General features: G+C 70.0%; 46 protein-coding genes and 3 pseudogenes (1 of these 49 running past the window's edge). 36 read left to right on the top strand and 13 right to left on the bottom strand.

Annotated elements, in window-relative coordinates; all coding sequences use genetic code 11:
- Positions 1–115, top strand: the end of a protein-coding gene (locus ACFV3E_RS31375; RefSeq protein WP_500537731.1) for a helicase-associated domain-containing protein. It extends 2,318 nt beyond the left edge of the window; only the last 115 of its 2,433 coding nucleotides appear in the window; its start codon lies off the left edge, out of view; it ends in the stop codon at positions 113–115.
- 20 nt (positions 116–135) lie between these two features.
- Here the strand turns inward: ACFV3E_RS31375 and ACFV3E_RS31370 are convergent, their stop codons facing one another.
- Together ACFV3E_RS31370 and tnpA are read right to left on the bottom strand one after the other, a co-directional pair.
- Positions 136–570, bottom strand: coding sequence for a ribosomal maturation YjgA family protein (locus tag ACFV3E_RS31370; RefSeq protein WP_500537730.1), 435 nt, complete (start codon positions 568–570; stop codon positions 136–138).
- A 433-nt stretch (positions 571–1,003) separates the two neighbouring features.
- A complete protein-coding gene (gene tnpA / locus ACFV3E_RS31365; RefSeq protein WP_500537729.1) occupies positions 1,004–1,432 on the bottom strand; it encodes an IS200/IS605 family transposase in 429 nt (142 codons plus the stop codon).
- A 48-nt stretch (positions 1,433–1,480) separates the two neighbouring features.
- Here tnpA and ACFV3E_RS31360 point away from each other — a divergent pair, with 48 nt between their 5' ends.
- Positions 1,481–2,695 (top strand): RNA-guided endonuclease InsQ/TnpB family protein, encoded by a 1,215-nt coding sequence (locus ACFV3E_RS31360; protein ID WP_500537728.1) that lies wholly within the window; start codon positions 1,481–1,483, stop codon positions 2,693–2,695.
- A gap of 726 nt (positions 2,696–3,421) precedes the next feature.
- On the opposite strand, the gene ACFV3E_RS31355 is transcribed toward ACFV3E_RS31360, so the two are convergent.
- Both ACFV3E_RS31355 and ACFV3E_RS31350 read right to left on the bottom strand, forming a co-directional pair.
- The gene (locus ACFV3E_RS31355; protein WP_500537727.1) at positions 3,422–4,462 is read right to left on the bottom strand and encodes an MBL fold metallo-hydrolase; all 1,041 of its coding nucleotides are present in this window, start codon (positions 4,460–4,462) and stop codon (positions 3,422–3,424) included.
- 82 nt (positions 4,463–4,544) lie between these two features.
- Entirely contained in the window at positions 4,545–5,930 is a 1,386-nt protein-coding gene (locus ACFV3E_RS31350) for an FAD-dependent oxidoreductase (protein ID WP_500537726.1), read from the bottom strand.
- Between the two features lie 73 nt (positions 5,931–6,003).
- Here ACFV3E_RS31350 and ACFV3E_RS31345 point away from each other — a divergent pair, with 73 nt between their 5' ends.
- From ACFV3E_RS31345 to ACFV3E_RS31320, 6 genes are all read left to right on the top strand, one after another.
- A complete protein-coding gene (locus tag ACFV3E_RS31345) occupies positions 6,004–6,927 on the top strand; it encodes a cupin domain-containing protein (RefSeq protein WP_500537725.1) in 924 nt (307 codons plus the stop codon).
- 231 nt (positions 6,928–7,158) lie between these two features.
- A complete protein-coding gene (gene pnuC, locus ACFV3E_RS31340) occupies positions 7,159–7,815 on the top strand; it encodes a nicotinamide riboside transporter PnuC (RefSeq protein ID WP_500537724.1) in 657 nt (218 codons plus the stop codon).
- Complete coding sequence (locus ACFV3E_RS31335) at positions 7,812–8,915, top strand: AAA family ATPase (protein WP_500537723.1); 1,104 nt, start codon at positions 7,812–7,814, stop codon at positions 8,913–8,915. The genes pnuC and ACFV3E_RS31335 overlap by 4 nt, the downstream gene beginning before the upstream one ends.
- A 627-nt stretch (positions 8,916–9,542) precedes the next feature.
- The gene (locus tag ACFV3E_RS31330) at positions 9,543–10,451 is read left to right on the top strand and encodes an AraC-like ligand-binding domain-containing protein (RefSeq protein WP_500537722.1); all 909 of its coding nucleotides are present in this window, start codon (positions 9,543–9,545) and stop codon (positions 10,449–10,451) included.
- A gap of 212 nt (positions 10,452–10,663) precedes the next feature.
- On the top strand, positions 10,664–11,089 hold the full coding sequence (locus tag ACFV3E_RS31325) for a hypothetical protein (RefSeq protein ID WP_500537721.1): 426 nt from the start codon (positions 10,664–10,666) through the stop codon (positions 11,087–11,089).
- Positions 11,090–11,161: 72 nt separating this feature from the next.
- Entirely contained in the window at positions 11,162–12,061 is a 900-nt protein-coding gene (locus ACFV3E_RS31320; protein WP_500537720.1) for a hypothetical protein, read from the top strand.
- On the opposite strand, the gene ACFV3E_RS31315 is transcribed toward ACFV3E_RS31320, so the two are convergent.
- Both ACFV3E_RS31315 and ACFV3E_RS31310 read right to left on the bottom strand, forming a co-directional pair.
- Positions 12,005–12,547 (bottom strand): Ku protein, encoded by a 543-nt coding sequence (locus ACFV3E_RS31315; protein WP_500537719.1) that lies wholly within the window; start codon positions 12,545–12,547, stop codon positions 12,005–12,007. The two genes, ACFV3E_RS31320 and ACFV3E_RS31315, sit on opposite strands and share 57 nt — an antisense overlap.
- A gap of 35 nt (positions 12,548–12,582) precedes the next feature.
- Positions 12,583–12,759: pseudogene (locus ACFV3E_RS31310) on the bottom strand (Ku protein); the annotation flags it as partial.
- A gap of 1,273 nt (positions 12,760–14,032) precedes the next feature.
- Here ACFV3E_RS31310 and ACFV3E_RS31305 point away from each other — a divergent pair.
- From ACFV3E_RS31305 to ACFV3E_RS31285, 5 genes are all read left to right on the top strand, one after another.
- Complete coding sequence (locus ACFV3E_RS31305) at positions 14,033–14,578, top strand: hypothetical protein (protein WP_500537754.1); 546 nt, start codon at positions 14,033–14,035, stop codon at positions 14,576–14,578.
- Positions 14,548–15,966 (top strand): hypothetical protein, encoded by a 1,419-nt coding sequence (locus ACFV3E_RS31300; RefSeq protein WP_500537718.1) that lies wholly within the window; start codon positions 14,548–14,550, stop codon positions 15,964–15,966. Before ACFV3E_RS31305 ends, ACFV3E_RS31300 begins: the two co-directional genes overlap by 31 nt.
- A complete protein-coding gene (locus tag ACFV3E_RS31295; RefSeq protein ID WP_500537717.1) occupies positions 15,963–17,411 on the top strand; it encodes a VWA domain-containing protein in 1,449 nt (482 codons plus the stop codon). Before ACFV3E_RS31300 ends, ACFV3E_RS31295 begins: the two co-directional genes overlap by 4 nt.
- Before the next feature lie 81 nt (positions 17,412–17,492).
- Positions 17,493–18,611 (top strand): ATP-binding protein, encoded by a 1,119-nt coding sequence (locus ACFV3E_RS31290; protein ID WP_500537716.1) that lies wholly within the window; start codon positions 17,493–17,495, stop codon positions 18,609–18,611.
- A complete protein-coding gene (locus ACFV3E_RS31285) occupies positions 18,608–21,397 on the top strand; it encodes a DUF5682 family protein (protein ID WP_500537715.1) in 2,790 nt (929 codons plus the stop codon). Before ACFV3E_RS31290 ends, ACFV3E_RS31285 begins: the two co-directional genes overlap by 4 nt.
- 211 nt (positions 21,398–21,608) lie before the next feature.
- Here the strand turns inward: ACFV3E_RS31285 and ACFV3E_RS31280 are convergent, their stop codons facing one another.
- Positions 21,609–22,334: a hypothetical protein gene (locus ACFV3E_RS31280; RefSeq protein WP_500537714.1), complete on the bottom strand. Its 726-nt coding sequence runs from the start codon at positions 22,332–22,334 to the stop codon at positions 21,609–21,611.
- Positions 22,335–22,639: 305 nt separating this feature from the next.
- Here ACFV3E_RS31280 and ACFV3E_RS31275 point away from each other — a divergent pair, with 305 nt between their 5' ends.
- From ACFV3E_RS31275 to ACFV3E_RS31255, 5 genes are all read left to right on the top strand, one after another.
- Complete coding sequence (locus ACFV3E_RS31275; RefSeq protein WP_500537713.1) at positions 22,640–24,499, top strand: sensor histidine kinase; 1,860 nt, start codon at positions 22,640–22,642, stop codon at positions 24,497–24,499.
- Positions 24,487–25,131, top strand: coding sequence for a response regulator transcription factor (locus ACFV3E_RS31270; RefSeq protein ID WP_500537712.1), 645 nt, complete (start codon positions 24,487–24,489; stop codon positions 25,129–25,131). The genes ACFV3E_RS31275 and ACFV3E_RS31270 overlap by 13 nt, the downstream gene beginning before the upstream one ends.
- 873 nt (positions 25,132–26,004) lie before the next feature.
- Entirely contained in the window at positions 26,005–26,655 is a 651-nt protein-coding gene (locus tag ACFV3E_RS31265) for a DUF6338 family protein (protein ID WP_500537711.1), read from the top strand.
- Complete coding sequence (locus ACFV3E_RS31260; protein WP_500537710.1) at positions 26,652–26,819, top strand: hypothetical protein; 168 nt, start codon at positions 26,652–26,654, stop codon at positions 26,817–26,819. Before ACFV3E_RS31265 ends, ACFV3E_RS31260 begins: the two co-directional genes overlap by 4 nt.
- A gap of 18 nt (positions 26,820–26,837) precedes the next feature.
- Positions 26,838–30,341, top strand: coding sequence for a CHAT domain-containing protein (locus tag ACFV3E_RS31255; protein WP_500537709.1), 3,504 nt, complete (start codon positions 26,838–26,840; stop codon positions 30,339–30,341).
- A 261-nt stretch (positions 30,342–30,602) separates the two neighbouring features.
- Here ACFV3E_RS31255 and ACFV3E_RS31250 read toward each other — a convergent pair whose 3' ends face one another.
- Positions 30,603–32,390 (bottom strand): PucR family transcriptional regulator, encoded by a 1,788-nt coding sequence (locus tag ACFV3E_RS31250; protein WP_500537708.1) that lies wholly within the window; start codon positions 32,388–32,390, stop codon positions 30,603–30,605.
- 217 nt (positions 32,391–32,607) lie between these two features.
- Between ACFV3E_RS31250 and ACFV3E_RS31245 the strand changes: the two genes are divergently transcribed.
- The 13 genes and pseudogenes from ACFV3E_RS31245 (at position 32,608) to ACFV3E_RS31185 (ending at position 48,384) form a co-directional block, all read left to right on the top strand.
- Positions 32,608–32,787 (top strand): hypothetical protein, encoded by a 180-nt coding sequence (locus ACFV3E_RS31245; protein WP_500537707.1) that lies wholly within the window; start codon positions 32,608–32,610, stop codon positions 32,785–32,787.
- Positions 32,788–32,839: 52 nt separating this feature from the next.
- Positions 32,840–34,738, top strand: coding sequence for a molecular chaperone DnaK (gene dnaK, locus ACFV3E_RS31240; RefSeq protein ID WP_500537706.1), 1,899 nt, complete (start codon positions 32,840–32,842; stop codon positions 34,736–34,738).
- Between the two features lie 8 nt (positions 34,739–34,746).
- Entirely contained in the window at positions 34,747–35,358 is a 612-nt protein-coding gene (locus ACFV3E_RS31235) for a nucleotide exchange factor GrpE (protein ID WP_392619209.1), read from the top strand.
- A 6-nt stretch (positions 35,359–35,364) separates the two neighbouring features.
- Positions 35,365–36,306: a DnaJ C-terminal domain-containing protein gene (locus ACFV3E_RS31230; protein ID WP_500537705.1), complete on the top strand. Its 942-nt coding sequence runs from the start codon at positions 35,365–35,367 to the stop codon at positions 36,304–36,306.
- Positions 36,303–36,710: a chaperone modulator CbpM gene (locus tag ACFV3E_RS31225; protein WP_500537704.1), complete on the top strand. Its 408-nt coding sequence runs from the start codon at positions 36,303–36,305 to the stop codon at positions 36,708–36,710. The genes ACFV3E_RS31230 and ACFV3E_RS31225 overlap by 4 nt, the downstream gene beginning before the upstream one ends.
- Positions 36,701–39,337 (top strand): ATP-dependent chaperone ClpB, encoded by a 2,637-nt coding sequence (clpB, locus tag ACFV3E_RS31220; protein WP_500537703.1) that lies wholly within the window; start codon positions 36,701–36,703, stop codon positions 39,335–39,337. Before ACFV3E_RS31225 ends, clpB begins: the two co-directional genes overlap by 10 nt.
- Complete coding sequence (trxA, locus tag ACFV3E_RS31215; RefSeq protein WP_500537702.1) at positions 39,334–39,792, top strand: thioredoxin; 459 nt, start codon at positions 39,334–39,336, stop codon at positions 39,790–39,792. Before clpB ends, trxA begins: the two co-directional genes overlap by 4 nt.
- Before the next feature lie 256 nt (positions 39,793–40,048).
- The gene (locus tag ACFV3E_RS31210) at positions 40,049–40,498 is read left to right on the top strand and encodes a DUF1931 family protein (protein ID WP_089228937.1); all 450 of its coding nucleotides are present in this window, start codon (positions 40,049–40,051) and stop codon (positions 40,496–40,498) included.
- Between the two features lie 411 nt (positions 40,499–40,909).
- Positions 40,910–41,173: a UBP-type zinc finger domain-containing protein gene (locus tag ACFV3E_RS31205; RefSeq protein ID WP_089228936.1), complete on the top strand. Its 264-nt coding sequence runs from the start codon at positions 40,910–40,912 to the stop codon at positions 41,171–41,173.
- Positions 41,173–42,885, top strand: a complete 1,713-nt coding sequence (locus ACFV3E_RS31200; protein WP_500537701.1) for an FAD-dependent oxidoreductase — start codon at positions 41,173–41,175, stop codon at positions 42,883–42,885. The genes ACFV3E_RS31205 and ACFV3E_RS31200 overlap by 1 nt, the downstream gene beginning before the upstream one ends.
- A 411-nt stretch (positions 42,886–43,296) precedes the next feature.
- Positions 43,297–44,430, top strand: coding sequence for a hypothetical protein (locus tag ACFV3E_RS31195; RefSeq protein WP_500537700.1), 1,134 nt, complete (start codon positions 43,297–43,299; stop codon positions 44,428–44,430).
- Positions 44,431–44,728: 298 nt separating this feature from the next.
- Positions 44,729–45,888 (top strand): annotated as a pseudogene (locus tag ACFV3E_RS31190) (glutathione-independent formaldehyde dehydrogenase).
- 321 nt (positions 45,889–46,209) lie between these two features.
- Entirely contained in the window at positions 46,210–48,384 is a 2,175-nt protein-coding gene (locus tag ACFV3E_RS31185; protein ID WP_500537699.1) for an FUSC family protein, read from the top strand.
- Here ACFV3E_RS31185 and ACFV3E_RS31180 read toward each other — a convergent pair.
- Complete coding sequence (locus ACFV3E_RS31180; protein ID WP_500537698.1) at positions 48,358–48,897, bottom strand: phosphate-starvation-inducible PsiE family protein; 540 nt, start codon at positions 48,895–48,897, stop codon at positions 48,358–48,360. The two genes, ACFV3E_RS31185 and ACFV3E_RS31180, sit on opposite strands and share 27 nt — an antisense overlap.
- A gap of 304 nt (positions 48,898–49,201) precedes the next feature.
- On the opposite strand from ACFV3E_RS31180, the gene ACFV3E_RS31175 reads away from it, so the two are divergent.
- Both ACFV3E_RS31175 and ACFV3E_RS31170 read left to right on the top strand, forming a co-directional pair.
- Positions 49,202–49,591: a hypothetical protein gene (locus tag ACFV3E_RS31175; protein ID WP_500537697.1), complete on the top strand. Its 390-nt coding sequence runs from the start codon at positions 49,202–49,204 to the stop codon at positions 49,589–49,591.
- A 300-nt stretch (positions 49,592–49,891) separates the two neighbouring features.
- Complete coding sequence (locus tag ACFV3E_RS31170) at positions 49,892–52,201, top strand: SpoIIE family protein phosphatase (RefSeq protein ID WP_500537696.1); 2,310 nt, start codon at positions 49,892–49,894, stop codon at positions 52,199–52,201.
- Between the two features lie 630 nt (positions 52,202–52,831).
- Here ACFV3E_RS31170 and ACFV3E_RS31165 read toward each other — a convergent pair.
- Together ACFV3E_RS31165 and ACFV3E_RS31160 are read right to left on the bottom strand one after the other, a co-directional pair.
- Entirely contained in the window at positions 52,832–52,957 is a 126-nt protein-coding gene (locus ACFV3E_RS31165) for a hypothetical protein (protein WP_396570914.1), read from the bottom strand.
- A gap of 87 nt (positions 52,958–53,044) precedes the next feature.
- Positions 53,045–53,455: an ATP-binding protein gene (locus ACFV3E_RS31160; RefSeq protein WP_500537753.1), complete on the bottom strand. Its 411-nt coding sequence runs from the start codon at positions 53,453–53,455 to the stop codon at positions 53,045–53,047.
- A gap of 215 nt (positions 53,456–53,670) precedes the next feature.
- Here ACFV3E_RS31160 and ACFV3E_RS31155 point away from each other — a divergent pair, with 215 nt between their 5' ends.
- The 3 genes from ACFV3E_RS31155 (at position 53,671) to ACFV3E_RS31145 (ending at position 56,578) form a co-directional block, all read left to right on the top strand.
- A complete protein-coding gene (locus ACFV3E_RS31155; RefSeq protein ID WP_500537695.1) occupies positions 53,671–54,915 on the top strand; it encodes a helix-turn-helix domain-containing protein in 1,245 nt (414 codons plus the stop codon).
- A gap of 13 nt (positions 54,916–54,928) precedes the next feature.
- Positions 54,929–55,405, top strand: coding sequence for a hypothetical protein (locus ACFV3E_RS31150; protein WP_500329740.1), 477 nt, complete (start codon positions 54,929–54,931; stop codon positions 55,403–55,405).
- A gap of 522 nt (positions 55,406–55,927) precedes the next feature.
- Entirely contained in the window at positions 55,928–56,578 is a 651-nt protein-coding gene (locus ACFV3E_RS31145) for a hypothetical protein (RefSeq protein WP_500537694.1), read from the top strand.
- Here the strand turns inward: ACFV3E_RS31145 and istB are convergent.
- Positions 56,547–57,271: pseudogene (gene istB / locus ACFV3E_RS31140) on the bottom strand (IS21-like element helper ATPase IstB). The gene ACFV3E_RS31145 and the pseudogene istB sit on opposite strands and share 32 nt — an antisense overlap.
- Complete coding sequence (locus ACFV3E_RS31135) at positions 57,262–57,498, bottom strand: hypothetical protein (protein WP_500537693.1); 237 nt, start codon at positions 57,496–57,498, stop codon at positions 57,262–57,264. Before ACFV3E_RS31135 ends, istB begins: the two are co-directional and overlap by 10 nt.
- Between the last annotated feature and the right edge of the window lie 173 nt (positions 57,499–57,671).

The raw sequence follows: 57,671 nt of genomic DNA, 5'->3' as shown, positions 1-57,671 counted from the left end.
ACGGTCCCGCTCCCTGGTCCCCACCCTCGACCAGGCACACCCGCAGTACGGGGAGCCCGTCCGCGGACTGCCCTCCTCCGCCCGGGAGATGGCGCTACGGCTCGCCGCGCGCTGAACCGGGGCGGCGGGACAGGGTCAGCGGTGCTCCGTACGCCGGCGTTCCGGGAAGGAGCACACCGCGGTGTGGACGAGCCAGCCCGCCGCCGCGCCGAAGGCGTACCAGAGCAGATCCGGCGGATTGAAAGTGGAACCGAGCACGAGACGGGCGACGACGCTGCGTTGGGCGAGCTCCGCGGGCACGTCGCTGAGCTGCAGGAACTCGATCACCCAACTGGCGGCCAAGGCGCTTCCGGCGGCCATCAGAGGCGTCACCCGGGGGGCCACCAGAACGACGAGGGTGACGAGCAGGACGGTGTAGAGCGCGTCTCCGCCGTACTTGGCGACGCTCCCCTCCGCCACGGCCCGGAGCCCCAGCCCCGCACAGAGGGTGGTGACCGCAGCCGCGGCTGCCGTCAGTCGGGTCCGCGCCGAGTCTGCGGGGCGGTGGTGGGATTCGGATGCCGGGGTCACGGGGCCATTGTGTCGGACGCCCGGAGGACGCCTGTCGGGCGCAGCGCCGACTCGTGCTTCCGGCGCCTACCGGTCCTTCGGTGAAATGAAGGAACGGATGAGCCTACGGATCAGCTCCGCCGCTATCAGGGCCGGCAGTGTCGGAGCCGCGATGTGGACGTCGATCCGGATATGCGAGGCGAACGCGATTCCCAGGACCAAGGCGACCAGGACGACAACGACCGCTGTGGGTGTGCGGATACCGCGACTACTTTGTCGGGGTTCTTCGGTGGACGGATAATGTGTGTGCGTGTCCTGCGGCACGCCGGGGGACCTCCCATCCCTCTTCTTCGGAGGGAATCGCCGCGTTCAGGCGGGGAGGGAATCCGATCCTGAGCCCTGCGGCGCGGAGCGCCGCAGCATCGCTCCGGAATCCTCCACCAGTGGCCCGCGCTCAGTCGGGCCGCTTCTGGTTCTCGATGTAGTCCTTGACCACCTGGAGGGGCGCTCCACCGCATGAGCCGGCGAAATAGGAGCCGGACCAGAAGCGGCCGTGCATGATTGCCTGGTTGGCATGGCCGGTGTACTCCTGCCGCAGGCGGCGTGAGGAGACGCCTTTGAGGGAGTTGACCAGGTTGGAAAGTGCGACCTTTGGCGGGTAGTGCACCAACAGGTGCACGTGATCCTCTTCGCCGTTGAACTCGGTCAGGTCGGCCTCGAAGTCCTGGCACACCTTCCGCATGATTTCTTCACAGCGCGTCAGCATGGCGTCATTGAAGACGGTCCGCCGGTATTTGGTGACGAACACCAAGTGCGCGTGCAGGTTATGGACGACGTGACGGCCGCGCCGTACATCGGGGTTTGGCTCCCAGCGTGGTGACATGAACCAATGTTAGAGTCGAGGTCGACTTGTACCGAAGGGGGTGGGCTGGTGATCCGTGCGTACAAGTTCCTTATGCGGCCCACCGTCGGTCAGGACCAGGCCCTCTCCGAGATGCTGCGGGATCACTGCTCGCTCTACAACGGCGCGTTACAAGAACGCCGCGACGCCTACCGGCACGTGTCGAAGACGAGCGTCACGTACGGAATGCAGTCCGCGCAGCTCAAGGACATCCGGGCATTCGACGCGGAGTGTCAGGGCCGTTGGTCGTTCTCCTCGCAGCAGGCCACCCTGCGCCGGCTGGACAAGGCGTTCGCCGCGTTCTTCCGCCGCCTCAAGGCCGGCCAGGCGCCCGGATATCCCCGCTTTCGAGGGGTGAACTGGTTCGATACGGTCGACTTCCCCAAGGATGGGGACGGCTGCCGCTGGGACAGTACGCCGCACGACCCGGTCACCCGCGTCCGCTTCCAAGGTGTCGGGCACGTCAAGGTGCATCAGCACCGGCCGGTGGTCGGCAAGGTCAAGACGGTCAGCGTCAAGCGCGAGGGCCGTAAGTGGTTCGTCGTGCTGATGGCGGAACAGGACCAGCCCGAGCCGCTGCCCGCGACGGGCAGTGTGGTCGGCATCGACCTGGGCATAGCCAACTTCCTCGCCGACTCGGGCGGCGGATTCGTCCCCAGCCCGCGCCACGGCCGTGCCAACGCTGCGAAGCTTCAAGCCGCGCAGCAGGCCCTGGCGAAGTTCCCGCGTGTACGCCGGGACAAGCGCACGGCCAACCACCGCCGCGCGGTGGAGAAGGTCGCCAAGCTGCACGGCAAGGTCCGCCGCCAGCGGCTCGACCACGCACACAAGACCGCCCTCACGCTGGTCCGCGAACACGACTTCATCGCGCACGAAGACCTCAAGATCCGCAACATGGTCCGCGCCGCCAGGCCCAAGCCCGACCCCGATAAGCCGGGCGCGTTCCTGCCCAACGGCGCGGTGGCGAAGACCGCACTCAACCGCTCGATCAACGATGCCGGATGGGGGGTGTTCCTGACAATCCTGCACGCCAAGGCTGAAAGCGCCGGACGGGAAGTGATCGCCGTGGACCCCCATAACACCTCGCGCCAGTGCCCGCAATGCGGACATACCAGCGCGGAGAACCGGCCCACACAGGAGAAGTTTCACTGTGTCTCGTGCGGCCACACCGCGCACGCTGACACGGTGGGCGCCCTGAACGTTCTACGGGCCGGGCTGGTCCGTCGCGAAGCCCAACCGGCATAGCGAGAAGCCACCCCGTTTACGGGGTGGAGGAGTCACGGGCAGAGTGGAGCCCACGCCACGCCGGGGATCGGTCCACCCGGTATCCTGAATTGATTTCGCGCCTGACGGCAGCGTGGGCGAAATCCGGACAACCATGCCACGCGGCTTTCCGGGCAGTTGGGCCGTACTGCCAGGTCAGGGCCGCGACCGACTACAGGATGGGCATTTTGCGGCCATTCTCGGAGCGGTATCGCTCCGCAAAGGTATTGCCTTTGCTTTGCCGACCTGCTGCCATTGTCCTCGAGGCCACGACGAAATCCGGTTCACCGGATCTTATCCCGTGAGGCACCCAGGCAGGGTGTCCCTGGGGTATAGGTGGTCTGTTTGGCTGACCCCGGCCGTTGCCACTCGCACCAGGGGACAGGGCCGGGTTCTGTTGCAGCGGAGTCGGCCCGATCGTGCCGACGCCGCGCACGCGTCGGTGGCTTCACGTACCCCGCTTGGTCGACGCCTTCACGGCTCTTGCCGCCGCTCGCCACCCCTTCGCCCGTCGTGGCTCTCGCGGATGTGCTCGCCCTCGTCCAGCAGTCGCTGTTCACCCTGCCGGACAGGACGCGCCCACCCCCGAGTCTGCTGCTCAAGTCCCGTTGCCTGTCGGTTAGTCGGTGGTTGAGCGGGTCGTGGTTGCCGCTGCGGGTGGCGTCCGGGCGGGGGGCCGCCAGGTGCCAGGGTTCCTGCGCACGCTGCTCATTGGGCGTTCAGTACTGCAGGGATGTTGACCTGTAGGTGGATGGATTCGTACATGCTGTAGTCGCTGTACTCCTTCATCTCGAGTGCTTGGTGGGCTTGGTCGGCCGGCAGTCCCTTGTCGTGGGCGTCCCGTGCCAGGCCGGTCAGTTCCTCGAGGTAGGCGATCGAGTGCAGGATGTCTGCACGGCGCATGGTGCGGCCGTGGCCCGGCACGATCAGGGTGTCGTCGTCGAGGACGTCGTAAAGGCGCCGGTAGGTGGCGAGGGCCTCGTGGGCTCGCCCCTCCAGCAGCCACGGGAATGCCGGGGGCGGCGCCTGCAGCATGTTCCCGACGAAGACGATGTTGTCCTCGCGCATTCGGACGACCAGGTCGCCGTCGGTCTGGGCGAAGCCGATGTGGTCGATGTCCACGTGCTTGCCTCCCAGGTCCAGGGAGCACGGCCCGGACACCGCAACGTCCGCCGAGCGGGCCACCACCTCCTCGATTCCCACGTTCGGGCCGAGCAAGTCGATCATGAAGGCGCGGTCCTGCTCGAATCGCTCGTCGATCGCACGCTTGGTCGCCTCATGGTGAATGATCACCGTCTGTGACGGGAAGGCGAAATTTCCGAAGCAATGATCACCGTGGAAACTCGTGTTGACCAGGAACCGGATGGGCAGCGAGGTCACTGTGCGCACCGCGCCGATGACCTGGGACGCCAAACGGCCGTTGCTCAGCGACTCGACCACCAGCACTCCCGAATCGCCGACGGCGAAACCGGCGTTGGTCGCGGTGTGGTCGGTGTCGTCGACATCCGCTGCCATGACCGCGTACACGCCGTCGCCGAGTTCGCGCGTGTGCATCCGGACGTCGCCGAGTTCGAAGGGCCTGTTCTTCTGCTGCATCGTTCGTTTCTCTTCTGGAAGGCGGGTCGGCTGGTCGTTCTCGCTCGGCGCCCGCGGCTTGAGGCGCCTGGACCTCTTCTGGACCTGTCCCATTTGTCTCACGGCCTGACGGCAGTTGCATCCTGCCCCGACGCGGAATTCCGTCGACGCCACGTGAAGGGCGTGGCGAGACGCGATATGGGCCTGACGGCACACCGTGCCCGGGTGAACGCCCGCCGCGGGCGGCTCGGGCCGGTCAGGGGAGGACCTTGCCGAAGACCTCGTTGAGGGCTTCGGTCGAGCTCGGGTGGGTGTAGATCGAGTCGCGGAGCTGCGTGGCCGTGATGTGGTGCCGCATCGCCAGCGCGACGGTGTTGATGATCTCCTGCGCGTCGATGCTGAGCAGGGCGGCCCCGAGGATGAGATCGGTGTCCGGGTCCACGATGAACTTCATGACGCCGCGGGTCTCCTCGACCGTGTATGCGCGGGGCATGGCCACGATGTCGGCGACCTTCTCCCGCGAGACCTTGATGTTCAGCCCCTGTGCGCGCGCCTGGCTCTCGGTCAGTCCCACGGTGGCGAGCGGGGGTGTGATGAACAGGGTGTGGGGCACGGCCCTGCGGTCGCTCGTGGTGCGCTTGCCCTCACCCAGGAGCTGGTCCAGCACGATGCGCGCGTCGTCCAGGGAGATGTAGGTGAACTGCTCGCCGCCGTTGACGTCGCCGAGTGCGTAGATGTGCGGTTGGCTGCTGCGCAGGTACTCGTCCACCACGATCGCACCGTTCGGTGCGGTTCGGACGCCGGCGGCGTCGAGCCGGAGGCCGTCGGTGACGGGGCGGCGCCCGGTGGCGGGCAGCAGCGCGGAGGCCTCGACGGTGTGGGTCCGCCCGTCCTTCTCGTAGACGACGGTGGAGACGGCGCCGCTGTCACGCACCTCGGTGACGTTCGCGCCGGTGATGAGGCGGATGCCGTCGCCGGTGAGGATCTCCCCGACGGACCCGGCGATGTCCTCGTCCTCCCGCGGCAGGAGCCGGTCGGCTGCTTCGAGGACCGTCACCTCGGTGCCGAAGCGCTGGTAGATCCCCGCGAACTCCAGGCCGAGGTATCCACCTCCCAGGACCACGAGACGCTCGGGCAGGTTCTGCGTGCGGGTGAGCTCCGTGCTGGAGACCAGATGGGGGCTGCTCGCAAGGCCGGGAATCGGGGGGATCACCGGCTCCGATCCGGTGTTGACCAGGATCGTGGGGGCGGTGACGGTGACGAGGTCCGGTCCCTCCCCGACGGCGACGGTGTGCGGATCGACGAACCGGGCCGTGCCGGTGATCACCGTCGCGGTGTCCCTGCCGTTCAGCGCCTCGAAGTTGCCGGCGCGGAAGGCACTGGTCAGCGCGCGGACGCCGGCGATCGAGTGGGCGAAGAACCCCTGCGCGTCGTCCTTGAGGCGTTTGGTGCCGGCATAGTGGACGAGCATTTTGGTCGGTACGCAGCCGACGTTGGGGCAGGTTCCGCCGTACATGTTCTCGGACCGCTCGATCAGGACCACGCGGCGGCCGGCCTCGGCGAGCGCATGAGCGGCGGTCTTGCCGCCCTTGCCGAAGCCGATGACCAGGACGTCCGCGGTGAGTGCTGTGGTGATCTCCATGCGTCGAGTCTGCGACCCGGCCACTGGGGCAAATAGACTCGAGCGTCTCACTGTCCTGCCCGAAAGTCTCACCGTGGACTCTGTCAGCCGACTGCTGCGCCTGGCCCGGCTCAGGGCCGACCTCGACAAGCGCTGCCTGCTCGGGGCCGGCACCAGGATGGACGTGCCGGCTCACGGCGAGCTGGAGGCGCCCTTCCACGTGCTGCTGGAAGGCACATGCCGGCTGCAGGTGGGCACGGTCCTGCTCGACCTGCGCCCCGGGGACGTGGTGATGATCCCGAGCGGCGCCCCGCACCGGGTGATCACCGACGGCGGAAGCGGCCAGGTGGGGACGGCGGAGGCGGCCGGGGACGTGTTCGTGACCACGCGCAGCGAGCACGGCGCGGAGCCCGTCATCGACCTGTTCTGCGGGCACTACACCTTCGACGCCGGTTCGGGCTCACTGTTGTTCGCGAGCCTGCCCGACCCGGTGCACGTCTCCTTCGGGCAGTCGGCCGAGAGCGACGAGGTGCTGCGCATGCTCAGTGCCCTGATGCGCGGTGAGGCGAGACGTGAGGGCGAGGGCACCGCGGCGATCCTCTCCGCCCTGTGCACCGTGCTGCTGGCGATGGTGCTGCGTACCGCGCGGGGCGATGTCACCCGGACCACCCTGTGGACCGCGGCGGCCGACGGCCGCATCGCGTCGGCCGTCGAAGGCATGCTCAACGACCCCGGAGCCGACTGGACGATCGAACGGCTCAGCCGCACGGCCGCCATGTCCCGCGCCACCTTCCTGCGCCACTTCACCCGGGACACCGGGACGACCGTGGGCGCCTTCCTCACCCGGGTACGGCTGATGGCGGCAGCGGAACTGCTCACCAGCACCGACGCCACCGTCGCGGCCGTCGCCGGCCAGGTCGGCTACTACTCCGAGTCCGCGTTCTCACGGGCCTTCCGGGCCCATCTCGGCACGACACCCGCCCGCTTCCGGCGCGAGAACTCGCTGCGCGGGGTGTGACGGGTCCGGCGCGATCGTGTCCGCGGTCGCATCCTGCTCGTGGGGACGATCATCCCGTGCCCACCCTCACCGCGCGCGGAAGTGAGCAGCGGAATCCGCACCTCGACCGCAAGCGCCGGGTACGGGTTCCCCGGTCCGGGGTCCGCCTCGCACCTCCGCACCGAGGTAATTCCCTTGCCCCAGCTACGTCCGCCCATTATCGTCAGGTTGACATTTATGGGAGGTCGCCGCGTGGCTCTCGCGGATGTGTTCGCCCCGCTCCAGCAGCCGCTGTTCATCCTGCTGGACACCCCCGTCAGCTGGGTCGAGGTGCTGGGCTTCGGCAGCGGCGCGCTCTGCGTGTGGCTCGTGGCCCGCCGGCACATCGCCAACTGGCCCGTCGGCATCGCCAACAACCTCTTCTTCATCCTGCTCTTCGCCGGTGCCGGCCTCTACGCGGACGCCGCCCTGCAGATCGTCTACGTGGCGCTGGCGGTGTACGGGTGGTGGTCCTGGGCCGCCGCGGGATCGGCCGCCGGGCGGCTCGCCGTCAGCCGAACGGACCGCCGTACCTGGGCGGTCCTGGCCCCGGCGACGGTGATCGCCACCGCGCTCCTGACCGTGCTGCTCGACCGGGCCACCGACTCCACGGTGCCCTTCTGGGACGCGCTCACCACGGCCTTGTCGCTCGCCGCCACCTACGGCCAGTGCCGGAAGAAGATCGAGTCGTGGTACCTCTGGATCGCCGCCGACCTCGTCTACATCCCCTTGTACGCCTACAAGGGCCTCTACCTGACCTCGCTCCTCTATGCCGGCTTCCTGCTGCTCTGCCTGGTCGGCCTGCGCGGCTGGATCGGCGAGTCGGCAGCCCGTACGAGTACAGCGACCCCGGCGGAGGTCGCGGCGTGAGCGAGTTCGACCACGGGCTGGTGCTCGGCAAGTTCTACCCGCCGCACGCCGGCCACCACCACCTCGTCCGCAGCGCCGCCGCGCGGTGCCGCAGGCTCACGGTGCTGGTCTGCGCCTCCGCCGTGGAGTCCGTCCCCCTCGCGGAACGCGTCGCGTGGATGCGGGAGGTGCACCCGGAGGCGGGCATCGACATCGTCGGCGCCGTGGACGACATACCCGTCGACTGCACCGACCCCGCCGTCTGGGACGCCCACATGGCGGTCTTCCGGGCCGCCGTCCCGGATCCCGTCGACGCCGTCTTCACTTCCGAGCCGTACGGGCAGGAACTCGCCCGCCGCTTCGGCGCGGCGGCGGTGACGGTGGACCTGCGCCGTACGGCACACCCCGTCTCCGGCACGGCCGTCCGCGAGGACCCCGTCGCCTGCTGGCACCACCTGGCCGCACCGGTACGGGCGGCCCTGGCCCGCCGGGTGGTGGTCGTCGGCGCGGAGTCGACCGGCACCACCACCATGGCCCGCGCCCTCGCGGAGCACTACCGGGCGCGTGGCGGGGTGTGGGAGGCGACGCGCTGGGTGCCCGAGTACGGGCGCACCTTCAGCGAGGAGAAGTACGCGCGGCTGCGGGAGACCCGGCCGGACGCCACGTTCGACGAAGTCACCTGGGACTCCGACGAGTTCGAGGTGATCGCCGAACGCCAGCACGCCGAGGAGGACGCCGCCGCACGGACCGGGTCGCCCGTCCTGTTCTGCGACACCGACGCCATGGCCACGACCATCTGGCACGAGCGCTACATGGGCGGACCCAATCCGCGCGTCGAAGCCGTCGCCGCGCGGGGCCGGCAGCACCTGTGGCTGCTCACCGACGACGCCGGTGTGCCCTTCGAGGACGACGGGCTGCGCGACGGCGAGCACCTGCGCTCCTGGATGACCGACCGCTTCCGTACCGAACTCACCCGCCGCGGCCTGCTGTACGTGGTGCTCACCGGCCCGCACGAGCAGCGGCTGCGGACGGCCGCGACCGCCGTCGACACGCTGCTGGCCCGCGGCTGGGGGTTCACCGCGCCCTTGCCGGAGCGGGTGAGGTACAACGCGCCGGAGTGACCCGGGCGACGGCGACCCGCTGGATCGGTGTTCGGAGCGACGGGACCGGAATCGGCGGCGAAGATCGGCCCGTCCGGTGGCACGCGCCGACGGGCGGACCCGCAGGCGGGACACGGCACTCTACCGTCAAGCGGGTTCACTCGCAGCCCGCGGGTTCCCTCGTCGAACCGGTACGGATGGCGGTGAAGGTGCTGTCCGCGAGGCGCTCGCTCATGGCATCATCGGCACTCGCCACGCTGACTTCACGGGGGAGATCATGGCGGAGCAGGCTAGTCCACGTCGCGCGCCCAACCGGGCCGCCGGTGCCGTCGGCGGCAGCGTGGCCGTGCTGAGCATGACCGACCCGCGCAGGCCGCCCGTTCCCGCGTAGTCCGCCCTGGTGCGGCACTCGGGCGATTGAGTGCCCAGCGCCACCCAAAAGAGGGCCGGATTGGCGGCCGCACACCGCATCCCGGCTCGCTCACGATGAGGCGTTTTCGGCCAAGCCGAGAGTTGCCTGGCTTGGCCATGCCAAAACATGCGCTTCGGAATCCGTCAGCCGGATCATCCATGGGGGGTAAGGGTATGGAAACAAGGGTCAGTACGCGCGTCTTACCGCGCCACGAGCGCTTCGACTTCTGGCAGGAGATGGTCGAGCGAATCGTGGCGCCCCTTGAGATTTACAGTGACCATACGGCGGATTTCGACGCCACCATTCATGCGGTCGAGGCCGGCCCGCTGCGCGTGGCGTCCTTCGATCAGCCCGGTCTCGAGGCCAGGCGCACCGCACGGCTGATCCGCCGGTCGGACCCCGACGTCTATCACCTGGGGCTGATCACACGGGGGACGGCCTGGCTCGTGCAGGGCGACCGGTCGGCAGTGTTACCGGCGGGGACCCTGGTGCTCGTCGACTCCTCACGTCCGTACACCAATGTGCTGAGGGCAGAGTCCGGCAACGTGCGGGGCCTGACCGTGAGCATCCCCCGGGGGCTGCTGCCCGTGTCCGCGAGAGCCGCGGAGTCACTACTGGCCACGCCGATGTGCGGGCGGACGGGGACCGGTGCGCTGACAGCGGCCCACCTGAGCGGTCTCCTGGCCCACGCGGGCCAGTACAGCCCCCTGGACACCGCCCGCCTGGCAACCGTCAGCCTGGACCTGATCTCCGCCCTCCTCTCCCAGCGCCTGGACTTCCGGCAACCCTCCCAAGCTTCGGACACCCGGGTGCTCTTCGAGCGCGCCCTCGCCTACATCCAGCACCACCTCGGCGATCCCGCTCTCACCCCCGGGCGCATCGCCGCGGCACACAACGTCTCTCCTCGCACGCTGGAACGCCTCTTCCGAACCCACGAAACCACCCCTGCCGCGTGGATCCGGACCCGCCGCCTGGACCGCTGCCGACGCGACCTCTCCGACCCCCTGCTGCGTGAACGCCCCATCCACGCCACGGCCGCCCGCTGGGGATTCGCCAGCCCGGCAAACTTCACCCGCACCTTCCGCGCCGCCTATGGCATCAGTCCCCGCGAGTGGCAGCAGCTCACAGCGGTTCCGGAGGCATGACGCGAACCGTCAATGCACTGTCGCCACAGGACAATGCCTTCGTGCCCCGCACCCGGCAAGCTCGAACCCGCCACCGAACCACGGGGACACACCGGCGACGCGCCGGACGCCAACAGCGACAGCTGTGGACGACTGTCCCGAGGGGGCACTGCGAAGCACACCCGGGTGGGCGGACGACGTCCACCCGAGACGACACGTGAACTGGGGGATCCATGAACCGATCCATCGTCTCCGGCGCCCTTGCGCTGGTCTCCGCCGCGGCCTGCCTGGTGCTCGCTCCTGCCGCGTCCGCAGCGCCGCAGGCCTGCGTGACGTCGACGCTCAACACCGGGTACGAGGCCCAGGGCACCATCACCGCCGTCAAGTCGTCCACGAGCTCGTGCAGCGACCTCAACCTCACCTACACCGACGACAAGTCGGCGGACAACTACGACTACTACGCCGGCCGCCTGCGCCGCTCCTCTGACGGCAGCTGGTTCACCTGCTCCAGGGGATACAGGACCGACGTCAGGGTCTACGACGGGAACCACAGCGTCAGCGACCCCTTCTTCTTCCTGTGCACCGACGTCGCCGACGGCACCCGCTTCGGGGTCGCGAGCTGGCTGGACAGCGGCGACACGGTCAAGATCACTCACTGACCCCAATTCCGCGCCTCGCCGGGGTGCCGCCTGTCGGCGGCCCCCGGCCACCGGAGGAGAGGAGCGACCCGGATGATCCGTCCGGCGAGCCCGTACCGATTCGTGGCCCGCGTCGTCGCGGCGGCGGCCGTCGCCCTGTCCGCTGCCGCCTGCTCGACCGGCCCCATCCCGTCGGGCAGCGCGCCGGTCGCCCACGCCGTCCCCGCCCGCCTCACCCACACCCTGCCGGACGATCCCGTACGCATGCTCTTCCCCGCGACCGGCGCCGAAACCCGCTGGACCCAGGGCATGGACGTCCTCCGGCAGCAGGCATCGCGTTACGCGGCGGCCTCTTGCGCGCGCGACGCCGGAATCAGCCTGCCCGAACAGATGCCGGTCGCCTTCATCCCCTTCGGAGACATTCCCGACCTGGACTTCATCGACCGGCACGGATTCGGCCAGAGCGCCGAAGTGCCGGCCCCCGCCGCCGGCGCGCTCACGGCCCGCTCCGGCAATCCCGCCGCCGCCCGATCCGCCGACCCGGCCGCGATACGCCGCTGCAGCGACGCAGGCTCCGCAGCTGCCCGTCGGACTCGCGATGCCTTCGCCCCGCTTCAGGGAGAGTGGTTCCGCGAACTCGCCTCGCTGCGCCGCGACCCTGCCACCATCCGGGCCCTGGGCACCCTGCCCGGCTGTCTCGCCGGACACGGTTTCCACGTCCGCGACGAGGACGCGTTCTTCGGGCTCGTCGACTCCCGCCTGCTCACCGCCGACACCATCGACCTGCCGCGCGTGAACCGCGAACTCGGCCACGCCTACGCCTCCTGCATGCGCCCGGTCGAGGCCGTCCGCGAACCGGCGCGTCTGCGCCTGCGCACACGCTTCGTGGACGAGCACGCCGACCAGATCCGCGAGCTGCGAAAGACGCTCGTCCCCTCACTCCGCGGCACCGAGGAACAGTACGGCCTGCGCCTCTCCTTTCCCGCGCCCTGACCGGCCGGCAGTGGGAAGCGGAAGTGTCGTCGTGGTGGTGTGTGCGGGAGGCGAACACCGTTGATCTTTCCGGTCCTGCAGCCAGGTGGGAGGCGACCTGTTGCGTCTCCGTAGCTGGGAGAGGACTTTTGCCTTGCCAGGAAGCGGAGCTTCGGGATCAGTGAAGACGCGGCAAGCGATGTTGGCCTGGATCTCCTCCGGCCAGAGCAACGTGTGGAGGACGAGCATCCCGTGGCGCGGCCGCAGCACCGCCAGGCGCTCCCTCGTCCGCAGAGTCACCATCGCCACGGCGACCGTGCCATGCCGCGCCAGGGCCTCGACGAGCAGCGCGTACGGCCGCTGCGCCTGCTCGCCGGCCGCACCGACCCAGTAGGGCTTCGAGTACCAGACCGGGTGGACGTCCCGCTCGTCGACGAAGCCGAGGACCTTGACCGTCTTCCTCGTCGGGATGGGGAGCGGGGCCAGGTCCTCGTCGAGGAGCACCACCGTGCGGCCGTCAGGCCGTTCCAGCCGCGCGCGATCTCCGACTGCGGCACCTCGACGTCCTCCCGCTCGCGGACCTTCCGGTGGCGGATGCACGCGCCATCGCTCGCGTGGACCTGGTGGAAGCCAGCGCCGTGCTCCTCAGTCGCTGTGAAGAGCTGCACCGGGAGCGTCACGAGCCCGAAGCTGATGAAGCCGGTCCGCGTCGCGCGCATACGGACAGCGTGCAACCCGGGGCGGTACGCCGCCCGGCACGCTGCTCCGGCCCGGTGACCATGGTCCAAGCCACGGCAATCCGTTTCCCCAGCTACGGGCGTGCTGGAACACTTGAGCGGTGAGCGAAGCACCGCATGACGACACACACCTCTATGCCCTTCTCGGCCTTCGGCTGGCGCGCGCCTGCTGGCGTGACAGCCCCGCGTACGCGCCGGGACGGGTGGGAAGCCCGTGGACGTTGCGCCGGTCGTGAAGCTGCGATTCGCCCAGCCCTGGCCACGACAGACGCCCGGTTTGGATCACCAATGCGCCTGTCCGAGTCACTTTCGGACGTCCCGCGAGCGAGAGACGCGCGGTGGGGGTATGTCGTTTCGCGCAAGGTGACCTTGGGATCCGTGAGGAGATCAGCTATGTACGCAGTAGTTCGGCGTTACGAAGGGGTGACCGACCCGGCTGGGGCGGGGCGACGAGTGGCCGAGGGATTCGTGGCTCTCCTCCGCCAAGTCCCCGGGTTCGTGGCTTACTACTGGGTTGACGCCGGGGATGGAGTGATGGTCTCTACCAGCGTCTTTGAAGACCAAGCCGGGGCCGAAGAGTCGGTCAAGAGGGCGGCGGACTTCGTACGTGACAACCTCGCGTCACTGCTTCCCAACCCCCCTCAGGTCACGGCCGGCCAGGTTGTGGCTGCCGGGTAGACCTGCGGAGTGGTGCTGGATCTCAAGTGCCCCCATTCCGACGACCTGGCCTTTTACGAAACTCCGGCGACAGTCAGATGGGGGGAGCCTCGTCAACGTTCGGGGTTCGTCATTTCTGCGGACTGACCTGCGCCGATGCCTCAAGATCCCTTCCATGGATAGTCCACGGACCTCGTCCTAGGCCCGCTTCCGGCGGCATACGCCTGCGCATACGCGAAGACCCCGCATCCAGCGTTATGGCTGGTAGCGGGGTCTTTCGGCACCTCGTGCGAGGTGCCCCCGCAGGATTCGAACCTGCGCACACGACCCGGAGGCGGTGACCGCCGTCGATGCGCTGCTCGCCCGCGGCTGGCGCTTCGCCGCCCCGCTTCCGGAGCGCGGTGGGCTCGCCTCACCGCGGTGACGCGGTGTCCGCCGGGACGCCCGGTGGTCCTTCCGGCACACCTTCCGCCGGGAGGGCCGTGAAGCGGTGTTCTCGGAGGTCGCCCCGTGCACTTCCCTGTGCCCTTGACCTGGGGCTGTGCATAGCCAGACGGCGTTGTCAGTGATCGCGGATATGTTCATTGACGTCCCGCCGATGTGGCGCGGAATACCCCCATGCTGCACAGGAGATGGCGCGTTGTCAGATTGGGAGAAATCGAGCACGGCACGGGTGACGGCACCCGCCCGGCCGCGCAAGCTCGCCAAGGTACCGTTCGTCGAACTGGCCGACGGACGACTGCAGGGCGTGGTGTCCAGCGGCTCGGACATCGAGCGGGTCTACGTCTCGTCGGTCGCCGCCGGCACCTACGCCTACACCTGCAGCACCAACAACAACCGGCCCTGCGGCGGCGCACGCGGCGGCTTCTGCAACCACATACGAGCCCTGATCGTCGAGGCCGTCCTGCAGTACGGCGCCGAGCGCGTCTCCCGCTACGTCAAGGTCGAGACCGCGGGCGGCGAGCCGGACGCCCAGACCCTCACCGCCGCCATGACAGGCGCCCGCCCCTCGCAGGGGGACAAGCAGGCCGCGGCGCCGGTCTTCAGCCGGTTCCTGCGCCACCTCGCCTACCTGGAACTCGCCCCCACCACCGCCCCGCTGCCGGAGATGCAGTGGTTCCCGCCGACCAGGGCGGTGGCGTGATGCGCCACGACCTGCTCACGGAAGCCCTCCCCGGGCTCGACGAGACCCTGGCGGCCGTCGACGCCTTCGACGCCACGCTCGTCGCCGGACTGCTGCGCCCGCAGCCCGCCCAGACCGCCGGCCTGACGGAACTCGTCCACGCCGTCGCGGGAACCCCGCTGGCCGCCAGGGTCGCCGAGGCGGCCGAGAAAGCGGCGGCCGGCGCCGCAAGCGAGGACCACCTGGTCGTCCTCGCCGCCGCCCGCACCGCGCTGCTCGGCGCCGCCCACGACGCGCTGACGGCCCGGATCCAGGAGGCCACCGGCCGCCCCCGCGCCGAAGAAGACGCCCCGGAGCCCGAAGGCGGCCAGGCCCCGAACCTGCTGGCCGCCGCCCGGTCCTGGCTGTCCGACCTGGCCCGCTCCGGCTGGCAGGGCCTCGACCACGACCTCGTGTCCGGCGCCGCACAGATCGTCTCCGCGATGCTGCCCGACCCGACACTGCGCCGCCTGGCCACGCTCCTCGACGGCTTCGCCACCGAACTCGCCGCCTCCTGCCCCGGCGCCACCATGGAACGATTCCCCGCACGCCGCTGGGCCGACCTGTGGTCACGCGGGATGCTGCTGACGCTGCCCGGCGCCACCGGCGCACCCGCCACCAGCACGGCAACCGGCCGCCTCCTGCCCCTCGGCGTCGACCTCCAGGAGCACGCCACCGCCGTACAGGCCCAGGTCCACGCCGTGCTCGAACCCGCGGACGGCACGACACCCCGCCTGGTGCGCGCGAGCGTGTCCGCGCCCAAGCCCGACTCCGTCGTCGGCGCCGGACTCTGGCAACTGCTCCGCCCCCACATGTCGCTGCTGGCCGCCATCAGCGAGGGCCGCTCCATGGACCTCACCGGCATGCCCGTCACCACCGAGGGCGACCTGCTCTGGAACGACGCCCACGCCCAAGCGGGCGAGCCCGCAGACGCCTTCGCCACCGCCCGCGTCGCACTGCCCACCGCCGCCGACCCGACCGTCGCACCCCTGGACCGCCACCCCACGCGCATCGCCGTACCGGTCTTCCTGGAGGGCTACGCCGCCGGGACCGAGGACGGCGCGGTGACGTTCACCGCCGCCGGGCAGACCCTCGCCGTCGACACCGACCGCGTCCCGGCCGCCGGGCCGCTCACCCCCGAGGCGATCACGGCGTCAGGCGCCTGCATCGCCCTGCTCCGCTGGGACGACGGCACGTACCGGGTCCAGCCGCTCGCCGTCGAGACGACCGTGCGGAAGAAGGCCGTCACCGTCCACGCCGGGGCATGGGCGGGCGGGACGACCGACAAGAACGGCGTCAAGGCCGAGAAGGCCGCCACCGACGCCGTGGACGTCCTGCGGGAACGCGCAGGAAGGCTGCTGCGTAAGTGACCGAACAGATCACCGGGCAGACTGGGCACTTCGACGGCACCGACGGGCCTCCCGTCGCCGACCCGTACGACAACCGCCGCCAGGTCCTGTACTGGCGCCTGCTGGCCCGGCTCTTCGACCCCGAGGAGCAGGCCACCCTGGAATCGGCGAGCCTCGCCGTCGTCGAGGACATCGGCCTGCCGCCCGCCCTGCTGGACCCGCAGGCCTCCGTCGACTCCATCGTGCAGCGCCACCCGGAGCTGGCCGCCGAGCTCGACGGTCTGATGACCCCCGAACCCGAACCCGAGGACGGCGCACGCGACCGGGCCGCCGAGGTCCGCCGCGCCGCACTGGTGTCGAAGGTGCTGCTCAACGTCTTCGCCTCCGGCTCCGGCACGGTCACTGCCGGGCAGCTGGCACGCTGGCAGTCCGACGCGGGCTGGCTGGAACGCGCGCTCGGCTGCCGTCCCGGCGAGCTGCGGGGCGGCCGCGCCGGGGGACGGGCGGCAGGACGTGGCGTCAGCCCGACCGGTACCGGCGGCGGGGGCACCACGCCCGACCTCAGCCGGCTGATCCCGGCGATCGGCCCCGAACTCGGCTCCATCGAGGCCGACCTCGTCAAGCGGATGCATCTGCGCGAAGTCCTGGCCGACCCCAAGCTCGCCGCACAGCTGACCCCGAGCATGTCGCTGATCGAGCAGCTGCTGCGGGACAAGAACAACCTCTCCGGTGTCGCCCTGGCCAACGCCAAGTCCCTGATCCGCCGCTTCGTCGACGAGGTCGCCGAAGTACTGCGCACGCAGGTCGAGAAGGCCTCGGTCGGGGCCGTCGACCGCTCGGTCCCGCCCAAGCGGGTGTTCCGCAACCTCGACCTCGACCGCACCATCTGGAAGAACCTCACCAACTGGAGCCCGGAGGAGCAGCGGCTCTACGTCGACCGCCTCTACTACCGGCACACCGCCCGCAAGACGACACCCCAGCGGCTGATCGTCGTCGTGGACCAGTCGGGCTCGATGGTCGACTCCATGGTCAACTGCACCATCCTGGCCTCGATCTTCGCCGGGCTGCCGAAGGTGGACGTCCACCTCATCGCGTACGACACGCAGGCGCTCGACCTCACGCCCTGGGTCCACGACCCCTTCGAGACCTTGCTGCGCACCCAGCTCGGCGGCGGCACCGACGGCACGGTCGCCATGGCGCTCGCGCAGCCGAAGGTCGCCGAGCCCCGCAACACCGTCGTCGTGTGGATCTCCGACTTCTACGAATGGCGGACGGAGCCGCTGTTCGAGAGCATGGCCGCCCTCCACCGCTCGGGGGTCAAGTTCATCCCCGTCGGCTCGGTGACCAGCTCCGGCCGCGGCAGCGTCAACCCGTGGTTCCGGGAGCGCTTCAAGGACCTCGGCACACCGGTGATCTCCGGGCACATACGCAAGCTCGTCCACGAGCTCAAGACGTTCCTCGCCTGAGCGCGCCCCAGGCAGCCCAAGGCACCACGAAGCAATCCAACGCAACCCGAGCAGCACCCCATCACGCCCGAAAGGCCCCTCATGTCCGACCTGTTGCGCGCCCCCGCCGAGACCAAGTACGCCGAGGAACTGGACTGGCTGGAGTCGATCGACGACAACCCCAAGCCCTTCTCCTGGCGCCTGTCGCCGAAGATGGTCCGCCTGTTCATCCTGGGCTCCGAGCCCTCCGACGGCCTGGACCGCGAGATCGCACAGAAGTGGTTCGGCGACCGCAGCTTCGTCGAGCGCTCCATCGTCACCCTCGCCTCCGACCGCGGCCTGCTGCTCATCGGCGACCCCGGCACCGGCAAGAGCTGGCTCGCCGAGCTGCTGTCCGCCGCGATCTCCCGCAACTCCACCCTGGTCGTCCAGGGCACGGCCGGCACCACCGAGGACCACATCAAGTACTCCTGGAACGTGTCCATGGTCATCGCCAAGGGACAGTCACGGGAGTCGATGATCCCCTCGCCGATCATGACCGCCATGGAGACCGGCGCCATCGGCCGCTTCGAGGAACTCACCCGCTCCACCAGCGACGTCCAGGACGCGCTGATCTCCATCCTCTCCGAGAAGTACATCTCCGTCCCCGAACTGGACGGCGACAGCGACAACATCGTCTTCGCCAAGCCCGGCTTCTCCATCATCGCCACCGCCAACAGCCGCGACCGCGGGGTCAACGACCTGTCCTCGGCGCTCAAGCGCCGCTTCAACTTCGTCCGCATCCCCGTCGTGACGAACAAGAAGAGCGAGGCGGAGATCGTGCGCTTCCGCACCGAGGAGCTGCTGCGCCGCCACCAGATAGAGCTGGACGTGCCGCCGACCCTGCTCGACGTGCTGCTGCAGAGCTTCGCAGACCTGCGCGCCTCAGCCGCCGCGGCCGGCAGCGACGACGAGAAGCTGGAGTCCGCGCTGTCCACCGCCGAGCAGATCGGCGTGCTGGAGGACTCCATCCTGCACAGCAACTTCTTCGGCGAGCGCGCCCTGACCGCCCGCACCCTGGCCTCCTCGCTCGTCGGCTCGCTGGCTCGGCGCGAGCCCGAGGACCTGGCGATCCTCAACAAGTACCTGCACGGCGTCGTCGAGCCGCGCAGCAAGGACGAGGGCGGCGCCTGGCCCGAGTTCCTCGAGGGCGGCCGCGACGCGATCGCCACACTGTCATGAGTGGCACCCACGAGGGCACCTTCGAGGCACTGCGCACGCAGCTGCGGGAGGCCGCCACGACCTTCGCCGACGGGCCCGACGCCCTGGAGGGCATCCTCCTCGGCATGGTCGACGACGTCGACCGCGCGGTGCGCGAGCCGCTGGAGGTCTTCCCCGTCTGCCACCACTCGCCCGCCTCGGCGGTCGCCATGGCGCGCCGCCTGCGCGAGAAGCAGCCCAAGGTCGTGTACCTGGAGCTGTGCGAGGACATGACGCCGCTGCTGACCGAGCTGCGCAACTGCAGGCTGCCGGTGGCGGTCCAGGCGTACGCGAGCGAGGCCGACGGCTTCCCCGCCGACTGGGCCCCGCTGTCGGTGGTCGCCCCGATCACCGAGGCCTCGGCGGAGTACCAGGCCATCGCCTACGCGCTGGACACCCCGGGCGTGGAGCTCGTCCTGGTCGACCGCTCCTCCGACCACGTCTTCCAGTGGGACGCCCGCGCCGAGCGACCCGACACGCCGGACGACCCGGACGCCCCGCCCGCCGAGGAGGAGGCCGCGCTGCACGGCGACGCGGTCGGCGTCGAGATCGGCGACCTGCGGCCGCGCTTCGCCGAACTGGAGGAGCACCTGCTGCGCCACGGCCGCGTGCGGCACTGGTCGGAGTGGTGGCACCAGTACGTGGAGCTGCCGCTCGGCGACGCCGACCACGACACGTACCGTCAGGTCATGTTCCTCATCGGCAGCCTCTTCCGGCGCCTGGCCCCCGGCGACCCGCACCGGGTGCGCGTGGACGAGGACCGGGAACGACACATGTGGACCCGGATGCGCGAACACCTGTCGGCCACCGGCACCGACCCGGCGGACTGCCTCTACGTCTGCGGCGCCTTCCACGCCGCCAGCCGCGTCGCCGAGTTCGGCGTGGAAGGCAGCGACACCTTCGAGATCACCCCGCGCAGCGCCACCAAGTGGCTGCACGGCCTGATCCCGTCGAGCCACGCGGCGATCGAGGCGCAGTTCGGCCTGGCCGCGGGCTCGGTGTCGATCGCCGCGACGCAGTGGACGAAGAACCTCAAGCGCACCCGCGTCAAGCCGTACCGCCTGACAGGCCAGGCGGGCGCGAAGAAGACGACGCCCGCCAAGACCCCGCCCCCCGCGCCGCAAGCACCAGTGGGCGACCAGCTGACCGGCTTCCTGCAGCGCCCGCCCGTCCTCGACCAATTGGACGAGGCCGAACTGCTCGGCTGGTCGGTGGACGTCGTGCGCGCCGCCCGGCGCAACGGCTACCTCGCCTCGACCGCCGACGCCATCGCCGTGTTCGAGACGTCGATCCTGCTGGCCGGGATGCGCGACCGGGCCAAGCCCACGCCGTACGACTTCCAGGACGCGGCCGTCACGTGCATCGAGAAGGACGCGGTGCCCGGCCGGCGCGACGTACGCCGGCTCGTCGAGATCATGATGGGCGGCGACCGCATCGGCCAGGTCGGCTACGACGCCCTGCCGCCCCTAGCCCGCGACGTGCACGACCGACTCGCACCCCTGGGCCTCAAACTCCAGCAACGCGGCGTGCAGCGCGCCCTGCTCGACATCGCAGGCCGACCGGAACTCGGCCCGTGCTCCGACGTCCTGTGGATGCTGCGCCGCCTGATGCCCGAGGGCACCGCCCGCCCGATCATGGGCGAGCGGAAGCTCGGCGAACGCCCGATCCAGGAGTCCTGGGACCTGGCCCTCGGCACACACCAGCGCGCCCTGATCGAGCTCGGCTACGAGGGCGTCAGCATCGAGCAGGTCCTGGAACAGCGCCTGCGCCGCCGCGCCTACGACCCCAAGGCCACCGCGGCAACCGTCCTCGAAGCCGTCGAGGACGCCACCCTCTACCTGAACAGCCGCCGCCTCGCCGACGAACTCGGCACCCGCGCCCTGGAAGTCCTGTCCGCCGAACGCACCGTCGACGGCGCCCCGGAGGTGCTGCACCGCGTACGACGGCTCCTCTCCTACTACCGCACCAGCGAACCGACACTGCCGTCGTGGATCGAGTCCTTCACCAAGGCCGGCTACGCGCACTACTGCACCCTGCTCCCGACCGCGTTCACCGACGACGACGCCACCGTCCGCCAGGTCGCGGCCATGCTGGGCTTCCTGTTCAGCATGGAGACCCTGGCCCTGTCACTGGGCTGCGACCGCACCCAGCTGGAACTGGCCGTCACGCAGTCCCACCCCCAGGACCCGTCGAAGACGGCCCTGCTGTGGGCAGCCCAGGTCCACCTCGGCACACTCACCCGCGCCGAACTGCGCGCCAAGTGCGACGAACTGCTCGCCAACCCCCTGGTGGTCCCCGCCTACCCCCGCTACCTCAGCGGCCTCCTGCACGCCCTGGAACCCGTCCCGGGCCTCGCCGACGTCGTCGTGGAAGCCGTCTCCAACGCCTTCGCCCGCCTGCCCGACCAGGTCCTCCTCCCGTGGCTCCCCACCCTGATCATGAGCCTCCGCAACGGCGGCACGGAGCTGGCCCCGCTCCTCATCCGCGAAGCCGGCCGCATCTTCCCCGGCCGCCTCCCCGCCCTCGACGCGTGGATCCCCCCGTGGCGCGCCACCCAGCCGGTGCCGCCAGCCCTGACCGTGGCACGACAGTCCCCCCGAGGCGCCACGATCCTCAGCGCCCACCCGGCGACGACCGACGCACTGGCCAGCCTCCTGGGCTGCAACGACCCTTGGGCGACGCCAGAACCGGAGCTGGCGGGCGCGGCACTGCTCGACCGTTACCCGACCACAGCTGAGGCACTGGAGGCGTTGTTGGCCAGGGCATGAGATCGGGACACGGACAGGCCCGGCGCGCGGGGATGGGTTCCGTACTCGCCGGAACCGGTTCGGTCTGCCCGCTACTCCCGCTACTCCCGGTACTCCGGCGTGGCGGTCCCGACTGGGCCGCGCCGGAAGCCGACCGGGACCGTTTCCGCCGCCTGGCGCGCTCCCCCAGAAGCGCGCCAGGCGGGGTAGCGGTCCCGCCGCAGACTCCCCCTCAGGCAGCGGGCGGGACCTGGGCAGTGGCTCGGGTGGCCCGTAGGGCGTACCAGGAGATGAGGACCATGGCGGCCGTGGCGGGCAGCGCGACCAGGACTCCGGCGAGACCACTGCTGATCACGAAGCCGGCGAGAGTGCCGATGAAGAAGATCACCGGGATCCAGCGCGGCACGGCGCGGCCGCGCCACAGGGCGACGGCGATCAGCACCATCGCGATGATGCCGCAGAGGGCTCCGGGGGTCACCAGGGCGGTGAAGCGCCAGGTGTGGTCGTTGGCGTGGTCCACGAAGGCCCTGCCGGCCGCCGGGTCGAGAACGGCAGGGTCGGTGGCGTAGCCGTACAGCACCGCGATCGAGGCGAGGCCGGCGCTGAGCAGTGCACCCGACAGGACCGACAGGACCGCTCCCACCCGGGCGAGTACGCTGCCCCGGGTGCGTACCAGCAGGCAGACCGCGAAGGCGGTACCGGTGGTCAGCAGGGCCTGACCGATGCCGCCGAAGGCGGTGAGAGCCCAGAAGCGGTCGGGGTGCCCGGCGATCTCCTGGAAGGCGAAGCCGTGGCTCGGATCCCCGTTCGGGGTGAACCCCGTGAGCAACAGGCTGAGCGCGTTGCCCACCACGACGAGACCGAGGACGGCCACGGCGAGCGGGCGCAGGAAGGACCGCGTCTCCGCAGAGACGTAGGCGGTGGTCCGCGGGACCAAGAGTGCGGGCTGATCGGACATGGCGGTCTCCCCCTTGAGTGATGGACTCTGCGACGCCTCGCGGCGCTCCGACGCATCTCCGGCCGTGGACGGGTGTTCAGGGACGGCAACGAAGGGTGCGTGTGGAGCCTCCACGCTGCCAGCGCCGGCCCGGCTCGCACATCGGTGCGGGCACGGGAGACGCTCTGCGTGTCAGCACGGATGCCGAGGACCGCCTCCGCCTCTACCGTTGGTCCATGCCATGGCCCCGTCGAGTCTCTTTGGCCGTCGCGCTGTTGACCGCAGGAAGTGTCGTGGCGGTCTGCGCTCTGACTCCCCTTGCCGCCGTGTCCGCCGGCCAAGTCCTGGACCTCGTGATGTCCGTGGCCGCCGGCGTGCTGGCCACGTTCCTGGGCCTGTTCGTCTCGCGCCGGCGCCCCGCCAACCCGGTCGGCCCGCTGCTCGGTCTCGTCGGGCTGGCACCGCCGTTGGTCATGCTGACCGACACCTATGCCTATGTGAACCTCTCCCGGCCGCTGCCCGGCGCCGAGGCGATCCATCAGCTCGCGGCCGGGCTGTGGACGATCTGGTACGTGCCGGTCCTGCTGCTGATGCTGGTCTTTCCCAGCGGACGGCTGCCATCGGGCCGATTTCCGCGTCTGGTGCTGTACGGGGTGCTGACCGACACGCTCGTCTTCAACGTGACGGCCGTCATGGACCCGACGCGGTACGCGCCGCCGTTCGAGGACTACGGGCATCCACTGCCCACGCTGCCCGATTCCGCGGTCTGGATCTCCTTCCTGGCGCTCGGGCTGTTCATGGTCCTGCTCGTCTGCTCGGCCCTGGTGATGCGCGGCCGCTACCGTGCGGCGGGCCCCATCGAGCGGGCGCAGTTGCAGTGGTTCGCGCTCGGTGCCGTCGCGCTGCCCGGCACGCTGCTCCTGTGCTGGACGGACTATCTGCTCTTCGGGCACGTCGGCGTCCTGATCTGGGTGGGCCTGATCTCGCTCTGTCTCGGGGTGCCCTCGCTCGCCGCGCTCGCCATCCTGCGCCACGATCTGTACGACGTGGACCGCGCGACCAGCGCCGTCGTGACCTGGGGCCTGGTGACCGCCGGGCTGCTCGCCGTCTACAGCGCCGCGTCCTTCACCGGCGGCCTCGCGCTGGGCCGGGGCAGCGCGGTGGCGGCGGCCGCCGTGACGGCGCTGGTCGCCGTAGTGCTCGTGCCGGTGAAGAACCGGGTACGCCGGTCGGTGGACCGGCGTTTCTACCCCGCACGCGAACGGGCGCTGGCTGCGGTGAACGAGCTGGAACGCGAAGTGCACGCGGGACGGGCGCGGCCCGAGCAACTGGAGGAGGTGCTGCGGGACGCACTGCGCGAACCGCGGCTGCGGGTCGGGTATCTGCTGCCGGGCGGCACGGAGTTCCACGACACGGCCGGGACACCGGTGGTCCAGGGCACCGAGGTGCGGCTCGCCGGGCGCCCCATCGGGATCATCGACGGGCCGTGCCCGCGCGAGGTCGCCACCGCCGGCGCACTGCTCGTCGAAACCGTACGGCTGCGGCTCGAACTCCACCGGGCACTCGACGAGGTGGAGGCCAGCCGCAGCCGGTTGCTGCGGACCGGATACCGTGAACGGCGCCGCCTGGAGCGGGACCTGCATGACGGCGCCCAATCGCGGCTGGTCAGCCTCGGCATGGCGCTGCGGCTCGCGCAACGCCATCTCGACGACGGCAGCGTCGACGTCGACGGGCTCCTCGACCAGGCCGTGGCTGAACTGGGCACAGCGGTTGCCGAGTTGCGCAAACTGGCGCACGGCCTGCGGCCGAGCTCACTCGACGACGGGCTGGGCCCGGCCCTGGAGGCCCTGGCGGCACGAGCCCCGGTGCGACTCGACTGGCGGCTCGACGGACGCCCGCTCCCGGACGACATCGCCACCACCGCGTACTACGTAGCCAGCGAGGCCGTCACCAACGCCGTCAAGCACGCCGAGGCCACCAGCATCGGAGTGGCCGTGGGCGGGAACGAGGACGGGGCGCTGTACGTGACCATCCAGGACGATGGGCGCGGAGGGGCCGATCCGGGCAGGGGATCAGGGCTCTCGGGGCTCAAGGATCGCGTCGCCGCACTCGGCGGACTGCTGCACGTCACCAGCACCCCCGGCGGCGGTACGACCGTGGAGGCGGTGCTGCCATGCGCATCGTGATCGGCGAGGACTCCGCTCTGTTCCGCGAGGGCCTGGCACGACTGCTCGCGGACGCCGGGCACGACATCGTCGCCCGCGCCGCAGACGCGCCCACCCTCATCGCTGCCGTCACCGAGCACCGCCCCGACCTGGCCGTCATCGACATCCGGATGCCACCGGACCTCACCGACGACGGCGCCCGCGCCGCCCGGCGGATCCGGGACGCCTTCCCCGACCTCGGCATCGTGCTGCTCTCCCAGCACATCGAGACTCGCAACGCCGTGGAACTCGTCACCAGGGGCCGTTTCGGCTACCTCCTCAAGGACCGCGTCTTCGACGTGGACGACTTCATGGACGCCCTGCGCCGCGTCGCCGCGGGCGGCTCCGCCCTCGACCCCGAAGTCGTCTCCCGCATGATCGGCACCCACCGCGACCCGCTCGCCGCGCTCACACCACGCGAGCTCGAAGTGCTGGCCCTGATGGCCGAGGGCCGCACCAACCTCGGCATCGCGCGACGACTGTGGCTGACGGAACGAACCGTGGAGACCCACGTCGCCTCGATCATGGCCAAGCTGGGTCTCACCACGAGCGCGGAACACAACCGCCGCGTCCTGGCGGTACTCGCCTACCTCACCGCCCGAGAAGGCCGATAGCAGGAGGCGACCGGCGCGCACGACACTCCCGCGATCGGGTGTTGTGCCCCATGCTGGGGCCGCGTCGTTTGCCAGGGGCTGTGGGTGGGTGGATAGTGCCAGAGGTGCGTCCGACGGTTGGGGCGACGTGGCCGTGTGGTGTCCCGGTCTGCGCCAGGGGCGGCGGGTACCGGCGCCGGGGTGTGCGTGATCTCGCCGTGAACGCTGCGCGTGACGGGATGATGCCTCCGCACATCACGCCCGCGAGCGCCGCCCGGTCTGGCACGCGTAGGCGTCCGGGCAGGTCGATACCCGCGGTCGTAGATCGCCCGCAGCCACGGTTCGCGACGGCGGGTATGCGGGCCAGTGTGTACGGGAAAGCGGCGCGGGATGGCCGCAGGGGCATCGGCGGGTGTGGTGGCAGGGGATCGTCGCGTTCCACGCCTTCAGGTAGCCCTCCGACGTGACGGCAGGCGGTGATCCCCGGCGCTGCCACGTACCCGACTTTCCAGGTGTCGGCCGTCCCCGACGACGGCGTCGAAGCCGTCGGCAAACGCGCCCCACTGATCTGCTGGGTCGAGCAAGAACCCTGCGACCGCAGCCTGCCGTTCTACTCATGGCGCCCTCCGGGCCGTCCCGACCATGAGCAGGTGGACAGCCGATGACAACCGCGTCCTCCCTACGGCGAACCCCATCGGCCCCAGCCGTCGTCGGCTACGTCCGCGCGGCCGTAGGACAGAGCCCCGTCCCGCAGATCAACAGGCCCATGCGGACCGCCGTCGCCGAGGCCGGCCCGCTGCCTCGCAGTAGCCGCGGAAAGGGGTGTTCCGCCGACCGCGGAGACGCAAGCCAGTAGCCTGATCGAGCGGAGTCCGTGAGACATGGGGGTGGCGAGTGCAGGCGCCTGCGACCGTCGCGCAGCTCGCTCTACTCGTCCTTCTCGTGCTGCCCGGGGTCACCTATCAGTTCGTCCGGGAACGCCGCCGTGGTCCGGTGCCCGGTGAGCGTGATCTGGGTGAGCGGGTGTTGCGGGCGATCGTCGCGTCGATCGCGCTGGACGCCCTGTACGCAGTGGTGGCGGGGCCAGCGCTGGTTCGCCTGGCTCGAGGCGCCGGCGGCGGCTGGGACGGCTTCGTGGACCGGCCGCGAGTGGTCGGCTTCGTCGCCGTGGTGCTGTTCCTCGTCGTGCCGGCCATGGCGGCGGTCACCGTTTCCCTGGTGGATCGGCAGCGGCGCAAGGCTCGGTTCCTGCGCACGCCGAGCGCCTGGGACCACGCATTCCGCGACCGCGAACCATGCTTCGTGCGCGTGCGGCTCAAGGACGGCAACTGGGCGGGCGGCTGGTACGGGAACCGGTCGTACGCCTCCTCGTACCCCCACCCGGCCGAGCTGTACCTCGAATCGGCGCGCGTGATGGGTGCAGACGGGGCGTTCGGCGCGCGCGTGCGCGGGACGGCGGGCCTGCGGCTGCGGGCGGAAGACTTCGACGTGCTGGAGTTCGTCGAACCCGGAGAACCGGCGACCGTGCCGGAGGAGGAGCGATGATGGCGCACGAACCCGTGCCCCCGCCCGAACCCGATCTCTCGCCTGAAGAGGTGGCACTGCTGCAGGAGGCCGCGGATCGCGGATACACCCCGAAACGCACGGTCGCCGAGCCGGACGAGGCGCCTGGCGGCCCGGCTGGCACCTCGAACGGCAACGAGGACTGACGGGTGGGAGGCGGGCCCGTGAACGGCTTGGCCGAGCGGTTCTGGGAGGCGTTCCACGTGGCCCGGCACAGCGCGGACCCCGCGTCGGTCGAGAAGGCGATCGACCTCGGCCGTGCCGTGCTGGCCGCGGAGGACGTGGCCGAGCGCCGCTTGGTCCTGTCCAATCTCGGGGGCCTGCTGCAGACCCGCTACCACCAGACCGGCGACTTCGAGTTCCTGCAGGAAGCCGTCCGCATTGTCACGGAGGCTTACTTACTGGCATACGAAAGCCCGGAGGACTCGGCCAGCTACGCCAACAACATCGGCATGCTGCTGCATACCGCGTTCCGGCAGAACCAGGACCGCGGAACCCTGGCCGACGCGCTGGAGTGGAGCCGGACGGCCGTTGACGAGGAACCGTCCACGGAGAAAGCGTTCTACCTGGGTAACCTCATTGTCGCGCTGCGGACGGCGTTCACTGTGACGAAGGACCTCGCCTCCCTGGCGGAAGCCGTGGAGCACGCGCGGGCCGCCGTCGAGTGCTCCCCCGATGACGTGCTTACCGCGAGGAGTCTGCACTTCCTCGCCGTGGTCCTGCGCGACTGGTCCCATGAGACCGGGGAGACCGGTGTCGTGGAGGAGGCTGTCGTCGCCGCGCGGCGAGCGGTGGAGCTCACGCCGGCCGGGTCGTCCGACGTGCTCGACCGGTTGAAGAACCTCGCGTACCTTCTCGACGACCGCTACCAGGCTCGCGGAGCGCGGGATGATCTGTCCGAGCTGCTTCGGGTCCGGCAGACGCTGGTGGCCCACACCCCGGTCACCGATCCGCGGCACTCGCAGAACCTCGTCGAGCTGACGACCACGGAACGAGACTGGGCCGCGCTCACCGGCGAGCGCCCGAAATCGACCCCCGACTGGGAACGCGCCGACACCGAAGCCGAAGCGTGCGGCCGCTACGCCGCCGAGTTCGAGCTGACCCGGGACTCGGCCCTGCTCGAGCGGGCGATCGAGCTGGGACGCTCGGTGGCGGCGGCAACCCCCGCCGGGCACCCACGCCGCGGCGTGCGGCTGGACCACTTCGCTGCGGCGCTGGCCACCCGCGGTGAAGCGTTCGGGGATCGCGTCGCGCTCGCGGAGGCCGTCATGATCGAGCGGGAGGCGGTCGCGTGCACATCCGCGGGGAATCCGCGGCGGGTCCAGTTCATGGGCAACCTCGCCGTCAACCTGCACGCGTTGTTCCAAGCGACCGGAGAGCTGGCTCACGTCGTAGACGCGATCGACGTTGCTCGCCGTGCCGCCGAGGTCACCGCAGGGCACGACCGCCACCCGTATTTACTCGAGATCCTCGCCGCCGTGCTGCACACCCGGTTCCTGGTGACCGGCGAACTGCAGGTTCTGTCAGAGGCGGTCGACCGCGCGCGGGAGTCCGTCCGCCTCGGCGCGAGCCTCGTCCCCGGGCAGGCACAGCGGCTCTCCAACCTTGGCGCCATGCTGTCCGACTGTTTCGCCAGGACGGGCGAGGCGAGCGTGCTCGACGAGGCGATCGACGCGCACCGCGCGGCCACGGATGTGACGGCGGACGGCGACCCGGACCGGGCAGTGCGGCTAGCCAATCTCGGCGGTGTGCTGGAGATGGCGTACGAGAAGTTCGGCGACCGGAACGCGTTGCGGGACGCCATCGCCGCGCGGCGGGCGTCCGTGGCCGCGACTCCGGAGGACAGCCCGCACTGGCCCCGGTACACCTCGAGCTTGGCCGCTGCGCTCGGCGACTGGTGCACGAACCCCGTCGCACCCGCCGTCGCGCGACGGGAGCCGCCGGATCCGCAGGTCCTCGCCGAGGCGGTCGGCCTGGCCCGGAGTGCGGCGCGGAGGCCCGAGCAGAACGCCTATTCGCGGGCGAGTTCACTGACCCGCGTCGCCGACGTCCTGGCGCTCGGCTTCCGGCACCTCGGCGACGGCGACGCGCTGGCCGAGGCACTCGGCTGCTATCGGGAGGCCGCGGCGTCTGCCGGATCGCCGACGGCGAGTCGGGCGGAAGCGGCGGACCGGTGGGGCGGTCTGTCAGCCGAGGCGGGGCAGTTCGACGTGGCCGCCGAGGGGTACGCCGCCGCGGTCCGGCTGCTGCCCCGGCTTGCCGGGCGCCGCCTGGGCCGCGAGGACGCCCAGTACTGGCTCGGCCGGTTCGCCGGGGTTGCCGCCGACGCGGCTGCGTGCGCGCTGGCCGTCGGCGACGAGGTGAGCGCGGTGACCCTGCTTGAATCCGGGCGCTGCGTGCTCGCTGCCCAGGCACTCGACAGCCGCAGCGATCTTTCCGGTCTGCGCGAGCAGGCACCCGAGCTGGCCGAGCGCTTCCGGACGCTCACCGTGGAGTTCGAAACCGACACCACGAGCGACCGCGTGGCGCTCGCCGACGAGCTCGACGCGGTGACCGACCGGATTCGTGCGCTGCCCGGGATGGAGCGGTTCCTACGGCCGCCGCTGCTCACCGACCTCACCGCGCAGGCGCACGAGGGCCCGATCGTGTACATCAACGTCAGCCGGCACCGGTGTGACGCGCTGATCATCACTCCGGACGGGGTCCGGTCACGCGCGCTGGACGGTCTGAGCGAAGAGACCGTGAGTCACCGCGTACGCGCTCTGCACACCGCGTTCACGGAGGGGCGGCTGATCGCCGAGCAGGCGATCCATGACACGCTCGAGTGGCTGTGGGACACCGTCGTGGGCCCTGTGCTGGGCGAACTGGGGCTGACGGCGGAACCGGCGGCGGATGGTCCGTGGCCAAGGATCTGGTGGGCCCCGGTCGGATCGCTCAGCCTGCTTCCGCTGCACGCGGCGGGCCACCACCGCGACGGCGGACCTGTGCTCCTCGACCGCGTCGTCTCCTCGACGACGCCGACGATCCGCGCCCTGGGGCACGCCCGCGCGGGCCGCCGCGACGACCGGAACGAGCCGCGGCTGCTGGTGGTCGCGATGCCGCACACTCCGGACGCCCCGGACCTGCCCGGTGCACAGGCCGAAGCCGACCACCTGGCCGCTCTCATACCCGGCGCCACGGTCCTGGTCGGCGCGGACGCGACTCGTGACGCCGTTCTCGACGCATTGCCGGCCAGTGGCTGGGCGCACTTCGCCTGCCACGGGTACAGCGACCCGGACAACCCTTCGGACAGCCACCTCGCGCTGCACGACCACGATCGCACGCCGTTTCGGGTGTTGGACATTTCCGGGCTGCGCCTGCGGAACGCGGAGTTCGCTTTCCTGTCGGCCTGCGACACGGCCCGCACCACCGCGCGCCTGTCCGACGAGGCGATCCACCCGTTGGCGGCTTTTCAGATAGCCGGGTTTTCCCAGGTGGTCGGCACACTCTGGCGCGTCGACGACGCCGTGGCACCAGCCTTCACTCAGCAGATCTACGGCGAGTTGATCGCGGATCGATCCGGTGCGTTGTGCGCGTCGGCGGCGGTCCATCGCACGGTCAGGCAGCTCAGGACGAAGTATCCGAACCTGCCGTCGGTGTGGGCCGCACACGTCCACGCCGGCGCCTGATGACGCACTCCGTCGTATCGGAGGTTGACCCGCAGTCGACTCGGCCAACTGCGTCGGTAGCTGTCTGTCATCGGCATCCGCTCGTGGCTCCCCTTTGTGTCAAGCCGTGGGCTCAATTTTGATCTCGGGCCCGATGAGCCGCTGAACGAGCTCTGTGTGGCCGGCGGGGCGAAGTAGGACGCCCGCCCTGCACTCGCCTCGTAACCGGGCGGCCTTTGACACGGCAGACAAACTGCCGCTGACATCGCTCGTACGTCAGTGCTAGTGGGGCCGCTCGGCTCCGCCTAGCACGATCTTCCACACTCGGGTCGCGACCTGGAGGTTGAGGCGGTCCTCGACGTTCGCGAGGTTGTTGCCGCTGATGTCGCGGATGCGCTGGAGCCGATAACGCAACGTACTGCGGTGGATCGCGAGGGATTCGGCGGTCTCGTCGTAGTTGCCGCCGCAGTCGAAGTACCGGGTCAGGGTCTCCACCATGGCTGTATGGTGCCGGGAGTCGTAGTCGACGAGCTTCCCGAGCCACTCGTGGACGAACGTTTCCAGTTCCCGGTAATCGTTGCCAGGTCCCAGAATGCGGTAGAGGCCAAGCTCGTCGAAAAACGTCGTGCCGTAACGCTCGCGGGAGTGGCGGCGCACTTCCAGGGCGCGCTGCGCCTCCTGGTAGCGGTGGGGGATGTCGTCCGGGGTGTTGCACGGGGCGCTCACCCCGATAGCCCCGGACCGTGTCCCGGTCTCCCGGGCAATCGCCTCGTACAAAGCCCGGGCGTGCGGTCTGTCGTCGGCGAGTAGGACCACGTGGTCGGAACGCCGGGTCAGCAGCGAGCGCATGCCCACGGCAGAGGCCGCCCGGCCCACGGTCTGTGCGAAGCAATCGTCCGCAGTCCGATTCGACCACTGCACCACGACGATGTAGTGGCTGCGGTGCAGGTCGTGTCCGACTGCCTCGGACCGGGCGTAGGCGCTCGCCTCGTCCGTCCCCGACAGGAGGTCGTCGGCCAGCTCGCGATGCAGCCTCAGCTCCACTTCGGCCAGAAGACGCAGGTGCGCCAGCTCCAGGGCGAGCAAAGTGGCGGCGTGCTCCAGCGCGAGCACAGTGTGCTCGTCGGCCTCGTCCCGGGCATCGACCAGGGCCAGCACGCCCAGGATCTCTCCGTGCTGGCGGACCAGGGTGATCAGCCGGTCCTTGATCCGCACCGGCCCGGCCTCCCGGGCGACGGCGTGCAGCATTTCGTCCTGGCGCACAGGGTCCGGTTCCGGATAGGGGTCAGGGCGGCTGGGGCCGGTCCAGGACCTCAGCCGACCGAAGCGGTCCTCGACCAGCGCGGGAAGTCCAGTGAGCCCGTGCAGAGCGCGGGTGATGGCTTCCTCGCCGCCGTCCGAGCCCGCGACCTCGGTCATGATCGCGTGAACGGCCCGCTGCCACCCCAGCTCGGCCACGACGGAAATCAGCTGCCGTTGGAGGGCAGTCCGTTCCTCCCTCAGCCGGTGAAGCTCCACCGCGTCCTCGCGGTGGCAGCGGTGTGCGAAGGCGACGGTCAAAGCAGCAGCGGCATGCCGGACGAGCGTGGCGAGCAGGGATCGCTCGGCCTCGGTGGGCTGGGATCGGGACGTCACCACGAGGTAGCCGAGGAGTCCCTCATGTCCGCGCAGTCCTAGGGCCCGGCCCCAGGATCGGTCGGGTACGGTCACAGGGCCGTCATGCCCGGCCAGCTCCCGCACCTTCCGGTCCACGGCCAAGGCATGGACCTGCCCGTCCCTCGGGTTGGGGACCAGGTCGCCGTCCACCCTGAGGTACCCGGCCTCGGCGCTATATGGCCCTGCGGCGGCTATGCCGTCCATGGCCAGGCACAGGATCTCGCCTTCGTCCCGAGTGTCGAATAGGGCGCGGGAGAGCGCCATCAGTTCGTGGGGGGCATGCTCGGCTGGGGCTGGAACGCGTGGGCGGGATCCTCTTCGCGTGGCCGTGGGGTACCGCCCGCTACACCGCGTGGGGCTGTTCTCCCGGTCGTAGTGGCGGTGGTACAGGTTGTGCGCCCGGCTGCCGGCCATGGGATCACTCCTTCCCCCCGAGCCTGCCCAGAAATGGCGGCGACCCTCCGTACGCCCCCACCCAACGTACTCGAGATATCCGGAGTCTTCGGCTTGTGCTCGCGGGGCGACGGGCTGTGCTGTTCTTTGACTCGCCGGGTGCAGGCGTAGAGCTGCTTGGTTCGCGAGTCTGGGGCTGTCGGGCGCTGCCGTACGCCCCGGCAGGAAGGACTGGGCGATGGCCGAGCATCCGCGTAGGCCGATTGTCACGTACGAGACGTGCCGGGAGGCCGAACGCGCGGTCGATCACGTCTCACCTGGGGTTTTCGTGCAGACGAGCGGCTGGAACCCCCTCGTCCCCGCCCTGCTCGCCGCCCTCTACGGCCCGATTTTTGGAGCGCTCGTGACCCATACCTGAACGATCAGATCCGCAGTGCCGGCGCATGCCGCCGCACCGGGAGGAGTTCCCCATGGCCAAGGCAGTGGGTATCGACCTGGGCACCACGAACTCGGTGATCGCCGTGTGGGAGGGCGGTGAGCCGTCCGTTGTGCCCAACAGCGAGGGCAACCGCACGACACCGTCCGTGGTGGCCTTCACCGACACCGGCGAACGCCTGGTGGGCCAGCTGGCCCGGCGCCAGGCGATCCTCAATCCCAAGGGCACCATCTACTCGGCCAAGCGGTTCATCGGCCGCCATTTCGACGAGATCTCCGACGAGGCCAGGGCGGTGGCGTACGACGTCGTCGAGGGCGACGGCGGGGCGGCCCGCTTCAAGGTGCGCGACAAGCTCTACGCGCCTGAGGAGATCAGCGCGCAGGTGCTGCGCAAACTCGCCGACGACGCCTCGAAGCAGCTCGGGGAGCGGGTCACGGAAGCGGTCATCACGGTCCCCGCCTACTTCAATGACGCTCAGCGCACCGCCACCAAGGACGCCGGACGGATCGCGGGACTGGAGGTGCTGCGGATCATCAACGAGCCGACGGCGGCCGCCCTCGCGTACGGCATGGACAAGAAGCAGCACGAGACCGTCCTCGTCTTCGACCTGGGCGGCGGCACCTTCGACGTGAGCATCCTCGACGTCGGCGACGGCGTGGTGGAGGTGCGTTCCACCGCCGGCGACAGCCACCTGGGCGGCGACGACTTCGACCGGCGTCTGGTGGATCACCTCGCGGACGACTTCCAGAAGGAGAACGGCATCGACCTGCGCAAGGACCCGCAGGCGCTGCAACGACTGTTCGAGGCCGCTGAGAAGGCCAAGACCGAGCTCAGTTCGGTGACGCAGACGCAGGTCAGCCTGCCGTTCATCACCGCCGATGCCTCGGGCCCCAAGCACCTCACCGACTCGATCATGCGGTCCACGTTCGAGCAGATCACCGGCGACCTGGTGGAGCGTTGCCTGGGACCGGTCCAGCAGGCAATGGCCGACGCCAAAGTCGGCGAGAGCGACATCGACGAGGTCATCCTCGTCGGCGGATCTACGCGTATCCCGGCGGTCCAGTCCCTGGTGCGCCGGCTGACCGGCGGCAAGGAACCCAACATGAGCGTCAACCCCGACGAGGTCGTGGCCCTGGGCGCCGCGATCCAGGCCGGGGTGCTCAAGGGCGAGGTCAAGGACGTCCTGCTACTCGACGTCACACCTTTGTCGCTGGGCGTAGAGACGCGCGGCGGAGTCATGACGAAGATCATCGAGCGGAACACCACCATCCCGGTGCGCCGCAGCGAGACGTTCTCCACCGCCGAGGACAACCAGCCGGCCGTCGATGTGGTGGTCCTCCAGGGCGAGCGCGAGCTGGCCGCCGACAACCGGGTGCTGGGCCGCTTCCAGCTCACCGACATCCGGCCGGCGCCGCGGGGCGAACCACAGATCGAGGTCACCTTCGACATCGACGCCAACGGCATCCTCAACGTCAAGGCCCGTGACCGGGACACCGGCAAGGAACAGGGCATCACCATCAGCGAGAGCTCCAACCTGGACCGCAGTGAGGTCGAACGCATGGTCCAGGAGGCCGAGCGCAACCGGGGCCAGGACCAGGCACTGCGCGAGGCCGTCGACGCCCGCAATGAGCTCGACGCCGTCGCGTACCAGGTCGAGAAGCGCCTGGCCGAACTGGGCGACGCGGCGCCGGCGCACGAGAAGGCACGCGCCGAGATGCTCGTGTCCGACGCCCGGGCGGCGGTCAAGGAAGAGGCGGGCGTGGAACGGGTGAGGCCCCTGACCTCCGAACTCCAGCAGGTGCTCGCCGGGCTGGCGGCTCATCAGGACGCGGCTACCACGGGCGGTCCCGGCCAGGACACCGCCACCGGTGGTCCCGCGAGTGGCGGTGGCGGTGGCGACGACGTCATCGACGCCGAGTTCGACAAGGACTGAGGCGCGCCATGCCCAGCAGCCCCCAGGAACCCCACCAGGCCGCGTCGGATCCGGTCGAACCGGTCCCGGAAGGCGCCGTACGCCCTCCTCGCGGGGACTTGCCGCAACCGGGCCCCCCGCCCGGGCCGGAAGCGGCGAACGGCGAACCGGGACCCGACGCCGCCGGCCCCGCGCGTGCCGAAGACGAGTACACGACCGCGATCCAGGAACTGGAGGACCGCTGGCGGCGCGCGCTCGCCGACCTCGACAACCTTCGCAAGCGTCACGCCAGGGAACTGGAGCGGGAGCGGGCGGTCGAGCGGTCGCGCACGGCGGCCGCCTTCCTGCCCGTCATCGACAACCTCGAACTCGCTCTTAGCCACGCGGGCGCCGATTCGGGCGCGATCGTGGAGGGCATCCGGGCTGTTCGCGACCAGGCAGTGAACGTCCTCGAACTGCTCGGCTACCCGCGGCACGCGGAGACCGGCGTCGCCTTCGACCCGGCCCGGCACGAGGTGGTCGGCGTCGTCCAGGACCCCGACGTGGAGCCGGGCACGGTCGTCGAGGTGCTGCGCCCCGGCTACGGGGACGGCGAGCGGCAGCTCAGACCAGCTGCGGTGACCGTTGCAAAGCGGGAGTGACCGGCGATGGCACGGGACTACTACGAGGTGCTGGGCGTGTCACGGACCGCGAGCCCGGACGAGATCCAGCAGGCATATCGCAAGCTCGCTCGCAGGTACCACCCCGACGTCAACAAGGACCCCGAGGCGGAGGAACGCTTCAAGGACCTCAACGAGGCGTACAGCGTCCTGTCGGACCCGAAGACCCGGGCCCGTTACGACCGCTTCGGCGAGGACTTCCGCAAGATCCCCGAGGACTTCGACGAGCGGGTCGCGGCGGGAGCGGGCGCCGGCTTCCGAGAGGGGAGGACCGCGGGTGCGGGCGGTCCCCGCGTCCGGTACGCCACCGGCTTCGGAGCGGAGGGCATCGACATCGAGGACCTGCTCGGCTCCATGTTCGGAGCCGGCGCCGCCCGAGGCGGCGTCCCCGGAGCGGACCAGGAGGCCGAACTGCCCCTCACCGTCGAGGAGGCCTACAAGGGCGGCCGTCGCACCGTCACGCTCGCCGGTCCCGGCGGGCAGCCGCGGCGGTACGAGGTCGATGTGCCGCCGGGCGTCACCGATGGGCAGCGCGTCCGGCTGGTGGGCGAGGGCGGCCAGGGCAGTGGTGACGCCCCCGCGGGCGACCTGTACCTGCGGGTGCGTATTAAGCCCCACCCTCGGTTCCGGCTGGACGGCCGGGACGTGCACATCCAGGTCCCGGTTGCCCCCTGGGAGGCGGCCCTGGGGGCGACCGTGCCGGTGCCCACCCCCGGCGGTGGCACGGCCAAGGTCACGGTGCCTGCGGGCTCGTCCAGCGGTCGGCGGCTGCGGCTGCGCGGCGAAGGCATGCCCAACCCGCGCGGCGCCAACGGCGACCTGTACGCCGAACTCCGCGTCGTGGTGCCGCCCACCCTCGGCGACCGGGAGCGTGAACTGTTCGAGGAGCTCGCCGCCACCTCGTCGTTCGACCCCAGGAGGACACGATGAAGGACCGACCCCCGGGAGCGGCAGGCATCGGCCGGGCCGGCGTGGGCCACCGTCCGGTACGGACGGGCGCCGACATCACCGCCTCGACGGCTGTCCGGTACGCGCTCGTGCCCGCCCCCAGGCTCTCCCTGAACGCCGTGGCCAGTCGCTCGGGCCTCCACCCCGATCTGATCCGCCGGTTCGTCGCCCTCGGCCTGGTCGACGCCGAGCGCGACGCAGCGGGGCACCTGGTGTTCGACCCCGCGGCCCCGGCGGTCCTCGCCCGTATCCAGCGGCTGCGCTCCGGACTCTGCCTCAACTACGCATCCATCGGCCTGGTGCTCGACCTGCTCGACCGCATCAGCCTGCTCGAAGCCGCCCTGCGCGGCCGCGGCACGAGGAGTGAAACACCCCCATGGACATGAACCGTCTCACCCAGAAGTCCCAGGATGCCCTTCAGGAGGCCCAGTCCGCGGCCGTCCGCATGGGCCAGACCGAGGTCGACGGGGAACACCTGCTGCTCGCACTTCTCGATCAGGAGGACGGTCTGATCCCGCGGTTGCTGCAACGGGCCGGCACCGACCCGAAGCAACTGCACGCGGCCGTGAGCGAGGACCTCTCCCGCCGCCCGAAGGTCACTGGCCCCGGCGCGGCACCCGGCCAGGTCTTCGTCACTCAGCGCCTCGCCCGCCTCCTAGATGCCGCCGAACGGGAAGCCAAACGCCTCAAGGACGAATACGTGTCCGTGGAGCACCTCATGCTCGCCCTTGTTGAGGAGGGCTCTTCGACCGCCGCCGGGCGACTGCTCAAGCAGGCCGGCATCACCAGGGACTCGTTCCTGAACGCGCTCACCCAGGTCCGCGGCAACCAGCGCGTCACCTCCGCCAACCCTGAAGTGGCCTACGAGGCTCTGGAGAAATATGGCCGTGATCTTGTCGCCGAGGCCAGGGACGGCAGGCTCGACCCGGTCATCGGCCGGGACGCGGAGATCCGCCGCGTCACCCAGATCCTCAGCCGCAAATCCAAGAACAACCCCGTCCTCATCGGCGACCCCGGTGTCGGCAAGACCGCCATCGTCGAGGGCCTCGCCCAGCGCATCGTCCGCGGCGACGTGCCCGAAGGGCTCCGCGACAAGATCGTGTTCGCCCTCGACATGGGCTCCCTGGTCGCCGGAGCCAAGTACCGCGGTGAGTTCGAGGAACGCCTCAAGGCTGTGCTCAGCGAGGTCAAGGCCGCCCAGGGGCGCATCTTGCTCTTCGTCGACGAACTGCACACCGTCGTCGGCGCGGGCGCTGCCGAAGGGGCCATGGACGCGGGCAACATGCTCAAGCCGATGCTCGCCCGCGGCGAACTCCACATGATCGGCGCAACCACCCTGGACGAGTACCGCAAGCACATCGAGAAGGATGCCGCCCTCGAACGCCGCTTCCAGCAGGTCCTGGTCGACGAGCCGAGCGTGGAGGACACCATCTCCATCCTGCGCGGACTGCGCGAACGCCTGGAGGTTTTTCACGGCGTGAAGATCCAGGACTCCGCGCTGGTCTCCGCGGCCACCCTCAGCCACCGCTACATCACCGACCGGTTCCTGCCCGACAAGGCCATCGACCTCGTCGACGAGGCGTGCGCCCGGCTGCGTACCGAGATCGACTCGATGCCCGCCGAACTCGACGAGATCACACGCCGCGTCACCCGCCTGGAGATCGAAGAAGCGGCCCTCTCCAAGGAGACCGACTCCGCCAGCAAAACCCGCCTGGAGGAGCTGCGCAGTGAACTGGCCAACCTGCGCGGTGAGGCCGACGCCAAACACGCGCAGTGGGAGGCCGAACGGCAGGCGATCCGCCGCGTGCAGGAACTGCGCCAGGAACTGGAACAGGTCCGCCACGAGGCGGAGGAGGCCGAACGCGCCTATGACCTCAACCGCGCCGCCGAACTCCGCTACGGCCGCCTCCAGGACCTGGAGCGCCGACTCGCCGCAGAGGAGGAGCAACTGGCCGCCAAGCAAGGGCAGAACCGGCTGCTGCGCGAGGTCGTCACCGAGGAGGAGATCGCCGAGATCGTCGCCGCCTGGACCGGCATCCCCGTCGCCCGCCTCCAGGAGGGCGAACGCGAGAAACTGCTGCGCCTCGACGAGATCCTGCGCGAGCGCGTCATCGGCCAGGACGAGGCCGTCAAGCTCGTCGCCGACGCCATCATCCGCGCCCGATCCGGCATCCGCGACCCCCGCCGCCCTATCGGCTCGTTCATCTTCCTCGGCCCCACCGGTGTCGGGAAGACCGAGCTGGCCAAGACCCTCGCCCGGACCCTGTTCGACTCCGAGGAGAACATGGTCCGCCTGGACATGAGTGAGTACCAGGAGCGGCACACCGTCAGCCGGCTCATGGGCGCACCGCCCGGATACGTCGGCTACGAGGAAGGCGGCCAGCTCACCGAGGCCGTACGCCGCAAGCCGTACTCGGTGGTGCTGTTCGACGAGATCGAGAAGGCGCACACTGATGTCTTCAACACCCTGCTGCAGATCCTCGATGACGGCCGCATCACCGATGCGCAGGGCCGCACCGTCGACTTCCGCAACACCGTGATCATCATGACGTCCAACATCGGCTCCGAGCACCTCCTCGACGGCGCCACGGCCGAGGGTGAGATCAAGCCCGACGCCCGCGCCCTGGTGATGGGCGAGCTGCGCGGGCACTTCCGCCCGGAGTTCCTCAACCGCGTCGACGACATCGTGCTGTTCAAGCCGCTCGGCGAGCGGCAGATCGAGCGGATCGTCGAGCTGCAGTTCGACGAGCTGCGGAAGCGGCTGGCCGAACGCCGCATCACCGTCGAACTCACCGACGCGGCTCGGGAGGTTATCGCCCACCAGGGCTACGACCCGGTGTACGGGGCGCGGCCGCTGCGGCGTTACATCTCCCACGAGGTCGAGACACTGGTCGGGCGCGCCCTGCTGCGCGGCGACGTCCAGGACGGCGCGACGGTCCGCGTCGACGCCGAGCACGGCGAGCTGGTGGTCACCTACGACCAGCAGGCGGAGCGGGAAACGAGGGCGGCGTGAACACCACCCGGACGATGACCGCGACCTGCCCGAACTGCGGGCGCACCAACCGGATTCCTGTGGCCGCCGAGGGACGCCCCAACTGCGGCCACTGCAAGCAGCCCCTGCCCTGGATCGTCGACGCAGGCGACGACGACTTCGCCGAGGTTGCCGACAACGCCACCCAGCCCGTCGTCGTCGACCTCTGGGCCACCTGGTGCGGCCCCTGCCGCATGGTCAGCCCCGCCCTCGAACAGGTCGCCCGCGACCTCGCCGGACGGATCAAACTCGTCAAGGTCGACGTGGACAAGAATCCGCAGCTCAGCCGGCGGTTCGAGGTACAGGCGGTGCCGACCCTGCTCGTTCTGGATCAGGGCGAGACGGTAGCCCGGCAGGCCGGCGCGGCACCCGCGCACGTCCTGCGCTCGTGGGTCGAGCAGGCGATGAAGGGAAGGCAGACCACTGCAGGAAAGTGATAACGATGGGCCGACCACCGCAACCGGATTGTACGGAGGCTATTCCCGTAGCAAAGGTGGGCCCACCCGCAGGTACCTGAGTCGACTCGCACGCTCGCCCGTACTCGGGCCGTCGGATGCCTGGGCCTGGCAGGGCATTTCAGGGAGGCTGATTGGTCCCGACATGCGCATTCATTCACGTGCCCCGTCAGCCAGGCTGGCGGGGAAGCCGAGGGGCCGGGAGCTACCCCGGCGCCCGCAGTCGGAGGTTGCCGTCATGACCGTGATGTCCATCGCCAGGTTCGAAAGGTTCTTCCGCGCAGCCGCGGGGCTGGACGTCGACAAGAACGATCTCAAGCGCTACAGCGACTTCGTCGACGCCAAGCTCTACGATCTGCTGACCGTTGCCCAGGCCACAGCCAAGGCCAACGGGCGCGACATCATCCGGACCTGTGACCTGCCGATCACGAAAGGCCTGCAGGAGAGCATTCACCACTTCCAGAAGATCGACCAGGAAGTGGAAATCAAGCCGATTCTGGAACAGCTTGCCACCCACCCCGCGCTGGACCGGACGCCCGACGAGGAGACCGAGGCGGCTTATCCGGACATCATCGGCGGACTCAGCCTGGCCCTTGCTCAGAGCTTCAAGATCCTCCACCCCGACCTGAAGAACCCGCAGACTCAGCACTGGGACGAGGCCCGAGCAGTCTTCGACCTGCTGCTGTGAGTGGCGATCGCCTCATCCGCGTCCAGGGTGCCGCCAAGACCGATCTATGACCCCGCCAGATGCGCAGTCGGGCTGAGCCCACTGCAGCGCCGCCTCCACGTCGATCCCATCCACGAGACCGCCGGCGCCGCCCGGCTGCGATCCGGCTATGGGCGCCCCTGCAGGGCGAAAGTCCGCGGGCTGGATGGATGCGCGTAACGCATCAAGTCCTGGCGCCGCGACGCTGGACCGGTGGGAACGCCCAAAGGCCCGGGAACCCGCGTCTCGACGCGGCCTGCTCCGGCCTGGTGCGCTCGACACGGGAGGGGTGATGTTCCGCCGGGCTGTTGCCGCCCCGGTGCTGCGCCGCTGGGTGAAGGAGACCATCGCGGGCCGCGGCTGAGCAGTCCCACCCACGGAAGGAGAACCCTGATGACCACGATTCCCGACCCGCACCTGGCGATGGTGCGCCCAGTGACGCCCCATACTCCGGAGGGCTGCGAGGAGTGCCTCAAGGAGCGTTCCCCGTGGGTGCACCTGCGACTCTGCCTCACCTGCGGGCACGTCGGCTGCTGCGACTCCTCGCCCCTCAAGCACGCCAGGCGGCACGCCGGCAGCGCCGGTCACCCCATCGTGCAGTCCTTCCAGCCGGGAGAGGACTGGCGCTGGTGCTACGTCGACGAGGCCCTGGTCTGATGAGCGCGGCCGAGCACAAGCAGAGTGCGGTCCACGAGACACCAGACCGGTACGGGGCGTTCCCGCGCCTGACACCGGAGCAGCTCGAGGACCTGGCTGGGCACGGTGAGCGCCGAAGGACCGCCGAGGGCCAAGTGCTGTACCGCGAGGGCGAGCCGTTCCGGGAGTTCCTCGCGATCCTCAGTGGGAGCGTCGAGATACTCCATGATCTCGGCGGGCCCGACGAGCGTACGGTGGCCGTTCACGGACCTGGCAGATTCCTGGGTGAACTCGGGTTGCTGGAGGGCCAGACGGCGTTCAACACCGCCGTGGTGTGTGAGGCGGGCGAGGTTCTGGCCGTGCCGGTGGAGCAGCAACGATCCCTGGTCGGCCGCGACCCCGTCCTCGGCGACCTGATCCTCCGCGCTTACCTGGGCCGCCGGTACATGCTCATCGGCCTCGGCGCCGGCTTCCGGATCCTTGGGTCGTGCTACTCACCGGACACGCTGCGGCTGCGTGATTTCGCCGCCCGCAACCGGCTGCCTCACCGCTGGGTGGATCTGGAGAAGGACAAGGATGCGGAGGCGCTGCTGCGCCGGTTCTCCATCCGCCCCGAGGAGACTCCGGTGGTCATCTGGAAGGGCGAGCTGGTGCTGCGCAATCCGAGCAACGCCGAACTCGCCCGGCTCATCGGGCTGCCCGCCCCCTCGCCGGAGGCCGGGCGGTGTGACGTGATGGTGGTCGGTGCGGGCCCCGCGGGACTCGCCGCCGCCGTGTACGGTGCCTCCGACGGTCTCACCACGGTCACTGTCGACGCCGTGGCCACCGGAGGCCAGGCCGGTACCTCGTCTCGCATCGAGAACTACCTTGGCTTCCCGTCGGGCATCTCCGGGGGCGAACTCATCGAACGCGCGGTGCTCCAAGCCCACAAGTTCGGTGCCCGCCTCATGGTGCCGGCCCAGGTCAGTGCCCTCACCCCGCAGGACGACGAGTACGTCGTCACCTTCGCAGACGGGTCCCGGGTCCGGGCAGCCGCCGTGGTGCTCGCCTCGGGTGTCTGGTACCGCCGGCTCGAGGTGCCCGGTATCGACCGCCTGGAGGGCATCAGCGTCTACTACGCTGCGACGGTCCACGAGGCCAGTCTCTGCCAGGCGGATCCGGTCGCCGTGGTCGGCGGCGGGAACTCCGCCGGGCAGGCGGCGCTGTTCCTCGCGAACCACGCGTCCAGGGTCCACCTCCTCGTCCGGGGCGGTGACCTCAACGCGGACATGTCGCGCTACCTGGTGGACCAGGTGGAACGGCACCCGAAGATCGAGGTGCTGCTCCACACCGAAGTCCGGCGTGCGTCGGGGGAGGAGAAGCTGGAGTCGCTGCTGGTGGAGGACAACGCAAGCGGTGAGCACCGGGAGCTGCGGGTCGCGGCGCTGTTCGTGTTCATCGGGGCCCGGCCGCACACGGAGTGGCTCACGGGCGTGCTGGCCCTGGACGAGAAGGGCTTCGTCCTCACCGGCGCGGACGCCCAGGCGGCGGCCGATCCGACCCGGTGGGACTCCCTCGGCCGGGGTCCGTTGCTGCTGGAGACCACCCTTCCCGGGGTCTTCGCCGCCGGCGACGTCAGGAGCGGCTCGGTCAAGCGGGTGGCCTCGGCGACCGGTGAGGGTGCCATGGCGATCCGCCTCGTGCACGAGCACCGGGGAAAGACGGGAAGTCTGGTCCGCTCCGCTGGTCCATAGTCCAGGTGCGCCGGCCTGTGGCGGGCCGGTCCGTGTCCTGGCGCTGGCTCTCTCCCTGACGACCTGTGGGCGGCCCGGCCCACCCCCCGGGCGTCCTCCCAGCGCGGCCGGCGCAACGCCGACGGTTTCCATGGACGGCATGAACCAGGCGAGAGAAAGGTAGTACCCGGCATCGGGCTGATGCGCCCGGCGAGCGGGCGCGACGACTCCGGTCTGAGCAGGAACGCCGCAGTGACGCAACGAGCACGGACAGCATGGCGTAGAGGCAGGTGATGCCGATGGACAAGGCGGAGGGATCTGGCCGTACCTCCTGCACCTACCGGCGGGCCAGCGTGTCACGCGGCGTCGACGTTACCTCCGAGGCATCCTGTGGGCACGGGCGATCGCGGGGGCAGCCGTCGGGAAGGAGTCATGCGGGTGTCGTCTGCGGGCGTTACGGTCGTGGCTCTCCTGGCGGATCCGGATGCGCCGACGGAGATCGCGCAGCGCATGGCCCAGGTACTTCCCACTCGGCTCGCCGACAAGTCGGGCCAGGGGCGGCGTTTCGAAGTCAAGGTGGTCAGTGAGCCCTTCACCGCAGGGACCGAGGACCCGCCCACCTTGATGCGCCGGATCATGGACCGCGGAAGAGCTGAGAATTGGGACATCGTCGTGGCCCTCACCGACCTTCCGCTGCGCTCACACGGGCGCAAGCTCGTTGTGGATCTGAGTCACGAACACGGTTTGGCGCTGGTGTCTCTTCCTGCGCTGGGGGGCTTGCGTCTGCAGACGAGGGCCCGGCGGGCCGTGGAAGAAGCCGTGCTTGGCTTGGCGGGTCCGCGGGCCACTGGGGCTGGAGGACCTCCGCAAAGTCAGCCGGTGCTCGGGCCCTTCGTCAGTCGTCTCGCGCCTGTTCACCGGGGCCCGGTCGAAGAGGAGGAGACCGCAGATCTTCGCTACGTCGTCAGCGGGCCGCGCGGTTACCTGAGGGTGCTCGTCGGCATGGTCCGCGCCAACCGGCCGTGGCGGTTGGTGCCGGGCTTGTCGAAAGCCCTGGCGGCCGCACTCGCCACAGGAGCAGTCGCCACCGTGAACTCCACCATCTGGAGCCTGGCCGAGTACCTGAGCACGCCACGCCTCGTGATCGCGACGGTCGGGTCTGTCGGGCTCATGATCGGCTGGCTGATCATCGACGCGGAGCTGTGGCATCGATCGACAGAGGTCTCGCCGGAGGCGAGGCAGAGGGCGAGGCTCTACAACGCCTCGACGGTCATGACCGTGGGTATCGGGGTGCTCGTCTGCTACGGCGGGTTGATCGTCATCAACTTGGTGTGGGCTCTGTTCATCATCAACGGCGAAGTGTTCGCTTCCGTGACAAGAAGCCCGCTGCAGGCCGCGGAATACTTGACGTTGTCATGGTTCGTCGCTTCGGTCGCCACCGTGGGCGGCGCGCTGGGATCAGGCTTGGAGAGCGACGAGGCGATCCGGGCAGCCGCCTACTCCAAGCGCGAACAGGAACGTCTCCACATGCTCCAGGACGACCACGGTGACCAGCTGGTAACCTGAGTTGAAGACGCGTCGTTGATTGACGGTCGTCCGGGTCCGAAGATTCCGCTGGTCGATCAGTGCGTGAGTGTTTCGCGTCATGGGCCGACGGGGACTCGGACGGTACGCCGCCGGAGCGCCGGGGTTTCGCTTGACGGCCCGGCTGTGGCACCACCGTTCCATCCGAACCGCGTGGACAGCCCACAGAGGCATGCCGGAGCCACGGACCCCGTCGCACCCACTCCCTGGAGTCAGGCTCTTTACGCTGTCTCCATCCCTGCCGTGCCGCGGCCATGCTGCGGCACCAAAGGAAGCCATCATGAAAGCAGCGGTATATGAAGGCCCGCGAACGGTCACAGTGAAGGACGTACCGGACGCGAAGATCGAACACCCCTGCGACATCATCGTCAAGATCACCACTACCAACATCTGCGGTTCGGACCTGCACATGTACGAGGGCCGCACCTCGTTCGAGTCCGGCCGCACCCTGGGACACGAAAACATGGGCCAAGTCGTGGAGGTCGGCCCGGCCGTCCGCAAGGTCCAGGTCGGCCAGTACGTGGTACTGCCCTTCAACATCGCCTGCGGCTTCTGCAAGCAGTGCGAGCGCGGTCTCACCAACTACTGCCTGACCATGCAGCCGGAACCGGCCCTCGCCGGAGCCGCCTACGGATTCGCCGACATGGGCCCCTACCAGGGCGGCCAGGCAGAGCTGCTGCGCGTGCCCTACGGCGACTTCAACGCGCTGCGTCTGGGCGAGGACGCCGCCGACCGGCAGACGGACTATGTGATGCTCGCCGACATCTTCCCCACCGGCTATCACGCCACCGAGATGGCCCACGTCAAACCGGGCGACCAGACGATCGTCTTCGGGGCCGGTCCCGTCGGGCTGATGGCGGCCTACTCAGCCCTCATGTCTGGGTAGCCGACCACCATCCCGACCGGCTGCGCAAGGCGGAGGAGATCGGGGCCATCCCGATCAACACCGCCGAGCAGAAGCCTGCGGAGGTCGTCAAGGAGGCCACCCTCGGTCTGGGCGCCGACAACGGTTGTGAGTGCGTCGGCTACCAGGCGCACGACCCCAAGGGACACGAGGACGCCAGCCTCACGCTCAACGGACTGATCGACTCGGTCAGGTTCACGGGCGACATCGGCGTGGTGGGCGTGTTCCTGCCCCAGGACCCGGGCGGTGCCGAGGCCCAGGGGGAGCTGGAGGCGCAAGGCAAGGTCCCGATCGACTTCGGCATGATGTGGTTCAAGGGCCAGCACATGGGCACCGGGCAAGCGCCGGTGAAGAAGTACAACCGGGCGCTGCGGGATCTGATCGCCGGCGGGAAGGCAAAGCCGAGCTTCGTCGTCTCCCACGAACTCAGCCTGGACGAGGCCCCCACTGCTTATGAGCACTTCGACGCCCGTGACGAGGGCTGGACCAAGGTGGTCCTGCATCCGAACGGACACGGCAACGGCCACAAGGGATAAGGGACCCGAGGGCCGCCGTCCCGCCCGTTCCCCCGGACCGGTCCGGCCGACCGGTGGCGCTCGCCCCGGCTCCGGCCGGGGCCGGACGGGCGACGATCGCTCGCGTTCCGGTCGGATCTGAACCAGCGGCGATCGCCCGCTCTCCGGCCCGGTGGGACGGGCGGTGGACGCCCGGCATTGTCCGCAGTGGCACCGCCCCGTCCCAGCGGTGCGGCCGCCCTGTTCCTGGGCCCGTGCGGGAGGCTTTCCTTGTCTGACGGCTGCCCCCACCTCAATCAGGCCGGCGCGACCCGGCAGGGCGTTCCGGCTAGGCTCACCCCCGTGACGTGGCTGCGGGCCTTGGGGGAGGTCGTGCGATCCGGGCTCACGATCGAGGAGACGCGGCTGGAGCCCCTGCTCGCGCTGCGCACGGCCGCTGGGGTGGCGATCGTCGTCGGGCCGGCGCTGTGGCTGGCTTCCCCCGCATACGCCGCGTCCGCCGCCCTCGGTGCCTACTCCGCGGGTGGGGCCACCTTCCAGCGCACCTGGCGCCCACGCAAGGTGATCGCGCTCGGCGCGGGCGCAGGCCTGGCGCTCAGCACCTTCGTGGGTTACCTGGCAGCGGGGCGACTCGTGACGTTCCTCCCCCTGCTGGCCGTATGGGCCTTTCTCGCGGGGATGGCGTGGGCCGTCGGATCGACCGCTGGGATCGTCGCAGCGACGACCGTCGGCAGCATGCTGGTGACCATCACCTTGCCCACGAGCGTCGGGCGAGCCCTGGAGCACGCAGGGATCATCGCGCTCGGAGGCGTGGCACAGGCCGTGCTGATCTTGCTGTTCCCGATCCGCCGGTGGGGGGCACATCGTGACGCGCTCGCCGACGCCCTGGCCGCCGTGGCGGACTACGCCCGCCGGCTGCGACACGACCCGACCGCCCCGTTCGACCCGGAGCCGTTGATGACGGCCCGGGACGCGGCCGCCGTGACGCCGTCACAGGCCCGCACCCGTCCCCCCGTCCTCCACGGCCCCCGGGGCCTGGCCGAGCGCATTCGGCCGGTCGTCGCCGCGCTCGCCGACCCGGACGTAGGCGCCCCGGCGGAGGGACCCGGGCGGGACCGGGCCCGGGAGCTGCTCAACGCGGCCGCCGACGTCCTGGACGCGGCCGCCCGTTCGATCCGCCGCGGCACTCCCGCCCAGGTGCCGCCCGGGAGCGCGGACGTCCTGCGCGTCGACGACGAGCACGAGGTGCTGGAGGGCCCCGCCCGGCAGGCCGCCGAGCAGCTCGTGGAACTACTCGCCGAGGCATTGGAGATCGCCGGGAGCGGCGCGCGCGGGAAGACGCCCACACCGCCCGGCACCGCGAGCGCCCAGTTTCTGGTGCGCCCGACCATGTTCCGGCTGCTCCCGGTCGTCGTCCGGGCGGTCCACTGTGAGCTCCGCCGGGACTCGCCCGTGTTCCGGCACGCCATCCGCCTGGCGGCGGTGGCCACGCTCGGCTATCTGATCGCCGCCCGGCTACCCCTGCACCACGGCTACTGGGCGCCCATCGCCTCGGTGATGGTGATGCGGCCGGACTTCCACCGGACGTACGCGCGTGCGGTGGCCCGTCTTGCCGGGACCCTGGCCGGGGTCGCGCTCGCCACCGGGATGGTGCAGACCCTGGGCCCGGACGCCCACGTGCTCGGCGCGCTGGCGGTGGTCTCGGCGGGCCTGTCGTACACGCTGATCCGTACCGGTTACGCCTACTCCCAGTGCTTCACTGCCGCGTACGTCGTCTTCCTGCTCGGCATGGGCGGCCAGGCATGGGAGCAGACGGTCCCGGAGCGGGTGGTGCTCACCCTGATCGGCGGGGCCTTGGCCATGCTGGCGTACGTCGTGTTCCCCGCATGGGAGACGCCCCGGCTGCCCAACCGGCTTGCGGACTGGCTCGCCGCCAACGGTCGCTACGCGGCCGCGGTGCTGCGCAGTTACGCCGAACCGACCGGGGAACGTCTCGCCGACATGCGCAGGGCATTGCTGGCGAGCAGGGAGGCACGAGCAGCCTGGCAGGAGGCCTACGACCAGGCAAGGCAGGAACCGGTCCGCCCCAGGGGTCTGACGTCGCGCGAGGCGGAGGAGGCGCAAGAGGCGCTCAAGGGTTTCGGCCGGGCGGCGATGCTCATGGAGAGCCATGTCCCGCGGGCCGACAGCCGTTCCATCCCCGAGGCCGAACGGTTCGCCGAGGCCCTGGAGGCGGACACCGCGCAGGCGGCAGACGACGTGCGCGAGCACCGGATTCCGGACTGGGGGCGCTTGGAGGAGGCGCTCCACGCGTGGGAGGGCGCCCCAGCCGGGGACCGGAGCACGGTGGCGCGGCGCGGGGCGGAACTGCAGAAGCGTGCCTTGGAGGATCTCACAACGGCCGTCAGCCGCACACCCTTGGAACGGGACGTCGGCTCTGTACGCGAGGAGCAGCGGGTGCGCGCGGCCGTGGCGGCGGAAGGTGACGGATCAGGACCCGCTCACCGGGGTGGGTGACGGTGTCGGCGACGGGTGGCGCCGCGCCTCCTGAACCGGGAAGTAGTCTCCCGGCCGTGTGGAGCGCCGCCACACGTACGCCGCTGTCGCCATCACGAGGATTAGCCCCGCCAGGATGAGCAGTTCGATCCCCTCGACGTTCCACCGGAAGGACTTCTCCGCCTCGGCCGTCACGATGAGCACCTTGCGAATGCCGGCAATCAGGCCGACGACGAGGAACGGCTCCGCGTCGAGGGTCTGGTTCCTGATGGTGAGGCGGACGGTGTGGAGCAGCTCGGCCACGATGAACAGCACAAGGCCGTTGTCCAGGGCGGAAAGAACGACCGTCTCCTCGCGGTACGGCCCCTGGATCGACTTGATGACGTCGTGGACGACCCCGACGGTCAGGAGCCCCGCCAGCAGTACGAGGAGCGCCGCAACGACGAGGTGGATACCGTCCTCGATGAGCTGCAGGAAGCCCTGTACCCGGCCGCCGCCCTCGATCTTCGGGAGAATGGATCGCACAGTCAGCATGCTAGGGGTGCCCCGGCCCGCAGGCGCGGAGTGCTGCCGAACGGGTGGACCGGCGGGTGGACGAGCGGATCCCTCACTGTGGTGAAAGCCTGGGGGAAGTGGCGAGATGCGACATCACCGAGACTTACCCGGCGGCAGGACGAGAGTGCATGAGGCAGCCCGACGCGGACACGAACGGTGGGAACCTGCGGTTCGTCCTGGTCGCCGAACCGGGCCTGCCCTCCGAGATTGCCCGCGATCTCGCCCCGCCTGCCGGAAGATCTGTGCCGCCGCACGTCAGGGGCATCCGCCGGCGGGGGTCACCGTGACGCTGCCCCTGGTGGCGGACGAGCGGGTCGACGTGTCCGACGTGGCTGAAATCGTCGGCACCCGTGTGACGGACGGCGACCGGGACATCGGCGTCTTCCTCACCTGCCTGCCGAGCCGGATGGAGCGCGAGCCGGTCAGCACCGACGTCGAACCCGAGCACAGAGTCGCACTGATCGCACTGCCCGCCCTCGGCTCCAGGCGTCTGCGGCGCCGGGTGCGGCAGACGGTGGTCGGCGACGCCAGGCAACAGGCCGTGCAGGACGAAGAGCCCCCAGCCCGTCGTCAGCCGTGCGGCACCGGATCCGCGCCGACTCCTTGGCCGCCCCGGTCTACTTCGTGCTGTACGACGCGGAGAGCGGATCGGTCTTGGGCGGGAGCTGAGTGAAGCCTGAACAAGAACAACGCAGTCGCCGTGCACTTGGCGATTGTTGGACCGTGGCCAAGAGCGGTCGGTGTGTCGGCGTCTCGCGGGTCGAACCCCAAGGCAGCGTCGTCCGGCGTCTGTGGAGTAGGGGAGGGCGGCTTTCGCGGCATCCTCTTCAAGAGGTAGATCAGCCTGCCGTTACAGCTTGAAGCGCCCGGGTCGGGTTGCCGGGGGGCCGCCACGCACTTGAACTGGTGGAGGAGTGCACTGCGCAGACCGGGAGGTGGATGAACCCGGGGATGAGAGCGGGAGGTGTTTTCGATGCCCGACCGCGACGTGCTCATGATGATCGCTGAGGACGGACGGGTGATCGAGTGGCATCGTCTTGCGGAGGAGCTGTTCGGATGGTCCGCCGAGGAAGCCGTAGGCCAGTCCGTCATCGCGCTGATGCGTGAGATCGGCGCTGGAGACCGAGGGCGTCGAGACAGCCTCTCTGATGGAGCCCCGGTACTGGTCAGGCCGGTGCTGCACGGCACTTCCGTTGTCTGGCAGGTACGCGCCGCAGCGGACGCCGTTTCACAGCAGGACGTGGCGGTCTTGAAGGCCATGTTCACCCAGTCCCCGGTGGGAATCCACGTCCTGGACGACCAACTGCGCGTGGTCCGCATGAACACCCGCTGGCTGCGCGACACGCCAGTGGCAGACCTGCTCGGCAAGCGGTTCACCGAGGCGTTCGAACTCGAAGACCCTGAGGAAGAGCTCGCGGTGGCTCACAGGGTCATGGAGAGCGGAGTGCCGGTACTGAACCGGCTCGTCCGGACCGGCAAAGCGCCTGGCCTGCACAGACGCCGCATCTACTCCGTCTCCTTCGCCCGCTTGGAGGGCGACCGTGGGGACGTGCTCGGTCTGGTGGCTTCAGCGGTCGACGTTACCGAGCGTGAGAACGCGCTGAAACGCCTGGCCCTCCTGGACACGGTCCGCGCACGGGTGGGGCGGCGGCTGGATGTGCTGGCTGTGTGCCGAGAACTGGTGGACGCAGTAGTACCGGCCTTCACCGGCATCGCCGTCGTCGAAGTCATCGAAGACGTCGTCCGCGGCGAGGACCCTCCACTGGTCCCTGTCGACCAGGACGTTCCCCTACACCGAACAGCCTTCCGGGGACGGATCTCGGCATACCGGGTCGGAGACGTGCGCCCGCTGCCATCCGGCACCCCCTACTCGCACGTGCTTTCCGACCTCCGCCCACGGCTCGTCCCGATCGACGCTGACAGCGCGTGGCTCGCCGCCGACCCAGCCCGAGCGGACTCCATCAGGCGCTCCGATGTCCACTCTCTGATCGTGGCACCGCTGGCGTTGCGTGGTCATGCTCTGGGGGTAGTCAGCTTCTACCGCCACCACCACGAAGATCCCTTCGAGGAGGAGGACCTCCAGCTTGCGTCCAACGTGTGCGCGCACGCCGCTCTCTGCATCGACAACGCCCGTCGGTACACCCGTGAGCGGACCATCGCAGCGACTCTCCAGCGCAGGCTTCTGCCCCAGCGCCCAGCCACGCCAAGCTCTGTGGAGGTCTGCCAACTGCACTTTCCGGGGCCGGAGGGTGGCGGCGTATGGTTCGACGCGATCGCGTTGCCCGGCGCACGGACCGCGCTGGTCGTCGGCGACGTCGCCGGGCGAGGCGTCGCCGCGGCGGCCACGATGGGACTGCTTCGGACGGCGCTCCACTCAATTGCCGCGCTGGACCTGGGGCCCGACGAGCTACTGGCCCGGTTGAGCGACACCGCGATCCGTCTCGCAGCCGAACGTGCCGCGTTGCCGCCCGGGGATCCCCTGCACCGCGAGTCGCTCACTGCCAGCTGCGCCGTTGCGATCTACGACCCGGTCACTCTCACGTGCGCCCTCGCCCGTGCCGGTCTCCCGGAGCCGGTGGCCGTCTTCCCCGACGGCACCTCGTCCACGCTGGCCGTGCCTCCAGGCCCCCTGCTCGCCGGAACGGGCAACGCCCCGTTTCCCGCGACTACGGTCAGCCTCCCCGAAGGCACCACCCTGGCCATGGCCACCGCGCCACTCGCAGACGAGGTCCTGGCAGGGCCACTGCGCCCGCTCCTGGACCGCGGCAGCAAGCGGAGTCTGCCCAAGCTGCGCGACGACATCGCGCATGCGCTCACACAGCGCCACCGGACCGACGAGAGACTGATGCTGCTCGCGCGTACGAAAGCGCTGCCCCCAGATCAGGTGCTGGCCCTCTCCCTGCCGCCGGGTCCCGAGGCCGCCCCGATCGCCCGTGCGGCAGCCCGGTGCCAACTTGATGCCTGGGGCGTGGACGAGGAGATTGCGTTCACCAATGAGCTCATCGTCAGCGAACTCGTCGGCAACGCGGTCCGCTACGGCGCTCCGCCCCTGCAGCTACGCCTGATCCTTGACGAGATGCTGACCAGCGAGGTCAGCGACGCCTCGACCTGCGCTCCACACGTGAAACACGCCCGCACCATCGACGAGACTGGCCGAGGGCTGTTCATCGTCGCCACCCTCGCGGACCAGTGGGGTACCCGTTATTGGGATCAGGGAAAGACCGTCTGGGCAGAGCAGCCAAAAGGGCTCTGTCTCACGTCCGGTGGTAACGGAGCGTCGTGATTCCGCAGTCCATCGTTGCGGGCGCTCGTTGCAGCGTAGTGAGGGTCTGCCGGCCTTCGGGGACCGCGCCCAGGGCATGACCGTCGACACCTCCCACGCCCTGGCCACGCCCGCCTCGGCTCGTGAGGGCAGCGTGCGCGCCGCCGCTGAGGTGACAGCGGCCCGGGCCGTCGCCGCAGCACACGGATGCCGCTGAATAGGCGACCGAGTCCGGATTCGTCCGTGGCACACCCACCGGCGGCGCGCAGGTCAGGCCGGACGGACGGCAGCAGGGCTCCGGCCGGAAGCCGAAGAACATCAAGGAACACGGTGTCTTCCAAGGTCGTGGATTAGATGGGCCCGCCACGCGCGCCGGGTGATGATCCGGGCAGGCTCGCCAGCGCGCGCGGCGGGATCACGGCCCGCCTGGTATGAGCCGTGCGCCCCCGTCGGGGCGGGGGCGTCCTCCCCAACGAACGGGGAGCAACCATGGGGTCGGCGCCGTGGCGTGGTCGCTGCGGCACTCCGATTCACCGCTCGGATGCTGCGCCGTGTGCCGGTCGCGATGTCGTGCCTGTCGTGGCACCGCCGACGTTCGCGCACCACCCGCCGGCCTCCCGCACCCGCAGCTGAAGGGGCACGCGGGACGCCTCATCGCCGAGACGGTCCCAGCTGCTGCCTCGGCGGGACGCCGACCGTCACCATCACGACGAGCTGGCCGCGCTCCGGCTCGAACGCCACATGGAACGGGAGCTGCTCGCCAGCCTCAACGGTCACTGCAGAGAACCACCTTCGACATCGACGCGAGGAACGGGAGGGGAACCGGCCCGGTAGTGCGACGGGGGACTCCGCCGGGCCGGGGCCTCACAGGGCAGGCTGCCGGGCGATAGTCGCCCACACGGTCTTGCCGACCGGATCGCGGTCACGGACCCCAAAGTCGGCTGCGGCCGCCCGTACGAGCATCAGCCCCCGCCCGCTCTCGGCATCGCTCGACGCGATCACAGGGCGGGGATGCCGGCGGCTAGGGTCGGACACCTCCAGCAGCAACTGGGCGCCATCGTCCGATACGTGGACGTGCACCAGGTGCTGGGTGTCGCAGTGCCGGATCGCGTTGGTGACCAGCTCCCTGGTGATCAACACCGCGGTGTCCATCGCACCCTCGGGGACATCCCAGCCGGCGAGAACCCGCCCCACCTGTCTGCGGGCGATGTACACCGTCTTGGGAAACGGCGTGAACCACATCTGCCACCGCTGCGAGGTCCCGTGCGTCGTCATCACGGCTCCGCTCCCCCTTCAAAGGGCACCATCGCCCCGGTCGGGTTTTTCGAGAGGTCAGCGCCGACCTGACGTCGTGTCGGACACTGACTGTAGGAAAGCGGCTCGTCACGGCCGCCGCCATCTCCGATGCAGGCAGCGCATGCGGATATGCACCCATCGCATACGAGGCGGGTAGATGCTGAGCGACGGTACGTAGCGTGGGAGGGGAACGCATGGACGGGGCCGGCAACAAGCAAGTCCGGGACGCCGCACGAGGCGGCGACTACGGCCGCGTCATCAAGCTGACTCGCAAGGCTTTAGGCCTGACCCAGCGCCAGCTCGGGGAGGCCTGCGGCCTGTCTCAGTCGGCCATGTCACGCCTCGAAGACCGCGGCGTCGGCACCTACAACATGAGCCTCCTGGCGAGCGCGGCCAGCCACCTCGGCATCCCTCCGAACCTGGTCGGTCTCGCCGACTACGACCGGAACGGGAACAGCACGGTGGAACGCCGAGAATTCCTCGCCGGCGTCGCCGCAGTTGCAGCGACGCCAGCCATAGCCCACATCCCGGCCCGCCCCGAATGGGACAGCGGCCAGGCACCGGCCCTACGCGTCGCCACAACCGCCTTCCGCCGCCTGGACGCCACCGTCGGCTCACGCGACCTCGCCGACGCCGCACAAGCCCACCTGCGCCTCATCCAGCGCGTCGCCTCCCAGGCCCCGGACGCCTCCCACAAGGCCCGCATGGCCGCCGTCGGCTCCGAAGCCGCCTCCCTGGTCGGCTGGCTCGCCTGGGACATGGCCGACCACGGCTCCGCCCGCACCTGGTACGGCTCGGCCATCAAGGCCGCCCGCACCGCCGGGGACTCCCTGCTCGGCGCCTACCAGACCGGCAGCCTCGCCCAATTCGAGGTGGAAGCGGGCAACACCGCCGAAGGCTTGCGGCTGATCGCCCGAGCGCGCCGCCAGCTCGGCCCCGACCTTCCGGCCATCGCTGCCGCCTGGCTCGCCTCCATTGAGGCCGTCGCCCACGCCACCGCCGGCGACGATCGCGCCACCGAGCGCGCCCTGCGCTCCTGTGAGCAGCACACCGCGCTCGTGCCGCGCGAGGACCCGCCGCCGTGGCCGTGGGTGTTCTCCTTCGACGAGCGGAAGGTGGCTTCCTGCCGCGTCGTGTGCGGGGCGCGCCTCGGCCGGTCCCGCTGGGTCCTGTCCTCGCAGGAGATCACCACCGCCCTGTCGTCCGGCCACGAGAAGCAGCGCGCACTTCTGACCCTCGACGTCGCCACCGGCCACCTGTCCACCGGCCGCGTCGACTCCGCGTTCGCGCTGGCGACCCGGGCCGTCCACGATGGAGTGCGGCTCAAGTCCGGGCGCGTCGTCGAGCGCGCCCGTGCCTTCCGCCGCTCGTATACCTCGCAGACACCGCCCGGTATCGTGCGCGACTTCGACACCCTGCTGCACGACACCTACCTGTAAGGGGGAAGCCAGCATGCGCCTGGGCATCACGGGCCACCGAGGGCTGTCGCCGGCGGTCGAGGCCCAAGTCCGTGCCGAACTTGCCAAGCTGGTCGACGCCACCGCGGCGGAGGACCTGGTGGGGATCAGCTGCATCGCAGACGGCCCCGACGCCTGGTTCGCGCAGGCCGTTCTCCAGCACGGCGGCCGCCTCGAAGTGGTCATCCCTGCCGCCGAGTACCGCGAGAGCCTGCCCGACTGGCACTACCCGGTGTACGACGAGCTGATGGCCCGCGCCGCCGACGTCCACCACACCGGGATGCGCGAGTCCACCTCGCAGGCTCACCAGGCGGGCAGCGAGATCGTCGTGGGGCTCGCCGACCAGCTGATCGCCGTGTGGGACGGGCAGCCAGCCCGTGGATACGGCGGCACCGCCGACGTCGTCGCCTACGCGCGCCGTGTCGGCGTCCCCGTACAGATCGTGTGGCCCGAAGGGGCCAGCCGGGACTGATCCGAAGAGGACTCACCCACGGACCGAGCCGTTTCTCCGCGGCCGACGGCCGTCGGCCGCGGAGAAACGGGGGAACAGGACAACCTCAGGCCCTTCGCGTCCTGCTCTCGAGCCGTGAAATGGCCAGTGGGCACCTCGACACCGTTTCCAGTTGAGGCCGTTTCGGCACGACCTACGTATGCCTTTCGGCGCTATGCCAGCGGAGGGTGGCCAGACGGCGGGGTGCTGAGGAGAAACCTGCTGTGGCTGGTGCGTCCGCTCCAGAGGACGTCGCGCAGCGGCTTGCCATTCAGCCCGGGGACCACTGCGTGTGCACGACGTACGAGTTCATGGCTGACGGCCAGCCGGTACAACTGTCGACGTCGTGGGAGCCGATGGCTCTCACGTGTCGACGGTCACGTAATTCCCCAGCCCAAACGCCAAGGAATTCCCCACCGGCTCGTTTCGTCGATCAGCTGCCTGGAGGTGTGCCGCGCTGACATCCGGTCGACGTGCTCGTCCGGGTAGCCCTACTCTCGCGCGGTGACGAACAATGTGAAGGGCGGCGAGGACTTCCGCGCCCTGCTGCAGCGCCTCGTGGAGCGCTTCAAGGGCCTCGGCGCCGACGCCCCGCAGATCGACGACGTCCTGCTTCGTTGGGCCGCAGCTCTTCCCGACCGGGGTTCGGAGCCCGGCTGGTCGGGCTTGGCCGACCAGTTGATCTGCGCAGTGGACGCGCCTTCGGCCGGGCTCGCCGAGCCGGCCCCTCTCGGCGACGAGCCGTCGGTCGCCTCCCCGGCAGACCTGCGTGCCCTGCTGCTGGCGCTCGCCGCCGACTTCGCCCGCGACCGCGCCTGGACGGAGGACAGGCTGGCCCGGGGACTGTGGGCCGGTGACGGCGGCGGCTGGGCGAGCGGCTCAATGGCCCAGTTCCTGGAGTCCTGGGACGCGTGGCTCGATCGCAGGCTCGGCAGGTCCCCAGCGTTCCCGGGCACTCCACCGATCGAACCGGTGACCTGGGCCTCTGTTGCTTGGCAGTTCGGTGCTGCTCGCGTCTACGAGCGAGGCCGCCCAGCCGGCCTGATCAGTATCGCCGGTCGGCCTGGTCCGATCGACCAGGCCCGGTGGCGGCGGGTCAATTGTCCGTGGGGTTCCTCGGGCGCTAGTTCGGCCGGTAGCTGGGGCCGTTCATGATGACCTGGTGGCTGGTGTTGATCAGCCGGTCCAGGAGCGACTCGGCGACGACGGGGTTGGGGAAGAGCGGATACCAGTCGCTGGGTGCCCGGTTGCTGGTGATGATGAGGGACCGGCCCTGCCGCTCGCTGACCAGCTCGTAGAGGTCGTCAGCCTGGGCCGCACTCAGCTGGCGCATCGCGAAGTCGTCCAGGATCAGGACGTCGGGGCGGATCAGCTCGCGCATCCGCTTGTCCCAGGTGCGGTCCGCGTGACCGCCGGCCAGCTCCGCCAGGACCCGGCTGGTTTTGGTGAACCGGACGTTGGCGCCCTGGCGGATCGCCAGGTGGCCGAGGGCCTAAGCAATGTGCGTCTTTCCGACTCCGACCGGGCCGAAGAGGATGACCGACTCGCCGGCGTGGAGCCAGCGTAGGGCGGTCAGGTCGCGGATCTGGGCCGCGGGAAGCTTGGAGGAGGCGGTGAAGTCGAACTCCTCCAGGGTGACCTGCTGCTCGAACTTCGCCTTCTGCAGGCGTCGTTGGAAAGCGCCGGTCTCGCGGCGGGTGATCTCGTCCTGGCAGAGGACCTGGAGGAAGTCCTGGTGCCCGAGTTCGCCGCCGTGGGCCTGAGCGGACGGGCGTCGAGGGTCGCCAGCATGCCGGAGAGGCGAAGCACCTTGAGCGATTCGCGCAGAGCGGTGTCCATCACGCCCATCGCACGGCCGCCTCGGAGTCGCCGCGGCCCTGGTCGTCGTGGAGCTCGTCCGCGGTCTGGGTGGGGATCGTGGCGCCGAACAGGCCCTGAGGTCTGTGCAGGAAGGCCGCGGCTCCGGCGTCACCGGTCTCCGGCTCGGGGTCGGTCTCGGTGCCGGCGATCAGGATGCCCTTGATGGTGCGGTAGGAAAGGGTCGGCGCCGGAAGTCCTTCGGGGGTTGACTCCAAAGCCGGTGTCGTGTCCGGGGTTTGGTCAGATGTCCGGGGTGGCGAGGTAGAGGCCGCAAGCGTAGTCCAGGGCACCTTCGGGGGTGTCGGCGAAGCTGCTGGTGGGCAGGAGGGTGTCCTCGTACTTGTCGGTGTTGGCGAGGTAGAGGGCGAAGCCCCAGGTGGTGGCGGAT

The organism is Streptomyces sp. NPDC059718 (assembly GCF_042733315.1).
Lineage (GTDB): Bacteria > Actinomycetota > Actinomycetes > Streptomycetales > Streptomycetaceae > Actinacidiphila.
This window is presented reverse-complemented; position numbering and strand designations above follow the sequence as displayed.

Bases quoted from the DNA above. Each gene is read 5' to 3' on its own strand.
- ACFV3E_RS31260 (WP_500537710.1), top strand. From the start codon at position 26,652: ATGATGGCGCACGAACCCGTGCCCCCGCCCGAACCCGATCTCTCGCCT.
- ACFV3E_RS31350 (WP_500537726.1), bottom strand. From the start codon at position 5,930: ATGGAGATCACCACAGCACTCACCGCGGACGTCCTGGTCATCGGCTTC.
- ACFV3E_RS31195 (WP_500537700.1), top strand. From the start codon at position 43,297: ATGCGGGTGTCGTCTGCGGGCGTTACGGTCGTGGCTCTCCTGGCGGAT.
- ACFV3E_RS31235 (WP_392619209.1), top strand. From the start codon at position 34,747: ATGCCCAGCAGCCCCCAGGAACCCCACCAGGCCGCGTCGGATCCGGTC.
- tnpA (WP_500537729.1), bottom strand. From the start codon at position 1,432: ATGTCACCACGCTGGGAGCCAAACCCCGATGTACGGCGCGGCCGTCAC.
- ACFV3E_RS31270 (WP_500537712.1), top strand. From the start codon at position 24,487: ATGCGCATCGTGATCGGCGAGGACTCCGCTCTGTTCCGCGAGGGCCTG.
- ACFV3E_RS31170 (WP_500537696.1), top strand. From the start codon at position 49,892: ATGCCCGACCGCGACGTGCTCATGATGATCGCTGAGGACGGACGGGTG.
- dnaK (WP_500537706.1), top strand. From the start codon at position 32,840: ATGGCCAAGGCAGTGGGTATCGACCTGGGCACCACGAACTCGGTGATC.
- ACFV3E_RS31245 (WP_500537707.1), top strand. From the start codon at position 32,608: ATGGCCGAGCATCCGCGTAGGCCGATTGTCACGTACGAGACGTGCCGG.
- ACFV3E_RS31200 (WP_500537701.1), top strand. From the start codon at position 41,173: ATGAGCGCGGCCGAGCACAAGCAGAGTGCGGTCCACGAGACACCAGAC.
- ACFV3E_RS31285 (WP_500537715.1), top strand. From the start codon at position 18,608: ATGAGTGGCACCCACGAGGGCACCTTCGAGGCACTGCGCACGCAGCTG.
- ACFV3E_RS31330 (WP_500537722.1), top strand. From the start codon at position 9,543: ATGGTCGAGCGAATCGTGGCGCCCCTTGAGATTTACAGTGACCATACG.
- ACFV3E_RS31305 (WP_500537754.1), top strand. From the start codon at position 14,033: ATGTGGCGCGGAATACCCCCATGCTGCACAGGAGATGGCGCGTTGTCA.
- ACFV3E_RS31180 (WP_500537698.1), bottom strand. From the start codon at position 48,897: ATGCTGACTGTGCGATCCATTCTCCCGAAGATCGAGGGCGGCGGCCGG.
- ACFV3E_RS31155 (WP_500537695.1), top strand. From the start codon at position 53,671: ATGGACGGGGCCGGCAACAAGCAAGTCCGGGACGCCGCACGAGGCGGC.
- ACFV3E_RS31320 (WP_500537720.1), top strand. From the start codon at position 11,162: ATGATCCGTCCGGCGAGCCCGTACCGATTCGTGGCCCGCGTCGTCGCG.
- ACFV3E_RS31250 (WP_500537708.1), bottom strand. From the start codon at position 32,390: ATGGCCGGCAGCCGGGCGCACAACCTGTACCACCGCCACTACGACCGG.
- ACFV3E_RS31325 (WP_500537721.1), top strand. From the start codon at position 10,664: ATGAACCGATCCATCGTCTCCGGCGCCCTTGCGCTGGTCTCCGCCGCG.
- ACFV3E_RS31205 (WP_089228936.1), top strand. From the start codon at position 40,910: ATGACCACGATTCCCGACCCGCACCTGGCGATGGTGCGCCCAGTGACG.
- ACFV3E_RS31280 (WP_500537714.1), bottom strand. From the start codon at position 22,334: ATGTCCGATCAGCCCGCACTCTTGGTCCCGCGGACCACCGCCTACGTC.
- ACFV3E_RS31290 (WP_500537716.1), top strand. From the start codon at position 17,493: ATGTCCGACCTGTTGCGCGCCCCCGCCGAGACCAAGTACGCCGAGGAA.
- ACFV3E_RS31150 (WP_500329740.1), top strand. From the start codon at position 54,929: ATGCGCCTGGGCATCACGGGCCACCGAGGGCTGTCGCCGGCGGTCGAG.
- ACFV3E_RS31225 (WP_500537704.1), top strand. From the start codon at position 36,303: ATGAAGGACCGACCCCCGGGAGCGGCAGGCATCGGCCGGGCCGGCGTG.
- clpB (WP_500537703.1), top strand. From the start codon at position 36,701: ATGGACATGAACCGTCTCACCCAGAAGTCCCAGGATGCCCTTCAGGAG.
- ACFV3E_RS31160 (WP_500537753.1), bottom strand. From the start codon at position 53,455: ATGACGACGCACGGGACCTCGCAGCGGTGGCAGATGTGGTTCACGCCG.
- ACFV3E_RS31210 (WP_089228937.1), top strand. From the start codon at position 40,049: ATGACCGTGATGTCCATCGCCAGGTTCGAAAGGTTCTTCCGCGCAGCC.
- ACFV3E_RS31230 (WP_500537705.1), top strand. From the start codon at position 35,365: ATGGCACGGGACTACTACGAGGTGCTGGGCGTGTCACGGACCGCGAGC.